The sequence below is a fragment of the Aeromonas sp. s12 genome, from assembly GCF_040907925.1.
GTDB classification, from domain to species: domain Bacteria; phylum Pseudomonadota; class Gammaproteobacteria; order Enterobacterales; family Aeromonadaceae; genus Aeromonas; species Aeromonas veronii.
The window spans coordinates 1-56969 of the sequence record NZ_JBFOCT010000037.1 but is presented as its reverse complement, the minus strand read 5'-3'; the positions used below and the strand labels follow the sequence as shown (position 1 = coordinate 56969).

Sequence of the window (56969 nt, the reverse complement as noted above, 5' to 3'; positions counted from 1 at the left end):
TGAACAGGCCGAAGAAGGCGTTCTGCAACTGCTCGGTCACCGGGCCACGGCTGCCAGCGCCCACCTTCATTCGATCGACGGAGCGCACCGGGGTCACCTCGGCGGCGGTGCCGGTCATAAAGATTTCGTCTGCCACATAGAGCGCCTCGCGGGGCAGCGCCTGCTCACGCACCTCGTAACCCAAGTCACGCGCGAGCGTCATGATGGTGTCACGGGTGATACCGGGCAGGATGGCGGCGGTAGCAGGCGGGGTGAACAGTACGCCGTTTTTCACCAGGAACAGGTTCTCCCCCGCCCCTTCGCTCAGGTAGCCGTTCACATCCAGCGCCAGCCCCTCGGCGAAGCCGTTGCGCTTGGCCTCGCGGCTGATCAGCTGGGAGGACAAATAGTTGCCGCCCGCCTTGGCACCGGTGGGAATGGTGTTGGGGGCGAGCCGGTTCCAGGAGGTGACGCACACATCCACCCCGTTTTTCAGCCCCTCTTCCCCGAGGTAGGCGCCCCACGGCAGGGCAGCCACCATCAGGTCGGCCTTGGCATCCAGCGGCGGATGCAGCCCCAGCCCCACGTTGCCGACAAAGGCCAGCGGGCGCAGGTAGCCGCTTTTCAGGCCGTTCTCGCGCACCACGGTGCGGCAGGCTTCATTAACTTCAGACTCGCTGTATGGGACGTCCATCCAGTAGATTTTGGCGGAGTCGAACAGGCGGCGGGTGTGCTCCTGCAGACGGAAGATGCAGGTGCCTTTGGGGGTATCGTAGGCGCGTACCCCCTCAAACACCGAGGAGCCGTAGTGCAGGGCGTGGCTCATTACGTGCACCTGGGCATCCTGCCAGGGCACCAGTGTGCCGTTGAACCAGATGTATTGGGGGTGAGTGGCGGATTGGGAAGGCTGTGACATTGGCTTGGCTCCTTAAGCTCTGATCCGGGGTTGCTGTTCCAGTGCATCGACCCGGGAGACGTCCACCAGCTTCACCAGCTGGCTCCACAACTGCTGGATGGGACGCACCGACTCGACAGTAACCGTGATCCGCAGCTGTTGGCAATCCTGCTCCATATTAAGGGCGCAGAGATTGAAGCCGCGGTGACGCACCACCCGCAGCACCCGCTCCATCACTTCCGGTCTGGGCTGGGCGTGGATATGCAGGGTGTGCTGTGCAAATGCTGGTTGTGCAAGGGTGTGCGGGTTCATGGGCGTTGCTCCATCATCTGGTGGTTTGCGACTCCCGGCGGAACCAGGGGCCAGACGTTTTCTTCCTCTGAAATGGCCACATGCAGCAGGTAGGCACTCTCGCTTGCCAGCAGGCGATCGAGGGCACCGGCTATCTGCTCCTTGCATGTGATGGTCTCGCCCGGAATGCCGAAGGCGGCAGCCAGGGCGACGAAATCGGGGTTGTCGGAGAGGATGGTCTCGCTGTAGCGGCCGTCGAAGAACAGCTCCTGCCACTGGCGCACCATGCCGAGGCGCTGGTTATCCAGCAGCACCATCTTCACCTTGAGCTGGGCCCGGCGGATGGTGCCGAGCTCCTGCACGTTCATCATGAAAGAGCCATCACCGCTCACCAGCACCACTTCATCCTCCGGGCGCGACATCTTGGCGCCGATGGCGGCGGGCAAACCAAACCCCATGGTGCCGAGACCGGCGCTGGAGAGGTGGTTGCGCGGGCTGGTGAAGCGCATATGCTGGGCTACCCACATCTGGTGCTGACCCACGTCGCAGGCGACCACGCTGCTCTCCGGCAACTTGGCAGATAGCTGCTTGAGCAGCGCCGGAGCGTAAATGGCCTGCCCCGGGTGGTCGTAGCGAAACGCATATTCGCGGGCCATGGCGGCGCAGTGCTCACGCCAGGGGGCGATGTCGAGAGTCATGGCGAGGTGCGGCAACACCTGTTTGAGATCCGTGGTGATCCCCACCTCGGCGGCGCGGCGCTTGCCGAACTCGGCGGCATCCACATCGAGATGGATCACCTTGGCCTCGGGGGCAAACTCCTCCAGCTTGCCGGTCACCCGATCATCGAAACGGGCACCCACCACCAGCAGCAAGTCGCACTGCTGCACCGCATAGTTGGCCGCCTTGGTGCCGTGCATGCCGAGCATGCCCAGATAAACAGGGCTGTCAGGATCGAGCGCGCCAATCCCCTTGAGAGTGGTGACCGCAGGCATGCCGGTTGCGGCAGCAAAGTCACGCAACTGCTGCTCGGCATTGGCCATGCCCACTCCGCCACCAACGTAGAGCACCGGACGCTCGGCGGCGGCCAGCAGGGTGCGGGCGGCCGTCAGCTCGGCCGGATTGAGATGCTCGGGCTCCTCCACCGCAAACAGCGGGCTCTGGGGCGGCACGGCGGCCAGCTGCACATCCTTGGGGAGATCAATCAGCACAGGGCCGGGGCGCCCTTCGGTGGCGATGGCGAAAGCTTCTGCCAGCACCCGCCCCAGATCGGCGGCATCGGTCACCATGAAGGAGTGCTTGGTGCAGGAGAGGGACATGCCGAGCACGTCGACCTCCTGAAACGCATCGGTGCCGATGGCGGAACAGGGCACCTGTCCACTGATGGCCACCAGCGGCACCGAATCGAGCAGCGCCTCTGCCAGACCGGTTACCAGATTGGTAGCTCCGGGGCCGGAGGTGGCAATGCAGACTCCCACCTGACCGGAGGCGCGGGCATAACCGACCGCGGCCATGGCGGCGCCCTGCTCGTGGCGGCAGAGCTGATGGGCCAGACCACCGTCATACAGGGCATCGTAGACCGGCATGATGGCCCCGCCCGGGTAACCAAACACCTGGGTCACCCCCTGTTTCTTGAGAGCCTGTACCAAAAACTGCGCGCCGTTCATGTGGAAAATCCTGTCCTTTGGTCGAAAAAAAACCCCCGAGCTGTGAGGCTCGGGGGTCGCTTGTTTCGTTCTGTCCGGTGGTGGGTCTATCCCTTGTTCCGTGCAGCTAAACGAGCCCCGAGCGGTGAGATAATAATCACCACTAGGACCACAATAATGCTGACGAAACGGGAGGCCATGTACATAGTTACAACCGGAAATCCTGTGAAATTGGGGCGGTTTCTACCGCGAATGGCTATTAGAACTAGCACGGTGATTTTTATTGGGCAAGCCTTTTTTCTGTGACAACCCACTGATTTTGGCTATTCCTCAGCCGGAACTCTGGAATAAAAAACCAACAACAAGCAGTTAGTCAGAACATATATCAACTCAAGGACGGGATTTATGTCATTAGCTGTGGTTTATAGCCGTGCCAGCCTCGGGATCGCGGCCCCGCAAGTTACAGTGGAAGTTCACCTCTCCAACGGCCTGCCCGCCTTCAACATGGTCGGCCTGCCGGAAACCTCGGTGAAGGAGTCGCGGGATCGGGTGCGCAGCGCCCTGCTCAACGGCAATTTCGAGTTCCCGAGCAAACACATCACAGTCAATCTGGCCCCCGCCGATCTGCCCAAGGAGGGAGGCCGCTTCGATCTGGCTATCGCTATCGGCATTCTCGCCGCTTCCAAGCAGATACCGGCAAAATATCTGCTCGATCACGAATTTTTAGGGGAGTTGGCCCTGACAGGCGAAATTCGTCCCGTACTCGGGGTACTGCCTGCCGCACTCGCCTGCCGGGATGCGGGACGCACCCTGCTGGTACCGCGAGAGAACGGCCCGGAAGCCTCTCTCATTCAGGATGCCGAGGTGCGCACCGCCCACCAGCTGCTGGCAGTCACCGCCTGGCTGGCAGGACAATACGAACTGCCGCTGCCGGATCCCCAAAACGCGGAGAGCCTGCCCGATGTACCAGATCTGCAGGATGTTATTGGTCAGTCTCAGGCCAAGCGGGCGCTGGAGATCGCCGCCGCCGGCAGCCACAACCTGCTGTTCATCGGCCCGCCCGGTACTGGCAAGAGCATGCTGGCGAGCCGACTGCCCGGCATCTTGCCGCCGCTCAGCGAGCAGGAAGCGCAGCAGACCGCCGCCATCCACTCCATCGGCGGCCTCACCCCACGCGCCGGCCACTGGCACCACAGACCCTATCGCACGCCCCACCACAGTGCCTCCGCAGTGGCGCTGGTGGGTGGTGGCAGCCACCCGCGGCCCGGCGAAATTTCGCTGGCCCACAACGGGGTGCTGTTTCTCGACGAGCTGCCCGAATTCGAGCGCAAGGTGCTCGACTCCCTGCGTGAGCCGCTGGAGACGGGCCACATCACCATCAGCCGGGCCGCCCGCCAGGTGGATTTTCCCGCCCGCTTCCAGCTGGTCGGCGCCATGAATCCCAGCCCCTGTGGCCACTATGGCGACGGCCAGACCCGCTCCAGCCCGGATCAGATCTTACGCTACCTCGGCAAGCTCTCCGGCCCCTTTCTCGACCGCTTCGACCTGACAGTTGAGGTGCCGCTGCTGCCCAAGGGGAGCCTGACCGGCAAGGCGGAGCGGGGGGAGTCGAGCCAGCAGATCCGCGCTCGGGTGCTGGCGGCGCGAGAGCGCATGCTGAGTCGTAACGGCAAGCTCAACAACCTGCTGGATAGCCGTGAGATAGAGGATATTTGCCGCTTATCACCGAAAGATGCCGAATTTTTGGAGAACGCCATCCAGAAGCTGGGGCTCAGCATCCGGGCCTGGCATCGCATCCTGCGGGTGTCACGCACCATCGCCGATCTGGCCGGGCAACCCGCCATCGGCAAGGAGCATCTTATCGAGGCGCTCGGTTATCGCGCCATGGACAGGCTGCTGTCGCGACTGCGCAGCAGCTGACAGAAGGGAAAGGGTGAGTCCGACCCCGTAAAGGCTCTGAATGGTCTCACGGGCAATCGGCTGATATTATGGCCACAGATCTGACCACTTGATGGCCCTTTATCGACAGCAAGACGGACCCGACTCATGCCCAACAAGCTGACAGAGCGACTGCGCGGCAGCCTCTCCACCCTGCTCTATTTTTTCAACACCCTCTTCTGGTTTGTCCCCATCTTTTCGCTGGGTCTGCTCAAGCTCCTGCTCCCCCTCAAGGGGTGGCGCACCCTCTGCAACTGGCTGCTCGATGGCTGTGCCAGCTGCTGGATCGGTTTCAACAATCTGATCCAGAAAACCATCATCAAAACCCCTTTCGAGGTGGTCGGAGTGGACAAAGGGCGCCGGAATGAGTGGTATATGGTGATTGCCAACCATCAATCCTGGGTCGACATACTGGTACTGCAGCGGGTTTTTAACCAAAAAATCCCCTTCCTGAAGTTTTTCCTCAAGAAAGAGCTGATTTGGGTACCTTTTCTCGGTCTGGCATGGTGGGCGCTCGACTTCCCCTTCATGCGGCGATATTCCAGAAAATTTCTGGAAAAACATCCCCATCTGAAGGGAAAAGACATTGAAACGACCCGTAAGGCCTGCGCCAGGTTCCGCCATATTCCGGTGAGTGTGATGAACTTCGTCGAAGGCACCCGCTTCACCGGCAGCAAGCATCAGAAGCAGGGCTCGCCCTATCGTCATCTGCTGCTCCCGAAAGCGGGGGGCATCGCCTTTACTCTGGCCGCCATGGGTGATCAGTTGCATCAATTGGTGGATGTCACCATCGCCTATCCGGACGGCATCCCCAGCTACTGGGACTTCATGTGTGGCCGGGTCGGGCAAATCAAGGTTCAGGTCCGCTATTTGCCGATCGACCGCAAGCTGGTGGGGGATTACTTCAATGACCCCGAGTTCCAACAAGAGTTTCAACAGTGGTTGAACGGGATCTGGCACGAAAAGGACCAGACCCTGAGCCAACTGCTGGCAACCAAGGCGCAGTAAACATTTATGCTATCCCTGCTTCCCGGCCCGCTGGTGCTGATCATCAGCGCGGGCCTGACCATCCTTTTCACCGCCTTGTGCGCCAGCCTGATCCTGCTGGTGTCGCTGGCCAAACTAGTACTGCCGATCCCGGCCTTTGGCCGCGCCTGCAGCCGCCTCAACAACCGCTTCATGCGTCTGTGGCTGGCCTGCAATGCGCTGGTGATCCGCCTCACCACCCGTATTGACTGGCAGGTGGAGGACAATACCAAGCTGCGCAAGGATGGCTGGTATCTCATCATCAGCAACCATATGAGCTGGACCGATATCGTGGTGCTCGGCCACCTGTTCCGCGATAGGCTGCCGGTGCCCAAGTTCTTCATGAAGCACGAGCTCATCTACATCCCGCTGTTGGGGCTCGCCTGCTGGGGGCTCGATATGCCCTTTATGCGCCGCTATTCGCGAGAATTTCTGTTAAGAAATCCCCATCTGCGCGGCAAAGATATAGAAACCACCCGCAACGCCTGCGAGAAGTTTCGCCACATCCCCACTACCGTCATCAACTTCGTGGAAGGAACCCGCTTCACCGAGCAGAAACGGGATGCGGCCCGCTCCCGCTATCGTCACCTGATGCCGCCCAAGGCGGCGGGGCTGGCCTTTACGCTGGCAGCCATGGGCGAGCAGTTCGACAGCCTGATCAACGTCACCATCCGCTATCCGGACAACGCCGAGACCCCGTTCAAGGACTTCCTGATGGGGCGGGTAAAACGCATTCAGGTGCGGATTGAGGAGCTGCCGGTGAATGAGCAGCTGATTGGAGATTACTTCAACGACAAGCAATTCAAGCGCGGTTTTCAGGAGTGGCTAAACCAGCGCTGGCAGGAGAAGGACGAGGTGCTGGAGGGGTGGCAGAGCGGTCAGGCGCCGCTGCCGGTTGCCGCCAAATCCGGGGATGAATCCAAAGAGAGTGCCGAGGCCAACTCGGCCAACTGATCTTCGGAAAAGACCACAATCCCGTGGCGGCGCAGCAGGGCAGTGGTCTTGCCCTCGCCCGCCACAGAAACCCCTTCAAAGCGGCCGTTATAGATACGGCCGCTGCCACATGAGGGGCTCCCCTCTTTCAGCAGGGCGAAGCGAATGCCCTGTGTCTGGCAGATTTCCAACGCCAGCTCGGCGCCGCGATCAAACTCTTCAGTCACATCCAGCCCGCTCGCCGTCACTACACGCTCGCCCTGCCGCTCGGCAGGAGGACGCGGGGTCGACAGACCGCCCGCCACTTCGGGGCAAAACGCCAGCGCCCGCCCCTCGGCACCCAGCTCACTCAGCCAGTCGCTGACGATCCCCTTGCTCTGACCGTCGTAACGCACCGGCTGACCCAGCAAGCAGGCACTCACCAGCACCTTGTGCACGCTGGTATCACTCATGCTTCCGCTCCATGCATCACTTGATCGAACATCACGCAGCAGGGGCTCTCCAGCCGGTAGAGGATGGCGGGACGCTGTTTGCCGGTGCGCTTGCGGCCGGTATCCACCAGAATGTCGGCGCGATGGATCCGCTTGCGAAATGCCGCCGTATTCATGGGTGTTTGCAGGATGATTTCAAAGGCGCGCTGCACCTCGGAGAGGGTGAACTCGGGCCCCAGCAGTTGCAGCGGCAGGGTGCTGTAGCGGCTCTTGATCCGCAGCCGCTCCAGCCCCTTGGCGATGAGCTGGACATGGTCGAAGGCGAGGCTCATGCCCGGCAGGGTCGAAACCGGATGCCAGCAACCGTGGCGGGTCTCCACTTCAGGCGCCACCAGACAGAGGTAAACCAGGGTAGTGGACCAGCCGCGGGGATCCCGTTCCAGATTGCCGAGGGTGCAGACCTGCTCGCTGTAGCAGTGACCGAGCCCCCACTCCGCCAGCAGACGGCGCTGGGCGGCATCCAGATCCCGATCCCGGGTCTCGTCGATACGCAGCGCCGGCAGTTGCCAGCAGTGGGCAAAGGGGGGGCGATCGCGGGTCTCGAGGAGCAGCTCGAGCCGCTCCTCATGCAACCGCAGCACCACCATATCCAGACTCATTCTCAGCATGCCGATCGCCCTGCTCGCCTTCCATTAATGTTTGGTAGATAATATCACACGAATAGTATGTGCAGGAGCCAATCATGGGAACCGTCGCCAGCCTGGATATTGATGCGCAGAAGGGCTTTACCCCCCTCTGCCCGAACGAACTGCCCGTCGCGGGCGGTGATGATATTGTGGCTGCGCTAAACGCTCAGGCCACCCTCGCCACGCTGCGGATCGGCAGCAAAGACTCTCACCCTGCCAATGCCGACTGGGCCGTCTCTGATCCCGCCGGCATGCTGCTGCCGCTGGATCTGCCCAACGCAGACCTCACCTGGCCGGTACACTGCGTTCCGGGCAGCAAGGGCTTCGAGCTGCTCGACGGCCTGCCCGCTCCCATCGACTATGACTTCTTCGTCTGGAAGGGGGTCGAACCGGATCTCCATCCCTACGGCACCTGCTTCCACGACCTGGCCGAACGGCGCAGCACCGGACTCATCGAATTCCTGCAAGCCCGCAAGGTCGATACCGTACTGGTCGGCGGTCTCGCCACCGACTACTGCGTCAAGACCAGCGTGCTGCAACTGCGCCGCGCCGGTTTCCGGGTGATCGTCCATCTCGATGCCTGCCGTGGCATCGCCCCCGCGACGGTTGCCAGCGCCCACACCCAGATGATCGAGGCAGGGGCCGAGCTGGCCCAGACCCTGATCGATGTACAACGCCTGCTGGACGCCTGATATGCCACCGATTCTTACCAGCCTGCTCGACACCGACGCCTGCACGTTACATATGCGGCAGGGGAGCTCCATCGTGCTCACCAGTCTGCGAGGAGCCTGATATGCCTCCAATCCTCACCAGCCTGCTCGACACCGATGCCTACAAGCTGCATATGCAGCAGGCGGTGTTCCATCGCTATCCTGATGCCGAGGTGGTGGCCGAGTTTCACAGCCGCAATGAAGAGGATCTGCTGCCCATGATGGGGCAGATCGAGGAGCAACTGCGCCTCGCCGGCTCCCTGCGACTGACCAGGCCAGAGCTCGATTTTCTGGCCGAGCGCCCCTTCTTCACCCCTGACTACCTCGACCACCTGCGCCGCAAGCCGCTCGACGCCTCGCTGCTTAAAGTGTTCGAGCAGGATGGCCGCATCAATGTGCGGGTCGAGGGCCCCTGGCAGGATGTGATCCTGTGGGAAATCCCGGTGCTCGCCATCATCAGCGAGATGCGCAACCGCTTCCGCTATCCCCAGTTCGGCGTCAGCCACGCACTGGAGCGGCTCGATCAGAAGATCGACAAGCTGGAGAAGGAGCTGAGCAGCGACGAGATGAGCGAGTTCAACCTCATCGACTTCGGCACCCGCCGCCGCTTCTCCCACGCGGTACAGGATGCGGTAGTGGGTCGCCTCAAGGAGCGGCTGCCGGCGTTTCGCGGCACCAGCAACTATATGCTGGCCCAGAAGTACAAGCTGCCCGCGGTCGGCACTCAGGCCCATGAGTGGTTCCAGGCGCACCAACAGCTCGGCTTCCCGCTGGAGCACAGCCAGCGCGCTGCCCTCACCAGCTGGCTGGACGAGTTCACCGACCATCTCGGCATCGCCCTGACCGACTGCATTACCATGGATGCCTTCCTGCGGGACTTCGATTTCGAGCTGGCCAGCAGCTATCAGGGCTTGCGCCACGACTCCGGCGATCCCGTAGTGTGGGGCGAGAAGGCGATCAGCCACTATCAGCGCCTCGGCATCGACCCCACCGACAAGACCCTGGTCTTCTCCGACGGGCTCAACCTCGACAAGGCGGTGCAGCTGTTCCGCCACTTCCGTGGCCGCATCAATACCAGCTTCGGCATCGGCACCAAGCTCACCTGCGATCTGCCCGGCGTCAGCCCGATGAACATCGTCTTCAAGCTGATCGAGTGCAATGGCGGCCCGGTTGCCAAGATCTCCGACAGCCCGGGCAAGACCCTCTGCCGGGATGCGGAGTTTATCCGCAACCTCAAACAGGCGTTCCACGTCGGGGTCTGACCTGCCAGATTGCCAGAAAACAAAAAGCCCGCCGGTTCACACCGGCGGGCTTTTTATCGACTCAAGGGGTATCAGTCTTTCTTGGCCAGCAGGAACTGCACCAGCTTGTTGAACTGCTCTTGAGAGGTGATGGATTCAATCTTCACCATGTACTTGCCGTTCACCAGGAAGGCCGGTACACCGCGAATGTTGTAGCTCTCGGTGTTGCGATCGAACTGGGAGACCATGCCGGAGACGGCGAAACTGTCGACGGCACCGTCGAACTCTTCAGCCGGTACGCCGTTGTCCACGAAGATCTTCTTCACGTCGTCACGGCTCATCGGCGGCTGACGCTGGGTGTGGATCTTGTTGAAGATGGCCGGGGTCAGCTTGGCTTCGGCATTGAGCAGGCTGGCAACGGCGTAGGCACGCTGCATCTCGGGGCCCATCTCGCGGCCGAGGAAAGCAACCGGGTTCTTCTTGAGGGGCACACCCTCTGGCAACCCGGCCTTCAACTGTTCAACGATCGGTTCGAAGGTAGCGCAGTGCGGGCAGTAGTAGGAGAAAAACTCCATTACTTCCGGCTGGGCACTGCCAGTCTGTTTGACCACATCGTAGTTGACGCCTTCCTTGAACTCGGGGGCGGCGTGAACCATGGGGATCATCAGCATGGCAGCAAGGAAAAATAGAACTTTTTTCATGATGTTTCCTGTTAAGGGATCACTGTGAGGCACGCCCGGCGAACCGAAGCAGTGCCAAGCCTATTGTTTCGCCATGCTGACGTCAATGGTCAGGGCCGGAGATCGAGTCCCCCTTGCCGTACAAGATCCCTTCTATTTCACCAGTTTGGCATCAGACTCAACGGCGGCGCCTTGAGTGCCTCCAGCTGATCGTGCAGTGTCGCTATCTGTTGACGCCAGTAGTGATCGGTATTGAACCAGGGGAAGTGACGGGGGAAGGCGGGATCTTCCCAGCGCCGCGCCAGCCACGCCATGTAGTGAACGATGCGCATCGCCCGCAGCGGCTCGATCAGCGCCAGCTCCCGCGAGTCGAACTCCATAAACTCCTCGTAGCCCGCCAGCAGGGTATCGAGCTGGATCTGCTGCTCGTGGCGCTCGCCGCTGAGCATCATCCAGAGATCCTGAATCGCGGGGCCGGTGCGGCAATCATCGAGGTCGACAAACATGGGGCCATCGCGCCACAGGATGTTGCCCGGGTGGCAATCGCCATGCAGGGAGATCTGCGCCACATCCTGGGTCATGGCGTCGCTGACATGTTTAATCAGCTCGTCCAGCACCCCGAAGAATTGCTTCGCCAGCCCGCTTGGCAGCCATTCGCCAGACGCCAGCAGCTGACGCGGTTCATGCAGCATGCTCTCCACATCGAGTCGCACCCGATGGTGGAACGGCTTGCTGGCGCCGATCTGATGAATGCGGCCGAGGAAACGCCCCACCCACTCAAGCTGGTCGAGATTATCCACCTCGAACTGGCGGCCACCGACGCTCTGCCAGATGGCAAAGGGGTAGCCCTCGTGCTCCAGCAGGGTCTCTCCCGCGAAGGCGAGCGGCGCGGCGACCGGGATCTCAGCCTCTGCGAGACGGGTGGCAAACTCGTGCTCCTCGAGGATCTGGGCTCGACTCCAGCGGCCGGGACGGTAGAACTTCACCACATAGCGGCGACGATCCTCATCCTGAAACTGGTAGACCCGGTTTTCGTAGCTGTTGAGCTCGATAAGGCCGGAGTCGAGCCGCAGGCCACTGAGATCGAGCGCATCCATGATGAGGTCGGGATTGAGGTCGGAATAGTTGAAACGCATGTCATCCACCATAAGAAAGGGGCGCCGTTGCGCCCCATTCTATCACTACTACCCGCCATTGCCGTGCTCGCTGGTGACCGGACTGGTGTCACGCCCGGCCCGCAACCACACGCAGTTACAACCGGCTGATAAACTTGCTGCCCTGGCGCAGGTTGCCCTTGCTGTCATCGGGCGCCGCCCCCTCCCGTTTCAGCACGAACTGGATATCCAGCGCCGGCCGTTTCAGGTTGTAGGGATCGACCGCCAGACTGACCGGCAGGGTGTAGATCTCGCCCGCCTTCAGGGTCACTTCACGGGGGCCGAACCACTGATACTCGGGCAAGCCCTCCACATCCAGCTGGTAGGTCTGGGACTGCAGGGTCTTGTTGAGGATCTTGAGGGTGTAGGTGTTCTCAATCAGCCCCTCGCTATTTTCGCGGAACAGCTGGTTGCGATCCCGCAAGATATCGAGCCCCATCGGCATGATGGACATGGCGTTGTAGACAAATACCCCCAGCATCACCGCCATCACCAGCCCGTAACCAATCAGCTTCGGCCGCGCCACATGGGTCGAGTCGTTGGCCAGCTTGTGCTCTGTGGTGTAGCTGATGAGCCCTTTCGGGTAGCCCATCCGCTCCATGGTCTGGTCGCAGGCATCGACGCAGGCGCCGCAGTTGATGCACTCATACTGCAGGCCGTCGCGGATATCGATACCGGTCGGGCAGACCTGCACGCAGAGATCGCAGTCGATACAGTCGCCCAGCCCCATCGCCTTGGGATCCGCCTTGCGGGAGCGGGCGCCACGGGTCTCGCCACGCTTGGTGTCATAGCCGACGATGAAGGTGTCCTTGTCGAACATGGCGGACTGGAAGCGGGCATAGGGGCACATATGGATACACATGATGGCACGCATCCAGCCCGCGTTGCCGTAGGTGATGATGGTGAAGAAGATCACCCAGAACAGCACCCATCCGCTGGCCTGCAGGGTGAAGAGGTCCGGCACCAGTTCAGTCACATCCTGGAAGTAGGCGACGAAGGTCAGGCCGGTCACCAGCGAGATCGCCAGCCAGGCCAGATGCTTGGCCCCCTTGCGGGCCAGCTTCTCGCCGCTCCAGGGCGCCTCGTCCAGCTTGCGCCGCTTGTTGGCGGGCCCTTCCAGCTTCTCTTCAAACCAGATGAACATGAAGGTCCAGACAGTCTGCGGGCAGAGATAGCCACACCAGACCCGACCGAGGAAGGTGGTAATAAAGAAGAGTCCGAAGGCGGCGATCATGAAGAGCCAGGCGAGCAGGGTCAGATCCTGCGGCCAGATGGTGGCGCCAAATATATGGAACTGCTGGTGACCGAGGTCGAACAGCACCGCCTGTCGCCCGTCGTAACGCAGCCAGGGCAGCAGCACGAACAGCGCCACAAAGAACCAGCCCATGGCCTTGCGCATCCGCTGCCAATACCCTTTCTGGGCCCGCACATAGATGCGGTTGCCCGGATTGAATCTGTCGTCGCTGGCTTTGAACGTATTGGGGTTGAAGGTCCCGGTTACGCCCTTGTCGGTGACGTCCTTGATATCGATTTTATCGTGGTCGGCCATTGCAAGACATCGCTCCCTTAATTGTTATGGCGCGGATTATATCTTAAACAACCTGCTAACCGTGTGGATTAGATGTATCTAATGTTGGCGTTGGATCGCAAATTTCATTAACAAAAAAGGCGTTTCGCCTGTTGACGAAACACCTTTTTTAGATTCCATTGAGGCCTTTCTGATGCGACCGGCTAAATGGCTTATTTGATACCGCGCGCCTTGAGCAGCGCCTCTTTGAAATCGGGCACATGATCCTTGGCCAGACCCGGGATCATCGCCTGCTTGTCGGATTCCCGCATCTTGAGGTGATAGATCAGCATGTCGTCGGTCAGCTCGGACAGAGGCCCTTCAAATCCCGCTTCTTGGGCCAGTTTGGCAACAAACTGCACCAGGCTGAGATCCTGTTCCTTGATCCAGGCAGGCTGCAACAACTCCAGCAGCTCTTCGATACGATGACATTGCATAGACAACCTCTTTAATCTGTCACGTTAAATTCAGGCAACCTTACCCATCAAGGCTACTTCGATTCGATCCCGCCCATTATGCTTGGCCTGATACAGGGCCGCATCCGCTTTTTGGATCAAATCGGCGATTTTCATGCTGTTGTCCGGTATCAGTGTCGCAACACCAAAACTACATGTGACCCGACCGGAGACCAGTGACTTCTGGTGCGGGATGGCCAGCTCCTTGAGCGCCTGCCGCACATTGTCGGCCACCTGCAGTGCCCCCTGCATGCCGGTGCAGGGCAGCAGCAAGGCGAACTCTTCGCCCCCGTAACGGGCCGCCAGATCATCCTCGCGCCGCTCCACTTCGGCCAGCAATCCAGCCACCTGTTGCAGGCAGTCATCCCCCAGCTGATGGCCGTAGAGATCGTTGAACTGCTTGAAGTAATCCACATCCACCAGCACCAGCGACAACGGCGCCCGGGCGCGGTGACAGCGCCGCCAGGCCCGCTCCAGAGAGTCGTCGAGATGGGCGCGGTTGGCGATGCCGGTCAGGCCGTCGAGGCGAGAGGTGAGACGCAAATGCTCGGAGACCGCCTTCAGTTCGGCCACCAGTTCGGCGTTGGAGAAACGGTGGTGGAGCGAGGCGATCTGATCCCGCCGCATCCGGCGGAGCAGGGTCGGCAGAAAGACAAACAGATAACCCGCCAGCATGCAGGAGACAATCCGTTCCTGCTCGTTGCCATTGCCCAGCTCGAACAGCATCGCCATACCCAGTGGCAGAGCGGAACCATAGAGGGTGCGGCGGCTGCCAAACAGCATGATGGCGCTGCCGGTAAGAATGAGGCTGGAGAGCATCATCATGGCGGCCCGGTAGGTATCGGGCAGCTTGTCCATGTAGAGCAGCACCCCGAGAGCCCAGATGATGGAGGTGATGGTGGCTCCGATAAAGAGCTCCCGCTCCAGCACCGGCAACGGTGTCTGGTGCAGGCGGGCTCGGCGCCAGCGCAGGTGCCAGCCCCGACCAAGCAGCCACAGAAAAGTGCCTGCCAGCCAACCGAGCGCTTCGATAGCGGGTAGATAGTCGTGAAACAGCAGACTCCAGCCAAATGCCAACACGCCCAAACAGGGGAGACTGAACGATGCATGGGTATAGAGCTGGGCCATAATGGCCTGCTTAACCTGGCGTGTCACACTCTGGGTCAACTGAGTACTCCTGTACAAGAGCCGAGCAGTCTACCATTACCCCCTGACCCGCAACAATAAAGCGCCGCTTATTAAGAAGTTAATCAATCAACAACGATTTCTTCTGCACTGGCAGGTGAGTCCTTGCTCACCCCTTCTCCAATTCGTCGAGGATCGGGCACTCGGGATTTTCATCCCCGTGGCAGCAGCAAACCAACCCTTCCAGTGAGGTAAGCATGGCCTGCAAACCGGCAATGCGGGCGCGCAGATCGACGATCTTCTCCTGCGCCAGCTTCTTCACCTGGGCGCTGGTTCTGTGTTCGTCCCGATAGAGCGCCAGCAGCTCCTGACACTCCTCCAGATTGAAGCCGGTCTCCCGCGCCCGTTTGACGAAACGCAGCTCACGCAGCGCCCCCTCGGTGTAACTGCGATAACCGTTGTCACTGCGTACCGGGGCTGTGATGAGGCCAATGCTCTCGTAATAACGGATGGTCTTGGCGGTCAGCCCCGTGGCCTTGGCAACCTTGCTGATGTTCATTTATGCCTCCTTACTGATCGGGTTGGATGCTGGCACGTGCGCCGCCCTGGGCTGCCAGCGTTTCAATAACAGGGAATTGCTCAATACTGTGATGCTGCTCAGGGCCATGGCCGCCCCCGCCAGCTCGGGGCTCAGGTAGCCCAGCGCCGCCAGCGGAATGCCGATGATGTTGAATACGAAGGCCCAGAACAGATTCTGCTGTATGGTGCGCCAGGTGGCCGCCGAGATATCGATGGCATCGGCCACCAGCCGCGGGTCGGATCGCATCAGGGTGATGGCGGCGGTCTCCATCGCCACGTCGGAGCCGGAGCCCATGGCGATGCCGACGTCCGCCGCCGCCAGCGCCGGGGCATCGTTCACCCCGTCCCCCACCATGGCCACCAGCCCGCGGGTTTGCGCCCGCAGCGCCTCCACTTTCTCCACCTTGCCCGCTGGCAGCACGGAGTCAAAGGCCCCGTCCAGCCCCAGCTTGGCGGCAATATGGGCCACCGGCGCCGGTGCATCGCCACTCACCAGCCAGCTGGCGATACCGCGCTGGCGCAGGGTGGCGATGGCTTCCGGGCTCTCGGGGCGCAGGGTATCGGCCAGTGCGGCGATACCAGCCACCGTGCCGTCGATGGCCACCCAAACCCGGGTCGCGCCATCGGCGGCTTGTTCATCCTGTTGCGGCGGTTCAATCCCGAGCTGGGCCAGCAGGGAGCCATTACCGATGGCGACTGTGTGACCCGCTACCTGACCGACAATACCGGCCCCGACCCGCACTTCCACCGCCTCCGGCTGGGGCAGCGTAGCCTCTTTGCCGACCGCCTCGCGCATGGCCAGCGCCAGCGGGTGTTCACTCGCCTGCTGCAGGGCGGCAGCGAGGCGCAGTTGCTCGTCGTTGCCGCTCCAGCTGGCCAGCACCGGCCGCCCCTGGGTCAGGGTACCAGTCTTGTCGAAGATGAGCGCCTTGATGGCGTGGGCCTTCTGCAGGGTATCGACATCCTTGATCAGAATACCGTGGCGCGCCGCTACCCCGGTGCCAGTGACGATGGCGGCCGGGGTCGCCAACCCGAGGGCGCAGGGACAGGCGATCACCAGCACCGCCACCGCTGCCAGCAGCGCCTGACCGAAGTCATTGCTGATGGCGTACCACACCAGCAGGGTGAACAGAGCGATGACCATCACCACCGGCACAAACACGGCGGAGACCTTGTCCACCAACTGTTGCAGCGGCGCCTTGCCCATCTGGGCACTCTCCACCAGTGCGATGATCTTGCTGAGACTGGAGTCCTCCCCCACGGTAGTGGCTTCAATCTCCAGCACGCCGGAGCGGTTGATAGCGCCGCCCAGCACCTTGTCGCCCACACTGCGCGGCACCGGCAGGCTCTCACCGGTGAGGATCGACTCGTCCAGCTCGCTGGCGCCGCTCACTATTCTGCCATCCACCGGCACCCGCTCACCCACCAGCACCCGCAGCCGATCGCCGCGCAGCACCTCGTCGATGGCGACGCTTTGCCAGTTCTCGCCACGCCAGACGGTGGCGGTTTCCGGCCGCAGCGCCATCAGTTCGCGAATGGCGGACTGGGTGCTGCGGCGGGCTCTCGCCTCCAGCAGTTTTCCCAACGAAATCAGGGTAATGATGATGGCGCTCGCCTCGAAATAGAGCTTGCCGCTGGCGGCCATCCCCAACGTCAGCAGCAGATAGAGGCTGTAGAAGTAGGCGGCGCTGGTACCGGTGGCCACCAGCACATCCATATTGGCTGCGCGATTCTTGATGGCAAGCCAGGCGCCGCGATAGAAACGGGCCCCGATCCAGAACTGCACCGGGGTGGCGAACACCAGCTCCAGCCAGGCGGGTAGATGCCAGGGGAACAGTCCGGCCATGGCCAGCATCCCCACCAGCAGCGGCAACGTCAGCAAAGCCGAGACGATGACCCGGGTTTGAGCCTGACGGGCTGTGGCGGCCTCCTGCGCTTCCCGCTCCAGCAACTGCTGGCGGCGGCCGCTGGCCGAGCCTTGTGCCAGCTGGGCGCCAAAGCCGAGCGCTTCGATCTGCTCGCGCAAAGCGGCGGGCGTCTGCATCCCGGGGACCAGCACGATACGGGCCTGTTCGATAGAGAAATTGACCTCGGCCGAGATAACGCCGGGCAGCGCGGCCAGCATCTTGTTCAACCGAGCCGAACAACCGGCACAAGTCATGCCGGTAATTTGGAACAAAAAGGTCTCGCTGCCGTAGTCGTAACCCTGACTCTTGATGCTGTCGAGCACCGCAGGCAGGCGATCGGGGCTGGCCAGCTCGATGGCCGCCTGCTCCAGCGCGAAGTTGACGGTGGCCGATACCCCGTCGAGTTTGTTGAGACTGGCCGCGATACGGCCTGCGCAGTTGGCGCAGCTCATGCCGCTGAGCGGCAACTGCAGATGAATGGGTGATTGAAGATGAGTGGTCATGTTGTTCCTCCCCGGAACCCGTCGGCACAACAAAACGCCGACTGGCAAACCATAACCTTTACTGTAAGGGTAAACTCAAGCCACATGATCCACTTTTTGCAGATGAAAAAACGGCGCCCGTTTGCTGCCAGAGAGCCAACGGGCGCCGCCTTCAACTATTGTGCGGTGTGAACTGCGACTCAGATACCGTACTGGGCGCGGTAAGCCTTCATGGCCGCCAGTTGCGCCGCCAGCTCCGGCTGCTCGGCCTGCTTCTCTTCCAGATACTGGATCAGGTCGCTCATCTGGATGATGGCGATAATGTGGGCGCCGTAGTCACGCTCCACCTCCTGAATGGCGGAGAGCTCGCCCTTGCCCTTCTCCTGACGATCCAGCGCGATCAGCACGCCGGCCAGCGAGGCGCCGTTGGCCTGGATCAGATCCATGGATTCACGGATGGCTGTGCCGGCAGTGATAACGTCGTCCACCAGCATGATGCGACCCTTGAGCGGGCTGCCCACCAGATTGCCGCCCTCGCCGTGATCCTTGGCCTCCTTGCGGTTGAAGCACCAGGGCACATCCACATCGTGCTGCTCCACCAGCTGCACGGCGGTGGCGGAGGCGATGGGGATCCCCTTGTAGGCCGGGCCAAACAGCACATCAAACTCGATGCCGGCATCCATCAGAGCAGCGGCATAGAAGCGGCCGAGACGGGCCAGATCGCGGCCGCTGTTGAACAGACCGGCGTTGAAGAAGTAGGGGCTTTTACGACCGGATTTCAGGGTAAATTCACCGAATTTGAGGACCTGTTTCTCCAGGGCGAACTCGATAAATTGACGCTGGTAGGCTTTCATTCTGGCTCCTTGCTTGGCTTGTCGTTGTCTTGTGTGGGGGTATAAAAAAACGCGGTCAATGCCGCGTTTTTAAAATCAGGAGAGCGACTGCTTCTGCAGCGCAATGATGTCGGCGATGCCGCCCTTGGCGAGCGCCAGCATCTCCAGCAGCTCTTCATGGGTGAAGGGCTCGGCCTCCGCGGTGCCCTGCACCTCGATGATGCGACCATCTTCGGTCATCACCACGTTCATGTCGGTCTCGGCGGCGGAGTCTTCGATGTACTCCAGATCGCAGATGGCTTCGCCCTGATACATGCCGACGGAGACGGCGGCGATCATCTGCTTGAGCGGGCTTTGCTTGATCATCCCCTTCTCGACCATCCAGTTCAGCGCATCCACCAGCGCCACGCAGGCACCGGTAATGGAAGCGGTACGGGTGCCGCCATCGGCTTGCAGCACGTCACAGTCAACTGTGATGGAGTGCTCGCCCAGCGCAGTCAGGTCTACCGCAGCGCGCAGGGAGCGGGCGATCAGACGGGAGATCTCCAGAGTACGGCCACTCTGCTTGCCGGAGGCCGCTTCGCGGTTCATCCGGGAGTGGGTGGAGCGCGGCAGCATGCCGTATTCGGCAGTCACCCAGCCCTGATTTTTCCCTTTCAGGAAGCGCGGCACGCTGGTGTCAACGCTGGCGGTGCAGAGCACGCGAGTGTTACCGAACTCCACCAGCACTGAGCCTTCTGCATGTTTGGTGAAATTGCGGGTAATGGTAACCGGGCGAAGTTGCGCGGCACTGCGATCGCTTGGACGTGACATGGAACGGACCTCTGGGCTGGCTCAAATTGGCGGGGGATTATAAGTGATCCCGCCCCAAATATCAGCCGCTAAAACCACGGCATCGGCTGACGAGCAGGGCCGGGCTGAGTATACTGGCCGCACACTTCATCAAGCCCGGAACAATCAATGATTCACAGCATGACCGCCTACGCCCGCAAGGAATTCAAGGGCGACTGGGGCACAGCCGTTTGGGAAATTCGTTCGGTAAACCAGCGCTATCTGGAAACCTACATTCGCCTGCCGGAGCAACTGCGCAGCCTGGAGCCGGTACTGCGTGAGCGTTTCCGCGCCAAGCTGCAGCGCGGCAAGGTGGAGTGCAACCTGCGTTTTGAAGCCGCTCAGGCCGCAGCCAGCCAGCTGCACATCAATGAAGAGCTGGCCAAGCTCATCATCGACAGCGCCAACTGGGTAATGAAAGAGGCGGGCCAGGGCCAGCTCAACCCGGTCGACGTGCTGCGCTGGCCAGGCGTCATGGCCGCCGCCGAGCAGGACATGGACGCGGTCGCCACCGAGCTGCTCGGCGGCTTTGACCAGACCATGGAAGATTTTCTCGCCTCCCGCGCCAGCGAAGGGGCCAACCTCAAGGCGCTGATCGAGCAGCGTCTGGCCGGTATTCAGGTGGAAGTGAAGAAGGTGCGCGTCCACCTGCCGCAGATCATCGAGTGGCAGCGCCAGAAGCTCACCGACCGTCTGGCCGAAGCCAAGGTGGAGCTGGATCCGGCCCGCATCGAGCAGGAGATCGTGCTGCTGGCCCAGAAGATTGACGTGGCCGAAGAGCTGGATCGCCTGGAGATGCACATCAGCGAAACCAACAAGATCATGAAGAAAGGTGGCGCCTGTGGCCGTCGTCTCGACTTTATGATGCAGGAGTTCAACCGCGAGTCGAACACGCTTGGTTCAAAGTCGATCAACGCCGAAGTGACCCAGTCGGCCGTCGAGCTGAAGGTCCTCATCGAGCAGATGCGCGAGCAGATCCAGAACATAGAATGATGTTTTTGGCCGTTTCAGGCTGTTTCACATGACTCGCAAACCCCTGATTTTCAGGGGTTTGTTGTTTTTGTGTGATTTGAACTGTCCGTAGCTGTCCTGATAAAGTGGTATCACGTTTGGTATCACGATACGACGTGATACCACTTTTTTGAGAACGTGATACCACTAGTCGAAGGACTGCGCATGAGAGCAAGTACACTCACCAAGAAGATCAAGGAACAGGATGCTGAAGATGAGAAAGAGGGAAAACTCGGCACCACCAATAACATCAACGTGGGTGATGGCTTGTACCTTCGAAGACTCCCCAGCGGCACCCGTAAATGGGTATTCCGCTATACCAACTTTGCTAAGAAGCGAGTCTGGTTCACGATAGGGTCATATCCTCATTTATCGCTGGCTCAGGCTCGTGGTGAGGCCTCCCGCCTAAATGCCGACATAGAAAATGGCAAAGACCCGTCAGCAGAGCGCAAACGCGATCAGCAAGAGATTATCAAAACCGTCGATCAGCTGTTTCTCGACTGGTATCAGCATGATGTCAGCCGACGACTGAAGAACCCGCAAATCCCCCAGCGTATCTACCGGAAAGAGATAGCCCCACACATTGGCAAGCTGGCATTGAAAGAGGTTAATGCCCGCGATATCCGCGCCATCATCCATAAAGTCGCTAACTCTGGGCGCAAGGCCACAGCGAACGATGCCCTGATGGTCTGCAAGCAGCTGTTCAAACATGCCATCAAGCTCAACTTGGTTGACTACAGCCCAGCACAAGCATTCACCATGTCAGATGCTGGTGGACTGGAAATAAGCCGGGATCGCATCCTGAGCGTGGATGAACTAGATGTACTGTTCAGGGTACTACGCAAGCATCGCGACCAGTTCGCCCGAGAGAACTACCTGGCGATCGCCTTGCTGGTTCATCTTGGTGTGCGTAAAAACGAATTGATTGCCGCCATGTGGAGTGAGATCGATTTTGACGAGCAAGTATGGCGACTCCCAGCAGAGCGCAGCAAAACCGAGGTGGCGATCACCGTACCGCTGAGTGCCACCAGCCTGGAGTGGTTCAGCGAACTAAAGGTGCGCGCCTGCGGATCGCCCTATGTCTTCCCATCTCGGCGTGCCAGCAAACGGCGCGGATATATCTCCAGTGACACCCTTAACCATGCCCTGGCCAAACTGTTTGGCCAGAAGGTCGACAGCAAGAAGCAACCGACTGCCAATATGCTGGGTGAAGCTGGCCTGGAGCACTTCACTGTCCATGACTTGCGACGGACCTGCCGCAGCTTATTGGCATCGTTAGGGGTGCCAAGCCACATTGCCGAGCGCTGCCTTAACCACAAGCTCAAAGGTGTTGAGGGGATCTACAATCGTCACGATTACCTGAACGAACGCAGGGAGGCATTTGAAAAATTAGCCTGCATGCTGACACCCATCATCAACGACATGCCGAATGTCGTTCCCTTCACCAAGCAACTTTCAAGATAAGGCTGAGTCATTAGCACTATGAACCATGCACCAAATCCACTCGACATACTTCCGCTCAATAGCTCCATCAAGCAGATCATGGAGCAATATCCTGAACTGAAAGAGTCATTACTGAAGGTTAAAATTGCATTTGATTGGCTTGAAGGGGCCGACCTTAAGTTGCAGCAACTCAGTAGCAAAAAAAGTTTTTTTGAGTTGGCGGAATTAGCCAAGCGAGATGATGCGGGTTTGGATGGTGATAATCCATTCGAAGGCGAAGAACCATACCTGTTGTTGAACCAAGATATCTGTCATGGGCTGGGCGCCCTTGGTCTTCGGCACCTGGCCAAACATATTCACACTTTGACCACTCGAGATGTTCTGCTGGCACGTGCAGTGCCTCATCAACGGCTGCGGCAAAAAACATCACGCAAAGCCAAAGAGTATGGCCGAAAAGGGGGTGCAAAAAATTCAGAAAAACGACAACCATTACGCGATGAAATAGGAAGACTTGCCCGCCCGCTCTTCATTGAAAATCCAAAACTTAAAATTATAGAGTGTGCGCGGCTAATTGAGAGAGAAGTCCTCGAGTTCATCAAAAAATCCCCACATGAATATAAAGATATTGGCAGCAAAAATGACCCAGATGAATACTTTGAATTTATTAAAAGTTATGTGAGTGAACATAAACGTCAGTGCGCAAAAAATAAGCATTCGAACATGAGCTACCCCCCTAGCTGCATTTCATAACACCTACGCACACCCCAAAATCCCTCCGAACAAACCCAAACAGCTGATGAGTTTTAACCGGAGGGATTTCATGTATTCAGAGACTAACCGCCAGCAAATCCTTGCGCTCTATGGCCACCCCCAAGACCGTTTAGTACGGGAAAATGAGCGTAAAGCCATCACGACCGTCTCCCGTACTCACGCCTGGGTATTGGAACAAAAGGGGGAATTTCCCAAACGCAAAAAGCTGGGTGCGAGCTGCGCCTGGCTACTTTCAGACCTGCTGGTCTGGATCCACACACGCTGAGAAGAGGTAACAGATGGGAAACAACATCCTGGACTATCTGAAACCCCCAGCACCGGAACCAATCCCGATCGTCAAAATGAAAGAGCTATGCACCTTATTTGGATGCTCTCGCATGACCATCTATCGCTGGATGGCTCATCACAAACTGCCTGCACCAATCAGGCATAACAACAAGCGGCTTATTGGTTGGGATAGGGAAGCAATAAACACCATGTTAAAGCGTAATTAACGCTCAGTGATGGGGGCCTCGAGCCTCCTCTTTTGGGCTCTTAGTGTGACAACCTGTGACATTTATTACGTTTTTTTCCCTGACGTTGGCAGAAACCAACATGCCCCAACGCCTTGACCTGACTGGGCTGCCAGCAACGGGGCAATCCCTACAAGAACAGGATATTAATAATATGGCTTTTATTGAGAATAATTCTCGAGAATATCTTAAGCCTAATTTTGAGTACGGTGGTCATTACTGGCCGGTGATCTGCAGATACCAGATCCGTAAAGACATCATGCACGGCATATTCAAGTTACTCGGCCAGTTCTATGAGAAATCTAGCAAACTAATCGCGATCAGGTTGGAGCTAAAAATGAAACAATGGAGCCCGGATAACAAGCTCGTCAGCCTTTTTTTCAAACAGCTAAAGCGCAAGTTATGCAAGCATTACGGCCGCTGTTACCACGGGTATATCTGGGTGAGAGAACAGAACCATGCCACTGCCCAACACTACCACACCGCATTGCTGGTGGACGGGCACAAAGTCAGACACTCCAACACCATCAAGCAGCTCGCTGAGTGTATTTGGCAACACGGCTATTTGAGTCTCCCCAAATGCCCCTTTTACAGGGTTCATCGCAGTCAAATCCCGCGATTCCAAGCGTTGATCTACCGCTTGAGCTATTTGGCCAAAGCTGAAACAAAAGGAGACCGGCCACCAGCTGTCAAGGATTACCAAATCAGCCGTAGTATCAGGAAGCAGTAACTATGCATAAGCGAATTTATGCCCCAAGGATTCCATCTGAAATCCCTTTATTGAGCCAAATGGGTTTCTATCAGCGCAAGCGATTTTGGCGTTATCACCAAGAGAATCTGGCAAGGTTAGTGCTTCATAAGGGGATTAGTATCAAGGAGTATGCCGAGATGCACGGCCTTGAGTTGCGACTGGCTTATACAAAGTTCAGGAGCGTGGGTGTAGCCGCGCTTAGACAAAAATTTTGGGCTCGACATCGCAAGCAATTTAACCAAGAGCTGGCCGCTAACGGGATGACGGTTGAAGCCTATATCGAGCGGCATAAGCTACATCAAAAGAATGCGCGGCAGCAGTTAACGCGCAAGCCAATGAGTGCAATCTGGGAGATGCATTGTCGTCGTTATGCACACCAATCAACATTCAGGAAACTCACCATCGCCCAGTACGCAAAAGAGAATGATTTGAACCCCTCCACGACTCGACACTACATCCATAAAGGTGATTGTTAACCAAAATAAAAAATCCCAGAGAGCATGTAAAAAATCACAACCAACAAAAATACATATAAATATCAATAGGTAAGGTCTGTGCTACGTGATCACTTATGGTATGAGGTGATCATCAATCACGCACAGACCCCCATCTGGTGGCTGGTGGATATAGATCGTCCACCAGCCATCTCATAGTGCTTTGCAATGATCCCCCGCACACTCCAGATGCCATCCACTGGCCCCAAGCAGGTCGCTGTGACAAGATAAACCCCCTGTTTTTTCTCGCTCCGGTCGCCCGATGAAAGAAACCCTGCCCAGCTATGAAGCCATGATGCCTGCCGTGCTCAAGGTATTGGCCGATGGTGTCGCCCGCCCTCTACGTGAGGTATTCGAGCGGGTTTGCCAGCACTATGCCTTTACTCCTGAGCAGTTGGCCGACACCTTGCCCAGTGGCCGCCAAACCACGCTGCGCAGCCGGGTTGGCTGGACCAAGACCTATCTGGTCAAAGCGGGTCTCATCGAGCAACCCAAGCGGGGCATTTGCCTTATCACCGAACGGGGTAAGGCGGCGCTGGTATCGGGGCAATCTATCGACAACCACTATCTGGCCCAATTCAACGAGTTCGTGGCGTTTACCCTAGCCTCCAGTGAGAGCGCAGGCAATACGCAACAAGCCATGGCGATCCCGACAGACACGCCAACACCAGAGCAGGCCAGCACCCCTCAAGAGCAGATTGAGCAGGCACTATCTGCCATCAATCGCTCCCTTGCCGATGACCTGCTTGCCGAGATCTTGGGCCTTTCCCCTCGTTTCTTTGAACAGCTGGTGGTCGATCTGATGGTGGCCATGGGCTATGGCGGCAGCCAGCAGGATGCGGCTCGCACCACTCGTTACAGCAGTGATGGCGGGATCGATGGCATCATTAAGGAAGACCGACTGGGGCTCGACTCCATCTACCTGCAGGCCAAGCGCTACACCGATAAAACCGTCGGACGTCCCGAGATCCAGTCCTTCGCGGGGGCGCTGGATCTGCACAAGGCCCGCAAAGGGGTCTTTATCACCACCGCCAGCTTTAGCCGTGAGGCGCAGGAGTATGTCGGACTGATTGAGAAGCGCATCGTGCTGATCGATGGTGCTCGTCTTGCCGCCCTGATGATTGAATACGGCGTCGGCGTCACCACACGCCAGACCCTCACCATCAAGACCCTGGATTCGGATTACTTTCTGGAAGATTGACTACCATGCCAAACAAGTCACTGAACTTCGAAATGCTGCGCCGCAAATGGCCCGAGATAGCCGATCTGGGGGCGATGGCGGAGAGATATGTCTACGACGACCCGGAGACCTCACTGGTAAAACTACGCAACATGGTCGAGTTGATCGTGCGTTGGATTTATCGGGAAGAGCGTTTGCCCCAAGGCTATCGACCCAACCTGTTCGATCTCATCAAGGACGATGTATTTGTCGACCTGATGCCAAAGCCCATTCACGGGAAACTCGATATCCTGCGCCAATACGGCAACAAAGCCGCTCACGGCGAGAAGTGCGAGCAGAAGCACTCGGTCTGGCTGCTCAAAGAGGGTTGGCTGATCGCCGCCTGGCTCTATATCCGCTACGACAACGGCAATCAGCAGGAATGTGGCAGTTTCACCCAGCCAGCGCAGCAACCCGTTGAACTGACAACAGATGCGTTGAAGAAAAAGGCACATGAGCTGGAGAAAGCCTGTGCCGCCCTCAAGGCGGCCGAAGAGCGTGAGATCGCTATTCTGCGTGACCTGCAGCAAGCCAAAGAGCAGGCCGACGAGCTCAAAGCTCGCCTAGAACAATCCCGTCTGAAGAACCAGCAAGCGGTCAGCCTGCTCGACATGAACGAGGCCGAGACTCGCCGCCGCCTTATCGATGCCCGCCTGCTCGATGCCAACTGGGATATCTCGAATGATGGCAGCGATACCGAACAAGTCAGTCAGGAAGAAGCCACCCTCAAGCAGCCCACCAAGACAGGTAAGGGGCGCGCTGACTATGTGTTGTGGGATGACAACCACCAGCCGCTGGCGGTGATTGAAGCGAAAAGCACTCAGGTCGATGCCGAAGCAGGACGCCAACAAGCCAAGCTCTATGCCGACTGGCTGGAGGAGAAATACGGTCAGCGCCCGGTCATCTTCTACACCAATGGCTACGACATCTTTATCTGGGATGATCATCCCGCTCATGGCTATCCACCACGCCGCCTGTTCGGCTTCTACAGCAAGGCGAGCCTGCAACACCTGATCCAGCAGCGCACCAGCAAAAAGGATCTGTTGCAAACCCCCATCGACACCAATATTGCCGGGGGCGGGACTCGCCTCTATCAGTTGGAATCCATTCGCCGCGTGGCGGAATCGTTCAGCAATAAAAAGCGCAGCGCCCTGATCGTGCAGGCCACCGGCACCGGCAAGACCCGCGTCTCCATCGCCCTGACCAAGTTGCTGCTTGATGCCCGCTGGGTGAAACGGGTGCTCTTTCTGTGCGACCGCAAGGAGCTGCGCAAACAGGCCCGCAACGCCTTCAACGAATTTATCAGCGACCCTCTCTGCGTAGTCGGTTCCAGTGACAAGGCGACCCAGCAGACCGCCCGCATCTTTATCGCCACCTATCCCGGCATGCTCAATATCATGGAGCAGTTCGATGTGGGCTATTTCGATCTCATCGTGGCCGATGAATCCCACCGCTCCATCTACAACGTCTACGGGGATCTGTTCAAATACTTCGACTGCCTGCAAGTGGGCCTGACCGCGACGCCAGTCGAGATGGTTAGCCGTTCCACCTGCCAGCTATTCGGTTGTGACTACAAGATGCCCACCGCCGAATACTCGCTGGAAAAGGCCATCGAAGATGATCATCTGGTGCCCTACGAGGTGGTGACTCACACCACCAAATTCCTGCGCGAGGGGATCAAACGCGACAATCTGACCGATGAGCAAGTAGCTCAACTGGAAGATGACGGCATCGACCCCAACGAGCTCGATTTCGATGCCCAGAGTATCGACAAGGCCATCTACAACAAGCCGACCAATGCCGCCATCATGCGCAACTTGATGGAGAATGGCATCAAGGACAAGGATGGCCAGTTGCCGGGCAAGACCATCATCTTCGCCCGCAACCACCAGCATGCCCTCTTGCTGCAAGCCGTGTTCGATGAGCAATACCCCCAGTTTGCGGGTAAGTTCTGCCAGGTGATCGACAACTACGACCCCCGTGCCGAGCAGTTGATCGACGACTTCAAGGGCGATGGCAAAAACCACGACCTTACCATCGCCATCTCGGTAGACATGCTCGATACCGGCATCGACGTGCCCGAAGTGGTCAATCTGGTCTTTGCCAAACCGCTGCGATCCAAGGTGAAGTTCTGGCAGATGATCGGGCGCGGCACCCGCCTGTGCAAAGATCTGTTCGGGCCGGGCAAGCACAAGGAGAAGTTCCGCATCTTCGATCACTGGGGCGTGTTCGACTACTTCGAGCAGGAGCCCGAAGAGGTGGAGCCTGCGGTCAGCAAATCCCTCGCTCAGCAACGCTTCGAGGCCTGGTTGCAACTAGGGTGCAGCGCCTTGAAGAAATTTGACCGGGATGCGCTCGACAAGGTGACCCTGCTACTGCGCTCCCAACTCGATGCGCTGGATGACAGATCCATCTCGGTACAAGAGCGCTGGAAAGAGAAGGCACGCTTGAGCGATCCCAAGGTGCTGCGGCAATTTTCACCGGCTACCCAGCAGGCGCTGCTCACCGAAATGGCCCCCTTGATGCAGTGGCTCGATGTACGCGGCCAAGGTGATGCTCTGCGCTTTGATATGGACATGATCGCCGCCCAGCAGGCGCTCTATGACAACCCGGAGCAGTTGATGCAGAGCTACCACAAGGTGGCGGAAAAGGTGGAACTGCTGCCGCCCCATTTGGCGCAGGTACAGCAACACGGCGAACTGATCAATCAGTTGCGCGAGCTGCTCTGGTGGCAGCAGGCTGATTTCGATCAGCTGGAACACGCTCGCATCACCCTGCGCGACATCATGCACTTGATGGAGAAAACCCCCACTCCTTCAAGCCCGCCGCTGGTCACCAACATCAAGGAAGACGAGGGGGAGTATCAGACCGGCCAGCGTAAGACCAATATCAAATCAGTGGATTTCAAACTCTACCGCAAGCAGGTACAGGGCGTGCTGGAACCCCTGTTTGACAGCAACCGGGTGCTGCAAAAGATCCGTCGTGGTCAGCCGGTTACCGACCAGGAACTGGACGAACTGCGCAAACTGGTGCTGGTGCAAAACCCCAACGTCGATATCAAGGTACTGACCGACTTCTATCCCGAAGCCAGTGCAGGGCTCGACAAGATCCTGCGTACCCTGGTGGGGATGGATGGAGAGGCGGTGGCCGCGCGTTTCACCGCCTTCGCCGCCGAACATCACCTCAGTGCGGTTCAGATGCGCTTCCTCGATCTGCTGAAAAACCATATCCGCACCTTTGGCACCATCGAGATGAAGCAACTGTTCGAGCAGCCATTCACCTCGGTCAACAGTCAGGGGGTGACCGGGGTTTTCCCCGATATGGCACAAGTCATGGCCCTCAAGGCCATCGTCGACGGGTTTGCCGTCGAAACCGGAAAGGCGGTGCCCTAAAAAGCGGAAGGAGCATCAATGCCCATCCCGCCAAAAATCGCGGTACAATCGCGGCCATTCCAATCTGGCACTGATGGCCCGCCCTGTGCGGGCCGCTTATTCTAGTCTGTTGGCCGCCCACTGACGCGCCAGCAGCCTCTCAATCTTGTATGGAACAATCATGATCACCGGCGAACTGAAAAGTAATATCGACAAGTTGTGGGAAGCCTTCTGGGTCGGCGGCATCACCAACCCGCTGACCGTGATCGAGCAGATCACCTTCCTGATGTACTCCCGCATGCTCGACATGCAGGAGAGCAAGGACGAGCAGCGGGAGGTGCTGGCGGGCATTCCTTTCAAACACCGCTTTGCCGAGTTCGAGCAGGACTATCGCTTCTCCCGCTACGCCAATCTGGGGGCGGACGAGATGCTGGAGACGGTGCGTGACGGCGTCTTCGATCACTTCCGCAGCCTCAACCACGAGGGCTCCATCCTCAGCCACTTTATGAAGAATGCCCGGCTGGAGATCGTCAAACCGAGCCTGCTGGTCAGCGCGGTGGAGATGATCAAATCCCTCCCCATCGATCAGGGCGATACCAAGGGCGATCTCTACGAATACCTGCTCTCCAAGCTCACCACCGCCGGGATCAACGGCCAGTTCCGTACCCCGCGCCACCTCATTCGCGCCATGGTCGAGATGATGGAACCCAACCCCGCCCGCCATGAACGCATCTGCGATCCTGCCTGCGGCACGGCGGGTTTCCTCTCCAACAGCTACGAATACATCGTCGAGCGCTACACCAGTGCCGACAACGTCCACAGCCAGCTGGTGGCCAACGAACGCGGCGAGCTGGAAGAACAACAAGTCTTCGCCGGCGATCTGCTCGCCGACTATCGCCACCACGTCGATACCGACATGTTCCACGGCTACGACTTCGACGCCACCATGCTGCGTATCGCTGCCATGAACCTCATCATGCACGGAGTCGAACAACCCGACATCCACTATCAGGACACCCTCAGCCAGGGCTTTCGCGATCACTTCCCGGACGCCAGCAACGAAGGCTTTCACCTGATCCTCGCCAACCCGCCCTTTACCGGCACCCTGGACGAGGAGGACATCGACCCCAAGCTGCTCGGCAAGGTCAAGACCAAGAAGACCGAGCTGCTGTTTATCGCCCGCATCCTGCAAATGCTCAAAATCGGCGGGCGCAGCGCCACCGTCGTGCCGCAGGGGGTACTGTTCGGCTCATCCAGGGCCCATGTGCAACTGCGCGAGCTGCTGGTGGAGCACAACCAGTTGGAGGCGGTGATCAACCTCCCCTCCGGCGTGTTCAAGCCCTACGCCGGGGTCGCCACCGCAATCCTCATCTTCACCAAGGGCGGCGCTACCAGCAATGTCTGGTTCTATGACCTGCAAAACGACGGCTACAGCCTCGATGACAAGCGGAGCCCAATAAGCCAGAACGATCTGCCCCATCTGGTCTCAAGCTGGCAGCACTACCGCAAGCAGGCTCATATGCCGGTCGGCAACTTTATCGGCCACCAGCTCAGCCGCCAGCTCGCCGAGCAGTTCCCCAATAACGAGCATCTGAAAGACGAGGGGGGCGTTGAGCGGGATTATCAGGATCGCACCCAGCAAGCCTTTATCGTGCCCAAGGCCGAGATAGCCGCCCAAAAATACGATCTCTCCATCAACCGCTATAAAGAGGTTGTCTATCAGGAGGAGAGCTATGAAAACCCCAAGGTCATTTTGGGGAAATTAAAGGCATTGGAAGCGGAAATTCTGGCCGATCTGGCAGAGCTGGAGAAAATGTTATGATGTTGCGAGCCTGCGATTTCGATAAGTCATGGCCAATCGTTTCTTTAGATAAAGCTGTAGATTTTCTTGATAACTTAAGGAAACCAATAAAAGCATCGGAGCGAACTGAAGGCGACTTCATTTATTACGGTGCAAATGGACCACAGGGAACCATTGATGATTACATCTTTGACGAGCCATTAATTTTGCTTGCTGAAGATGGAGGTCATTTTGGAAATCCGAATAGAGACATTGCTTATATCGCAAATGGGAAATATTGGGTTAACAACCATGCTCACGTTCTAAAGCCAAAAGATGGGGTTGATATTAACTTCCTGTATAGAGTATTACAACGATACGATGTAACCCCATATATAAAGGGTGCAACCAGAGCGAAATTAACCAAAGGGGACGCATCCAAGATACTTATTCCTGTTCCTTCACCTGAAGTGCAGAAACGCATTGCCGCGATTCTGGATAAGGCCGACGCCATCCGCCAGAAGCGCCAGCAAGCCATCGCCCTCGCCGATGATTTCCTGCGCAGCGTCTTCCTCGATATGTTCGGCGATCCCGTCACCAACCCGAAGGGGTGCAAATTACTTCCAATGACCGAGGTCTTCCACATTAAAACTGGAAAACTGAACTCCAACGCAGAAGTAAAAAGTGGCGTCTATCCTTTCTTTACCTGTGCAAAAGAAGTCTATCGCATTGACCATTATGCCTTTGACCAAGAAGCTCTATTGTTAGCTGGGAACAACGCGCAAGCAGATTACGATGTTAAACATTACATAGGTAAATTTAATGCCTATCAGCGCACATATGTATTGTCACTAAAGAACGAGAATTGGAGCTATCCATTCTTTAAGTTTGCATTGGAGTTTCAACTTAGCAATCTGAAAAACTCATCAAAAGGCAGTAATACGAAATACATCACTATGGAAATAATGAGCCGAACAATGCTTCCATCCCCCAGCCCTAGTGAACAGAGTGAATTTGCGACTTACTTTAAGCAACAAATGGATATGCGAAATATATTAGATAAATCCCAACAGGAATCCAACGCCTTATTCAATTCTTTAAGCCAAAAAGCCTTCTCCGGCCAGTTATAACAATAGTGGGAGCACAGGATGAAAATTAGCGCACTGACTATAGGCGGGTTTAAGGGCATAGCCCAAACAGCTCATATTCCCCTGGCACCGATCACCCTACTCTTTGGTGCCAACAGCACCGGTAAGAGTACCGTGCTGCAAGCCTTGCTCTATCTCTATGAGGTGATCGTTGAGCGCAATTTTGATCCCCAGTACAGCTCCATTACCGGTGAGCAACTCTGGCTTGGCGGATTTCACAACCTGGTGCATGGCAAAGATCTCAACAACACCATTACCTTGGGCGCTACGTTGGACTTTCGGGATGCTACCGCAGATATCTGGCACGATTTCCTGACCACCCCAGAAGATTGGCTGCTTGAAACCAACTTACACTACGGGCCGGATGCAACCGCGGACATCATCTCATTTGAGCTGGATATCAGCTGGGATGACTTCAAACACAGAGCATTCGTCAGCCGCTTCGAGTGCTCAAGCCAAGGGCAAACTTACCTACGGTTTGAGGTGCAAGCGGGCAAACCCGATGTGGCCATTACTCACTATGCTCCACTTCCCCATTGGTACATCGATGAGGCCTTTGAGTTAGGAAATGTTTTTGCTTCCGGCCAGTGGGAAACCGTATATATCCGAGGCCAAGATGCCCTCCCTCCCGTTACCAGACGAATTGACTTGTCTGGAGCCCAAGTCACATGGGAGGAAATTTATCCTGATCATCCGTTGGCAGCTCGTCTGTTTGTCGAAGCAGCACTATCGCAAGCCGCACTGGCACCACTTCGACTCCTGGGCCAAAAGCTGCTCAACTTGCTCCATATAGGCCCATTGAGAATTGTGCCTGGAAGAGGAACTGTGCTTGAAAGCAGGCCCAAGAGTAGCCGCTGGTACGATGGCACGGCAGGCTGGGATCACTTTGCTTTTGGTTCTGATGGGTATCGCAAGCAGGTTAATCAGTGCTTCAACCATGTGGATTTGCTCAATTCCAGTTATCACTTCAAAGCCAGCTTTCAAGGAGAGGCTCCGCTACAACAGCGTCAGGTGCAATTAACCGAAGCTAATGCCAATACACCGCTGCGCCCTTGTGATGTCGGTGTCGGAGTATCTCAAGTATTCCCCTTTATTGCCGCCACCAGTCTGGAACAATCTGGCGTGATGGTCTCTTGCGAACAACCCGAGCTGCATATCCACCCCAGATGGCAGCTCAGCCTCGCCGATATGATGCTGAACGCCTGCCGCAAGGATCCAGAACGGATGTTTTTGGTAGAAACCCATAGCGAGCACCTGATGTTAAGGCTGCTTAAGCGACGCCGCCAATCCGCAGAGGGTGACATCACTGATAATCACAGCTGTTATTGCCGCAAAGAAGATATCCAGATTATTTTCTGCGAGCAGGAGAACGGAAAAACGCGCCTGCTGCCGATCAAGACAACTGACGAAGGGGAATTTGATGCCCCTTGGCCAAATGGTTTCTTTGCTGAACGCCGGGGGGAGCTGTTCTAATGCTGCATCTCGAATTTGCTATCTCCCCGAACCAAATCCGAAATATGGCCGACCTCAACCTGTTAGAGGCCCGTTTGGGATTTGATAAAGGAGCGGTTCTCTCGCGCTTCCCTGAAAACTGGCTTAAAGAGGTATCAGACCACCTTGCCACTGCGTTAAATGCCCAGCAGATAGATAAAGCAACAGAGAAACTCCTCAGGATCAAAGAGTCACGCTTGGTTAGCTTTAACCGTGAATACGCGGGAGCCCCATGGCGTGAAGCTGCAGTGGACAGCCATCAAGCCCAACCTTTCCACCGTGTTGTTGACGGAACGACAGATAATCGCCCGTACTACATCGCTAACTGGCAAGACCTTGATGATGACGATTTTGATTTCAATACTCAGTTTAATCGTGACGCGACATCACTTGCTGGAGCGGCCAAGGCCTTATTACTGAATGCCGAAAAGGTAACTATCTATGACAACTACATTTGCCCAACACGCCCTGGCTGTCGAAAAACTCTGCTAGAAATAATGCGTTTTTGCCTGAAGCCTGTTGAGCTCCATGTATTTTCCGAGGAAGAGAGAAAGCCAGGTAGAACACAACGAGAGCAAGCATTGGCGCACTTCCAAAGAGATTTACCTGCAAATGTCTCTCTATTCTGGTACTGGTTGGACGATGCTGGAGACGGTCTTTTGCATCAACGCGGCTTATTCACGGGCAAGGGGGGGGTTATCTATGATAGAGGCTTCGAGGAGCCTCGAGATCTAGACCAACGAAGAACACCAACCACGATCACCCCGATGCCTCGCGTTCTGCTAGAAGACCGCTCTCGCCTATTTAATCCTGCGCAACTTGGTACTGGGCTATCTCTTGTTGGGTCAGCATGGCAATCACATCCATAACTCGTGCAGCCACAACAACCGTCAGATATACGGAGTAAACAACCATGACTTGTTTCAGCATCGAAGACCTGGCTGACCTCAGTGCTCTGAGCGAGTCAGAACAAGTCGAGTTTAAGTGGGGGTCAGGCCGGTATTTTGTGCCTATACCGTCAGCTACAATGGACTCCATTCAGTAAAACAAGTGGAAAAACTTACCATAATGGTAAACAATGTGATAAATGTTAGTGCCTATACGGGGCAACCACCGGATCAAGCCGGAGATGAACGAATCTACATCGACAATGGCCCGCTCTACCCTGTAGACGACGTGCGGCAGTTACTTGATGCGGGGGATGACAAGACCACTCTCTGGACACGCAAGTGCATTCAGGATGTTACCGGATTGGGTTATGAGATTGCCGATGTGCGCCAGTTGCTCCAGCAAGCCATTACCGAAGGCCATTACCTGAATTCGGAGTGGTGCGTACAGCGGCCAACTGGCCCATGGGCAGCCTGTGACGGCTACCGGCTACAGCGCAACGAGTGGGTCGACACGGCGCGCAAAGAGATGCGTTTTGAATATTATGTGAAGTTTGCGATTGGTAAGACGGGGCAAATCTTGCTGCTGGTCTCCTGCCATATGTCGCAATAAGGGATCCAAGATGACGATTCAAACTTGTCCGATTTGTGGGGCTGGGCTGTTACACCCCCACAGTGAATTAATGGCCGTTGAGCATTTGGGCCAGCACGGCACCATCGAAAGCCACTATGCCGTATGTGATGCTTGTGGCAGTGCGCAAGCGGGGGCCACCGAGGCACGCTTAAACAAACGCGCCATGATCGCATTTAAAAAACGGGTGCAAGGTCTACTGACCGGCAACGAAGTGCGCGAACTGCGCAAGCGCTGGGGGTTGAGCCAGGAGGATGCCGCCAAAGCTTTTGGTGGCGGCCCGGTCGCCTTCTCCAAGTACGAAGCGGACGACGTGATGCAATCCGATGCGATGGATAAGTTATTACGGCTGGCTGCCGACGTCCCCGCCGCGCTGGATAAGCTGCTGGCCGATGCCAAAGTCCTACGCCAGGCCGAACACTGGGAAAATGTCGTTGTGGTAAGCTTCGCCCAGTATCGCCAGGCAAAAGCTGCTTTGGTGCAACGCCATGAGATCTCGAACGAGGTAAGTTATGGCTAAAGTCAGCAAGTCTCTACAGCAGGCCATTGAGAGCCTGCACATCGCCGATGTCTATCTCAAGGCAACCCGAGCCCAAAGTCAGGATGAATTCGATCCGAAGTTTTTTGATGCACAGACCGAACTGCAGGTGCAACAGATGCACGTCGTGCGCCGTAGCGAAGTGATTCAGATCGAGGGTGATGGCCAGCTACTGCGGGTCTATATCCGTCTCGGGGCACGTTGGATCATGCCACGCGAAGGCGATGAACCAGAGGTCAAAGCCTTTGTTGAGGGTGATTATATTGCCGAATACCAGATGGTCGTCCCCCTGGAACAGGCCGCTATCGATGAATTTGCCCTGAAAAACGCCAGCTACCATGTCTGGCCGTACTGGCGTGAATTTCTAAGCTCTCAGTGCGAGCGCCTGCGCCTACCCCGAGTCGTCCTGCCCACCACACAATTTTCTCGGCAATAGGGATCTGCGGCGAGTTCAAGCAAAAGAGTTATACCCTGCCGGGTGTCTCGCACCCTACACCGGATGAGGTTTTCTCTTTTGCCTCAACATCCCAAGAGATGGGTAATGGTAGCTCCACACATAACGAAGAGAGCTCCACATATAGCGGCCAGAGCTCCACACATAGCGAAGGGAGCTCCACATATAACGACCCAAGCTCCACACATAGCGATGAAGGATCCACAGAAAACGCAACTAGAGATCTGCACGGGCGGCTAATCTCAGAGCATTTTGACGCCCCCTATATCGATGATGTGGCTCACCTGACTGAAACTATGCGCCAGCATCTCTTCCAGCTGGCTTGCGAACCGCGCCAGAAGAAGCGCCTAGACCGCAGCACCATGGAGGCCGCACTGATCCAAGTTTGTCAGGGGCATTTCGTCTCCATCTCTGCACTTGCCAGCATCGTCGAGAGAGATGCCCAGTCCATCCGGCAGCAGTATCTGAAATCGTTAGTGGACTCAGGCAAGCTCAGGCTGGCGTTCCCACAATATAAAACGCACTCGAAACAAGGCTACATCGCAGTTGCTGTTGGTCATTGATAGCACCACTCTCAAATCCCAAGGGAGAGCTGTGCCCCTAGGTGTATGGTCCCGAAATGAGGTGGTGCAATCGCAGCTATTTCCAGAGTGGTAGTCACAGCCGAACCTTGAACTCGATCGATTGGATGGACGACGGCTTTGCCTGTCAGTCCTGTGCAGAAAAAAACTCGGTGTGGAATCCCCCGGTTTAGTCAGATGGTACGTGGCAAATGTGGTATCACAAACGGTATCACATTGGGATTTAAGGTCTTAATAAATAGCCATAAGCCATTGAATTTCATTAACTTAAAATGTTTATACAACATTCAGATCCAGAACATCGAATGATGGGTCGCTGACTATCCGGTTGTTGCCTGCAAAAGAGCCCTTGATTCCTCAAGGGCTCTTTTATTTTCAGGCCATGAGATTTCCACCAGTGAGCCAACGAGCGAGAGAAGCCCTAGCCTATCGGCATCACCAGCGCCGGTTGGTGCGGGTCACTCAGCCGCTCGGCCAGATAGTCCACCAGCAGCCGCACCTTGGGGGAGAGGTGGCGGTTGTGGGGATAGAGGGCCCAAATCCCCTCGGCCGGGGCCCGCAGTTCGGGCAGCAACTCGATCAGCTCGCCTCGGGCCAGATGGTCGCTCACGTAGTAGTCCGGCAGCTGGATGATGCCGATCCCCTTGAGCGCCGCATCCAGCAGGGCGTGGCCGCTGTTGCACTGCAACAGGCCGCGCACCCGCACGCTGTGGGGGCGGCCATCCAGGGTGAAGTGCCACTCGTCGCTGTTGCCCACCAGACAGGTGTGGCGGGTCAGCTCGGAGAGGCTGTTGGGCATGCCGTGGCGAGCGGTGTAAGCCGGTGAGGCGCAAACATAGGGCACCCGCTGCGCCAGCTTGCGCGCCACCAGCGTCGAATCCTTGAGATGGCCGAGCCGCAGCGCCAGATCGTAGCCCTCGTGCACCAGATCCAGCAGCTGGTTGGTGAGGTTGAGGGTCACCTCCAGCTGGGGGAAACGCACCATGAAGTCATTCACCAGCGGGGCGATGCGGCTCTCGCCGTAGGAGACGGGGGCCGTAATGCGCAGCGTTCCTTGCGGCACCGCCTGATGGCGCCCTACCGCCAGCTCCGCCTCGTAGAGGTTGTCGAGCAGCTGACGACAGTGGCGATAGTAGATCTCGCCGAGCTCGGTGAGCCGCACCTGACGGGTGGTGCGCAGCAGCAGCTTGGCCTGCAGCCGATCTTCCAGCTGCGCCACCTGACGGCTGACTTGCGCCACCGACACCCCCAGCTTGCGCGCCGCCGGGGTAAAGCCCCCCTGCTCCGCCACGCTGACAAATTCACAGATCCCTTCCCAGCCGAACATTATTACCTGTGTGTAAAAGTGATTTGAGATTTGCCCTCATTATCACCAAATCGACGGGAAACTACACTGAATGTCCGAACTCATCTCTGTTCACCCTGCTCAACAAGAAGGATGTCATTCATGGCACAGGTTCAAAGCATCAAGTGTAAAGCCGCCATCGCCTGGGGCCCGGGTCAGCCCCTCTCCATCGAAGAGATCGAGGTCATGCCGCCGCAAGCGGGCGAGGTGCGGGTGCGCATCGTCGCCACCGGCGTCTGCCACACCGATGCCTTCACCCTCTCCGGTGAGGATCCGGAAGGGGTCTTCCCCTGCATTCTCGGTCACGAGGGGGGCGGTATCGTCGAATCGGTCGGCGAAGGGGTCACCAGCGTCAAGGTGGGGGATCACGTGATCCCGCTCTACACCCCCGAGTGCGGCGAGTGCAAGTTCTGCAAATCCGGCAAGACCAACCTCTGCCAGAAGATCCGCGCCACTCAGGGTAAGGGGCTGATGCCGGACGGCACCACCCGCTTCTCGAAAGATGGCCAGCCCATCTATCACTACATGGGCACCTCCACCTTCAGCGAATACACGGTACTGCCGGAGATCTCCATCGCCAAGGTGGACCCGGCCGCCCCGCTGGAAGAGGTCTGTCTGCTCGGTTGTGGCGTCACCACCGGCATCGGCGCCGTGATGAACACCGCCAAGGTGAAAGAGGGTGAGAGCGTCGCCATCTTCGGTCTGGGGGGCATCGGCCTCTCGGCGGTGATCGGGGCTCGTCTGGCCAAGGCCGGTCGCATCATCGCCATCGACATCAACGAGAGCAAGTTCGAGCTGGCCCGCAAGCTGGGCGCCACCGACTGCATCAACCCGAACGACTACGACAAACCGATTCAGGAGGTGATCGTCGAGCTGACCGACGGCGGCGTCGACTTCTCCTTCGAGTGCATCGGCAACGTCAAGGTAATGCGTGCGGCGCTGGAGTGCTGCCACAAGGGCTGGGGCGAGTCGGTCATCATCGGCGTCGCCGGAGCGGGTCAGGAGATCAGCACCCGTCCGTTCCAGCTGGTGACCGGTCGGGTCTGGCGCGGCAGCGCCTTCGGCGGGGTACGCGGTCGCAGCGAGCTGCCGGGCTATGTGCAGCGCTACATGCAGGGTGAGTTCCGCCTCGATGACTTCATCACCCACACCATGGGGCTTGAGCAGATCAACGATGCGTTCGCTCTGATGCACCAAGGCAAGAGCATCCGCACCGTCATCCACTACTGAGCATGATCACCCCGCCCGCCATCGTGGGCGGGGTGCAGGAGTCCTTCGATGAATCTGGAGATTATCAGCAGCAACAAGAGCTTCGGCGGCTGGCACAAGCGCTATCGCCACCACGCCAGCGTGCTCGGCTGCGAGATGAATTTTGCCATCTATCTGCCGCCCCAGGCCCTCACCGGCCAGAAGGTGCCCGTGCTCTACTGGCTCAGCGGCCTCACCTGCACCGATGAGAACTTCATGCAGAAGGCGGGCGCCCAGCGTATCGCCGCCGAGCTCGGCATCGCCCTGGTGGCGCCGGACACCAGCCCCCGCGGCGACGGCGTAGCGGACGATCCCGGTTATGACCTCGGCATGGGGGCAGGCTTTTACGTCAATGCCAGCCAGAGCCCCTGGCAGGCGCACTACCAGATGTATGACTACGTCACCCGCGAACTGCCTGACTTGATAGAGACCCACTTCCCGGTCTCGACCCACCGCGCCATCAGTGGCCACTCCATGGGCGGTCACGGTGCGCTGATCGCCGCGTTGCGAGAGCCCGGTCGCTACCGCTCGGTCTCGGCGTTCAGCCCGATCTGCCACCCGAGCCGCTGCCCCTGGGGCCAGAAGGCGCTCGGCGCCTACCTCGGCAGCAATCCGCTGTTGTGGCAGGAGTGGGATGCCTGCCAGCTGCTGCGCCACCAGCCGGTTACACCGCTACCAACGTTGGTAGATGTGGGGCTGGATGATCCCTTCCTCGCCGAGCAGTTGCATATCGATGCGCTGGCCGAAGTGGCCGCCAGCAAGGAGTGGCCACTGGAGCTCAACCGCCACGAGGGCTATGACCACAGCTACTACTTCGTGGCGAGCTTTATCGAGGCGCACCTGCGCTTTCACGCCCGCCACCTCTGATCAAAACAGGCCCGTAACGGGCCTGTTTCAGTTGGTGTTGTGGTGATCGGACAAGATCCGCCTTGCTGCTCGTGGTAACGGCATGCCAGAGCAGAGCATCAGTGGTAGCAGCCTCCGCATGATACCGGCTTGCCCTGGCCAAGGTCGGCCGATTACCCTTGAGGATTGCGATGGAGGAGGAATCCCGTGAACTACGACGTTTCGTTGTTGGAGATAAAGCTGTTTCTGATGACCACCCGGTTTGGCAGCTTTTCAGATGTGGCGCGTCGGCAGGATATGACCCCTTCGTCCGTCTCGCGCAAGATGGCGCAGTTGGAGGAGAAGGTGGGCTCCAAGCTGCTGCACCGCCATACCCGCTCCATCTCCCTCACCGAGGAGGGGGTCGCCTTTGCCAAACAGTGCGCCGAGATCCTCCAGCAGTATGAGCGGGTGGTCGGCCAGATCGAGCAGCGGGCGGACACCCCGAGAGGCACAATCCGGATCAGCGCGCCGGTCGCCTTTGGCCGGCTGCACATCGCCCCCTATCTGACCGAATTGCTGGAGCGCTACCCCCTGCTCAAGGTCGAGTTGCAGCAGACGGATCACTATGTCGATCCGGCGGCCGAGTCGATCGACCTGCTGATCCGCATCGGGATCTCGCAAGACTCCTCCCTGCGGATGAAACAGTTTGGCCAGCAGCACTACGTGATGGCGGCCAGCACCGACTACCTCAATCGCCATGGCGAACCGGCCAGTCCGGATGAGCTGGTGCAGCACAACTGTCTGGTCTTCAAGGGGAGCAATGGCCTGCAACGCTGGTTCATCGGCCAGGAGCAGCTGCAACCCTATGAGGTGAGCGGCACCCTCTACAGCAACAATGCCGATACTCTGGTTGCCGGCGCGGTGGCGGGTGCCGGGATTGTAGTGTTCCCCACCTGGCTCATCGGCGAGGAGCTGAAAACCGGACGGCTCAAGCCGATCATGACCCGGTTCACCGTCTCCACCAGCGTGGAGCAGCAGGTGATCAGCGCACTTTATCTGGAGACCGACCAGCTCGCCGCCAAGGTGAGAGTGGTGATCGATTTTCTGGCGGGAAAATATGGCACTCCCTGCTACTGGGATGCCAGACAGATTTAGCCAGACAGCCTGCCGGTCAGCTTGTGCAGCATCGGCAGCAAGACAAAGACGGCGCAGGCCACGATCACGCTGTCGATGAGCAACACCGCGACGGGTGCGGCGGGGTCGAGCTGCCATCTCGCCAGCAGCGGCGCCATCCAGCTCGGAATCAGCAGTGTCAGTGGAAAGATGATGGCCAGCACGTGCAGGTATTCGCCTAGCTGTTTTTTCATAAAGCCTCTGATGTTGTGGCAGCCAAGCCAGTGGCAAGAGTGGTATCCCCTTCACCACTGGCGAGCCAGCTACAGCGTGGTGATGTTCCGGGTGCAGATAAAGTGGGCATCCGTGGCAAAGGCCTCAAACTGCCGGATCACCTGCTGCATCTGCGAACTCAGGATCTCCTGCAGAAATTGCGTCTCCGACTCGATGTGGATCACTTCGAAGTAGTCCCACGGCGACGCACTCTGTTGCCCCAGCATCTTCAGCCCCTTGAACACCTCGAACGAGGTGACGCTGTTGAGCCGGTTCACGGTGGGCAGATCGACCTCCCGTGCCCACGCCAGATAATCCGCCTCGTTCGCCCCCGGTTTGAGATTGAAAAAGACCATCAGGGTTGTTGCCTGTTCACTCATTCACTTGTTCCTGTTGTCGGTTCGCCAGATAGATGCAGAGCAGCGCCGCGGCGACGGCCATCATGGCGGCAAGGCGCCAGTAGTTGAGGGGGATGGGGGCATTGCCCAGCCAACCCATGGTATCGATCACCAGACTCATCACCATCTGGCCCAGAATGGTGGCCACAGTGGCGATGGCGACCCCTACCCGTGGAATGGCCGCGACCATCACCACCATGTAGACAATGCCGAACAGGGCTCCGGCCAGCTGCCACTTCGGCACGCTGAGCAGGGTCGCCTGATAGGGCGGCTCAAAGAAGAAGATCAGCAGGGCGGTCACCACAGTGCCCATGGTGAAGGTGAGCAGCGAACTCTGCACCACTCCAACCCGCGACCCCAACTGACCATTGATCGCCGCCTGGGCGCTGAGCGCCATGCCGGAGACGATGGCCAACACGATAATCAGCACCATCAGTTTGCTCCCAGATAGGTAAACAGCAGCGCCAGCGCGATGCAGCCAAGTGCCACCAGCCGCAGAGGACGGGTTGCCCGTTTCTGCATGCCAAACCAGCCGAAGTAGTCGATGGCAAAGCTCTTGGTCACCTGCCCCAGCAGGACGCAGATCATCGTCATCGCCACCCCCAGCATGGGGGTCGAGAGAGTGAGCGCCACCACATAGACGGGGCCGAGCAAGCCACCGATCAGCTGCCATTTCGGCACCCCATGCCACCCTGTGGATGGCCCCCGCACCGTGAAGAAACGGATCAGCCAGAGCAGTGCAGCCCCCACACCGAAGATGCTCAGGGTGGCCCACAGATGGCCCACCTGTTCACCAAGCGGGCCCAGCAGGCCCGCTTCGAAGGAGAGGCCCATGCCGGCCATCACGATTAGCAAAACCGGGAGCGCGTTCATCGTGGATCAAACAGGGCGACGGGTGATTGACGGCTATAGGCCTTGCCCTGCGGATAGGAGACCAGCTCCAGCTGCATGCCCCATGGCGCAAGAAAATAGACCCAGGACTCCCCTGCTGTCGGCCCTTCCGTCATACATGTCGGCTCGCCCAGCACGGCGATCCCCTCCTCCTTCAGGTAAGCCACTGCCGCCGCCATGTCATCCACATAGAAGGCGAGATGGTGGCCACCGATATCGGCGTTGTTGGGAGCCTTGAGGTTGCGCTCGATATTGCTGGCGTACTCGAAGATCTCCAGATTGATCCCTTTGGCATTCATCACCGCAATACGGGTGATCTCGGCGCGGGCATTCACGTTGAGGTGCTCCGCCATCCAGTTGTCACTCGCCACAAAGGGCCCGAATTCATAGGCCAGCTCGAAATCGAAGTGGTCGCGAAAGAAGGCGATAGCCTCTGCCAGATTGGGTACGGTAAAGCCGATATGATCGGGCTTTTTCAGTCCTGGAATGGCCATCAGATATCCCCCCGCTCATGACGCAATTTGTTGAGCGCCCCCATGGTGGTCGCACCCTTGTTGAAACCGGTATAGACGGATGCGAAGACGATCAGCTCTTCAAGCTCCTGCCAGGTCGCCCCCTGCTTGAGCGCCATATCGACATGGGCTGCGAAAGGGTTGCCTTCACCGCTGACGTTGAGGGCCATCTGGTCGATGGCGATGGTGATGAGCGCCTTGGTCTTCTGGTCGAGCAGCGGCATGCCCCAGGCTTCACCGGCCACACGGACCGTCATGTCGCCCCAGGTCGGGTGGATGGATTTGAGCCCGCTGACCAGAGCCTGATCATCGAGCACGGCATTTGCAAAAGGTAATAATGTAGTCATCAGTGACGCCTCAGTAGTTGATAAGTTCGCCGTAGCGGATGAGGCGCATTATAGGGAGCGGGATTTATTGAAAAACCGGCGGACCGGAACATCACTTATGCAGGATTTGCACAAATGGCACGGGGAGTTGCGCCATGTTGGAAAAAACAAAACAGGCCCGTTGCGGGCCTGTTTCAGTTGTGGTGATCGGTTGATATCAGCTGCCCGCGCGGGTCACCCCGCCGGAGCCCATGATCTGCTGCTCCACCTTGGGATCGCCCCAGTAGGCGATGTTGCCTGAGCCGGCGATGCCGACTTTCAGCGTCTCCTGCGCCCGCACCGCCACATCACCGCTGCCGGCGATATTAACCTCTACCTCCTTGCCGCGCATCTCGCTCCCGAGCACATCGCCAGCACCGGCAATGTTCAGCTCGATGGCCTGTGCCGAACCGCTGCCCAGCTCCAGACTGCCGGTGCCTGCGATATTCCCTTCCAGCCGTTTCAGCTCCAGCTGACTGGCGACGATGTCACCGGTACCGGCCACCGACAGCACCAGATCATCCCCCTTGAAGCCGCTCAGATCGCCGTTGCCGGTCCCGGCCAATGCCAGTTCGTTCAACACCGGCAAGGTGATGGTCAGCTCCAGCGGCTCGGTAGGATCGAGCCGGTAACCCTCCTTCACCTTGATCTCCAGCTTGTCGCCGCTCTCGGTCAGCACCAGATAGGGCAGCAGGTTCTCCTGCCCCTTGATGAGGATACCGCGCGGCTCCCCCGCTACCAGATGGAGGGTGGCAGGCACCCCCGCCAGCACCCGGGTCACCCCGTCACCGAGCCCCTGCTGGCGCTCGACCACAGCCCCCGCGCCGGTCACTCTGGTCTGATCCAGCCAGTGACAACCACTGAGCCCCGCCATCAACATGACAACCATCATCCATTTCATCGCTACTCTCCTCCTTATGTGTTGGCCATCCAGGGCCAATTGGTTTTCATGCTCTGCAAAGCGTGAGCCAAAAATTAACATAATGATTCAAAAGGAAATAACTATTTCACCCAGAACAAACCGAAGAATTAAGAGAGCCATTTAGACCATATTTTGGTGAAAATAACCATTCTCGAACGGATATGATTGTGGCTGATTGGCGGGTCGTCCTGCCGGTCACTATGCTGACAGCCCGTGGAAGTTTTTAATTGCCCTGCCGGTCTGTTGAGCCAATAGTGGTACTTCGTGCGTACCAAGCTCTCCATTGCGGTAATGTAATTACCACTGTCTTGTCAGTCTTCACTGCCAACAAGGAGTCAGAGCGTGACCCAAGCAAGCCCTCTCTATGCCACCGCCATCGGTCTGCCGGAACCGACTCGCACCCCGCTGCTGACCGGCAGCGATCCCGAGCAGAAACGGCGCGAGCTGCTCACCTACTTTTGCCAGACCTTCGATCTCTACGATTCGCTGTTCGACTGTCTGGCCGATGAGCGGGCCTGGTTCAACAAGGCGATCCCGCTGCGCCATCCGCTCATCTTCTACTACGGCCACACCGCCGCCTTCTTTATCAACAAGCTGCTGGCGGCACGCCTGATCGATCAGCGGCTGGATGCCCGCATCGAGGCCATGGTCGCCATCGGGGTGGACGAGATGAGCTGGGATGATCTGGACGAGACCCACTACGACTGGCCCAAGGTTACCGAGCTGCGCAGCTATCGAGCCAGAGTCCGTACACTGGTGTGCGACTTCATCCGGCAGATGCCGCTCACCCTGCCCATCGACTGGCAGAGCCCGGCCTGGGTGATCCTGATGGGGATAGAGCACGAGCGCATCCACCTCGAGACCTCCAGTGTGCTGATCCGCCAGTTGCCACTCGCCTGGGTGCGGCCGCAGCCTTATTGGCCCGCCTGTACCGAAGCCCGCCGCCGCATTGATCAGGTGCCTGCCAACAGCCTGCTGCCGGTGGCCGGCGGCAAGGTGCGCCTTGGCAAGCAGGACGCCACCTACGGCTGGGACAACGAATATGGCGAGCGCCATATTGAGCTGGCCCCGTTTCAGGCCAGCCGCATGCTGGTGAGCAATGCCGAGTACCTCGCCTTCGTCCAGACGGGCGGCTACGGCCAGCAACAGTGGTGGGATGAGGAGGGGTGGGGCTGGTGCCAGTACGCCAAGGCGCAGATGCCCACCTTCTGGGTGGGTGACCCCGCCGAACCCGGGCAGTTGCAGCTGCGGCTGATGACCGAGCAGGTCGCCATGCCCTGGGACTGGCCGGTCGAGGTCAACCAGCTGGAAGCGGCTGCCTTCTGTCGCTGGAAGGCAGCCCGGACCGGACTCCCCATCCAGCTGCCGAGCGAGGCGGAGTGGATGCTGCTGCGCGAGCAGCTACCCGGCGATCAGCCGGACTGGACACAGTCCCCCGGCAATATCAATCTGGCCCGTTTTGCCTCCTCCTGCCCGGTGGATACCTGCCCGCAAGGGGAGTTCTTCGATCTGGTAGGCAATGTCTGGCAGTGGACCAGCACCGCCATCGACGGTTTCGACGGCTTTAAAATCCACCCGCTCTACGACGATTTCTCCACCCCCACCTTTGATGGCAAGCACACCCTGATCAAGGGGGGCAGCTGGATCAGTACGGGCAACGAAGCGCTCAAATCATCCCGTTATGCCTTCCGGCGTCACTTCTTCCAGCATGCGGGTTTCCGCTATCTGGTCTCCCGTTATCAGGAACCCGTTATCGTGAATCCCTATGAAACCGACACGCTGGTCGCTCAGTACCTCGACTTCCAGTACGGCCCGAGCCACTTCGGGGTCGCCAACTACGCCAAGACGCTTGCTGATCTTGCTGGCGAGCTCTGCAGCAACCACCAGCGGGCACTGGATATCGGCTGTGCCACCGGCCGCGCCAGCTTCGAACTGGCTCGCCACTTCCAGCATGTGGACGGGGTCGACTACTCGGCCCGCTTCATCGATGTGGCGCTGGCCCTCGCCAGCCAGGACAGCTTCCGCTACGCCATTCCGCTGGAGGGTGAACTGGTGGAGTATTGCGAGGCACGCCTGTCGAGCCACGGGCTGGGGGCGAGTCAGGCTGAGCGCATCCACTTCAGTCAGGGGGATGCCTGCAACCTCAAGCCCAAATATGACCACTACGATCTGGTGCTCGCCTCCAACCTGATCGACCGGCTGCGGGAGCCCGCCCGCTTCCTGCGGGACATCGCTCCCCGACTGCGCAGCGGTGGCCTGCTGGTGCTCACCAGCCCCTATACCTGGCTGGCGGAATATACCCCGCCCGCCAACTGGCTCGGCGGCATTCGCGAAAACGGCGAGGCGCTCACCACCTATCAGGCGCTGCAACGGCTGCTGGCGGCGGAGTTCGAGGAGCACTGCCCGCCCCGGGATGTACCTTTCGTCATCCGCGAGACCGCCCGAAAATACCAGCACACGGTGGCGCAGCTCACCGTCTGGCGCAAACGCTAATCCGCCGCTCGGCATGCAGATGAGAGGAGGGAGGCCAACGGGCCTCCCTCTTGTTATGGCAGTCAAAACGGCGCGAGTATCAATGCCCCTGCTCGTGATAGCGGCGCGCCAGCACGGCGCAGACCATCAGCTGGATCTGGTGGAAGATCATCAGCGGCAGCACCATCACCCCGACGCTGGCGGCCGGGAACATGACGTTGGCCATCGGCACCCCGTTGGCGAGACTCTTCTTCGAACCGCAAAAGACGATGGTGATCTCGTCCGCCTTGTCGAAGCCGAGGCGACGGCTGATCCAGACGTTCCAGCAGAGCACCAGCGCCAGCAAGACGCAGCTCAGCAGCACAATACTGGCCAGATCGTACCAGCCTACTTGGTGCCAAATCCCCTGTACCACCGCCTCGCTGAAGGCGACATAGACCACCAGCAGGATGGAGCTCTGATCCAGCTTGCCGATGAGCGGCCGGTGACTGTCGACCCAGCGACCGATCAGCGGGCGCGACAGGTGGCCGACCACAAACGGCAGCATCAGCTGCATCATGATGGACTGGATGGAGTGCCAGGTGTCGATCCCCTCCCCTTGCACGTGGATCATCATCCCCACCAGCACTGGCGAGAGGAAGATGCCGAGGATGCTGGAGGCCGAGGCGCTGCACACCGCCGCCGACACATTGCCCCCCGCCATCGAGGTGAAGGCGATGGCCGACTGCACGGTGGCAGGCAGGGCGCAGAGATAGAGGAAGCCGAGGTAGATAGCCGGGCTCAGCCAGCTCGGCACCAGCGGGGTGAGCAGCAGCCCGAGCAGCGGAAACAGCACGAAAGTGCTGAGCATCACCACCAGATGGAGCCGCCAGTGACCGAGGCCCGCCAGCAGGTTCTGGCGCGACAGCTTGGCGCCATGCATGAAGAACAGGAGCGCCACCGCCAGCTTGGTCAGCAGACCGAACCAGACGGCTACCTGCCCCTCGCAGGGAAAGAGGGAGGCCAGGGTGACCACAGCAATCAGCACAACAGTAAAGGGATCCAGACGCACGAAAGGTCTCCATCAGAAGGGCATCCTGCTGCCGTGACGGCAGTCAGGATTGGGGAGGACAAGAAACAGAGCGGGAGATGTCTGGCACCTCCCGCTAAAACGAACCTCCAGCTTACCCCGATAACGGAGAGGCGCAACGTTGTGCAGCGGTTAATTGTTCATCAATGCTTAACGCCTTTGCTTTGTCGAATAGCGGAAGTTGCTGACCCGCGGCCAGATAGCGCCAAACCGGCGCGAAATGGATAAAAAAACGGGCGACCAAGGCCGCCCGTCACGCTTTTTCACCCAGCCGATCAGCGCTGGCTGGCCAGCTTGCCGTTGCCGCTTTTCTTCTCATTGCTGGCGAGCTTGCGGGCCTGCCGCTTCTCGAAGCGGGAGATCCACCAGTAGGCCAGTGCCGAGAAGACCGCGGTCATAAAGACGTTGATGAAGAAGGCGCGCACCAGATCCACCCCGCTCGGGAAGGCGGAGGCGCTCATGCTCACCACGAAGATGGCGATCAGCACCGAGACCACCGCCATGCCGAAGGTGCGCGAACCCATGCGGAAGTCGCGCGGGGTGTCGTCATGTTTCCAGCGGAACACGAAGTAGGCCACCATGATGAAGATCGGCGGCAACATGGCGGTGCCAGCGGTGAGGTTGATGGCTGTGTTCATCATCTGCTGCACCGACTCGGAGCCGAAGCCGTTGACCACCAGCATCGCGAACACGAAGACAAACTGCCACCAGGCGGCGCGCACCGGCACGCCGTGCTCGTTGAGCTGGGTGGTCTTCTCGCCGTAAACCCCCTGCGGGATCTCGGAGAAGTGGATCTTCACCGGCGCCGAGGTCCACATCATCATGGAGCCGAACATGGCGATAAACAGCACCACGCCGACGAAGCGGCCCACCAGCGCCTCGGAGAGCCCGAAATACTGCGCCATACCGGTGAAGATCTCCACCATGCCGCCGGCATAGGTGAGGCTCTCGCGCGGCACGAACACGTTCACCAACAGGGAACCGACCGCATACATGGCACCGATGACGATACCGGCACTGATGATCACCTTGATGAAGGACTTCTGGCCGCCCTTCACGTCATTGAGGTAGGCCGCCGCCGTTTCGGCACCGCCCGCCGCCTGGAAGATCCAGCACATGATGCCGAGGGTCGCCCAGTTGACGGTGGGAGTCATCGCCTCCAGCGTGATGGGCTGAGCCGGCACATGATCGCCACTCAGGGCCATCAGGGCGCCCAGCACATAGATGGCGAACAGGGCAAACACACCGTAGGCCACTATTTCGGCAATTTTGCCGAGCCAGCTCGCCCCCTTGGTGGAGATATGGGTCGCCGCCGCAAACAGCACGATGGAGATGATCGAGGTGACCATGGGGGAGAAGCTGTACTCATAGCCCAGCATGGCGTAGGAGGCGTAGGCGATGACGTTGGGTAGCAGAGAGACGAACCAGAACAGGTTTACGAACCAGTAGAGAAACGAGCCCAGATAGGCCATCCGGGTGCCGAGCGGTTTTTTAAGCCAGTCGTACATCCCCGACTCGGAGTTTTTGTTGGCCGAGACGAACTCGGCGATGATGAAGACGAACGGGATGAAGTAGACGATGGTCGCCAGCAGGAAAATAGGGGCGGAGCTGAGCCCCAGCTCGATGTTGTTGTTGACGATGTTGCGCACGTTGAACACGGCGGCAAAGGTCATCGACAACAGGGCAAACTTGCCTATGGTGCCGCGTACGGATTCAGACATGGTGTCCTCCAGTGGACTCGCGCTCCCTGTGGGGAGCGCTGTGACTCTGTGATGTGTTCGGCAAGGGTCTGTCGGCCCTGCGCTTTACTCTCTTGTTATGATCGGGCCGCGTGGACGACCTCGTTGGTGAACCGGTGCAGTCTCCCGCACCGGCTCGCAATACCGTTCAGACGATCGGGGTGCCCGGCGCCATCGGCCCCCGCGGCTGCAACAGCACGCTCTGGCTCTCGTCCGGGGTCTCGGCGCAGAGCAACATGCACTCGGAGCGCTCGCCGCGCATCCTGGTGGGCTTGAGGTTGGTCAGCACCACCACCTCGCTGCCCATCAGCTCATCTTCGCTGTAGTAAGGCACCAGACTGGTGACGGTCTGCAGCGGCCGCTCGCCACCCACGTCGATCTGGACGATGTAGAGTTTGTCGGCCCCGGGGTGGCGCACCACCTCCAGCACCTTGCCCACCTTCATCTCGACCCGTTTGAATTCGGCAAACTCGATCGTCTCGCTCATGCTCTTTTCCTTTTCTGGTTCAACGGTTTGCGGGTGGCCAACGGCCACCCGGTTTGATTGGTATTCAATGCCGTGCTTATGGCGTCTGCATGGCAACCTGCGCTGCCGGCTGGGCCTCTTTGGCACGCGCTTCGGCGCTGAGGGAGGCCTCGTATCTGTTGTATTTCCACCAGGCGAAGCCGAGGAAGATCACGATCCCGCCGACGTTGTAGAAGATGATGGTCATGATGTCGGCACCGGTCGGGAAGGTGGAGGCGAGGAAGCCCACCGAGAAGATGGCGATCAGCACCGACACCACGGCGATGCCGGTGGAGCGCGAGCCCATCTTGAACTCCCGCGGCAGGTGGTCGAGCTTCAGCCGCAGATTGAGGTAGGCCAGCATGATGAACAGCGGCGGCAGCATGGAAGCGGCAGCGGTCATGTTGATGACGGTGTTCATCAGATCCTGCGCTGTGTTGGAGCCCAGGGTCGGGATCACCATCAGCGGCAGCACGATGAGGTACTGGATCCAGGCTGCACGGGCGGGCACGCCGTTCTCGTTGAGCTCGACCGTCTTCTTGCCGAAGATGCCGGCCGGGATCTCGGAGAAGAAGATCTTCACCGGGGTCGCCGTCCACATCAGCAGGGAGCCGAACATGGCGGTGAAGGAGACCAGCCCGACGAAGCGGTTCATCAGGATCTCAGGCAGACCGAAGTAAGCCGCCAGCCCTTCAAACACCTGCACCGAGCCGCCGGTATATTTCAGGGTGCCGCTCGGCACGAACACGTTGATCAACAGCGATGCGATGGAGTAGAGCACGCCGATAAAGATCCCGGCGATGATGATCACCTTCACGAAGGACTTGGAGCCGCCCTTCACGTCATTGACGTAGACCGCCACCGACTCGGCGCCACCGGCTGCCATAAAGATCCAGGTGGTGATGCCGAGGAAGGCCCAGCTGAAATCGGGGATCATGGCCTCTACCGTGATGGGATCGGCCGGTTGCACGCCGCCCACCAGTGCCGCACCCGCCAGCAGGATGTAGGAGAGGGTCAGCAGCAGCATCAGGGACGAGGTCACCGAGGTGATGGGGCCGAGCATCTTGGCGCCGTTGGTGGAGACGTAGGTGGCAAAGGCAAACAGCACCATGCTCAATGCCGTGGTCGCCACCGGAGTGAGAATGTACTCGTAGCCGAGAAAGGCATAGGAGGCGTAGGCGATGACCCGCGGCAGCAAGGAGGTGAAGAAGAAGAGGTTCACGAACCAGTAGGTGTAGGCGGAGATAAAGGCCCAGCGACCGCCGAGGGAACTCTTCACCCAAGCATACACCCCCGCTTCGGAGTTCTTATTCAGTGACACAAATTCCGCAATGATCAGGCAAAACGGAATGAAGTAGAAAATGGTGGCCAGAAAGAACATCGGGGCGGAGGCCAGACCGATCTCGATGTTGTTGTTGATGACGTTGTTGAAGCTGAATACCGCCGCGAAGGTGAGCGACAGCAGACCAAACTTGCCTATCGTATTGCGTTTGGAATCAGACATGGTGCATCTCCAGACCTGTAGTTATTGCCGCGAAAGGGCGGGGCATGATTTGTAGGGTGAGCCCCGCCCTTCCGGCTTTTATCAGTGCAGAACCGGCGGCTTGTTATTTGTTCTTGAAGTAGCCGCCTTCGACGGTGACCTTGATGATCACCTTGCGCACCGGCGCATCGCCGACGAAGCGGTAGGCCTCGTCGTTCTCGAAGATCACCACCTGCCCATTGCCGACCTGCTGGCGCTCACGCACCTCGCCTGCCAGCCACTCGCGGTCGGTGGTGTCGTCATAGGCCTGCTCGACCCGCAGCTCGCTCTTGGCTGCCCACTCCACCGTCTCTTCCCCTTCCAGGTAGTAGTGAACGTCGAAGTAGCGGCGCTGCCCCTCGAACAGTGAGGTGGCCGGGCTGGCCCCCTCCTGCAAGCGGTAGGTGAGGGAGTCACCTATGGAGTGGCAGATACCGGGTTTGAGGTTGGCCAGGTTGTTGATGGCCTCCACGCAGCGGCCCCACTTCTTGCCCTCCCGGTAGATGTTTTTGAACAGGGTCAGGTTGTCCAGGGTGATCATGCGAGGTTCCTCCCGCCGTTGATGGTGAGATCGAGCCCGGCCAGCGCAGCCGGATTGAGGTTGCCACGGGCGATGGGCAGCAGGGTCAGGCCGAAGCTGAATGGCTCGAAGCGCACCCGCCAGGAGTCCAGCACCTCGGAGCCCCAGGAGTTGGAGCCGAGCCCCAGCACCTTGTGATCCAGATTGAGGGTGAGATAGCCACAGGGTTCCAGCTCGTTGATGTGCTGCGCCGCGTGGATATGCTCCCAGCTGTAGGGCCAGACGCTCAGGTTGATGGGGGCATCGGGCCGGACGTAGAGACCGGCGCCGTGGCGGTTGGTCAGGGTCGCCCAGCGCACCTGCTGGCGGTTGCCGTTGTCTTGCGGGAAGGGGTAGTGCTCCCACATCTCGCCGACTGTGCTCTGGAAGCTGTCGATCCAGTTGCTCTGGCGGCTGTCCTGATAGTTTTCACCCGGCCCCATGCCGTAGTAGTGCACCCTGTCGAGATCCTGACGAATGCCCAGCTCGAAGCCGATCTTGGGGATGATGTCGTCATAACCGCCGTAGGGCTGACCGGACAGCGCCACATGCAGCTGGCCGTTCGGGCTCAGGGTGTAGACGTAGCGGCAGCGCATGCCGAAGTCGAACACCGGCGGCGCGATCAGACTCTCCACCGTCACCTCGACCGCCTCGCCCAGCTGACGCCAGCTCAGAGTGCGGAAGTGCTCCTGCATGATCTGCAGGTGGTTCGGGTGCCACAGGCTCTCGTACTCCTGCTTGTGGTTGTCGATCATCGGCTTGAAGAAGGTGAGGCGTGGGGCTCGCTCGATGAGCTCGATACCATCCTGCTGCCAGCTCACCAGCTTGCCGTCGAGGCGCGAGAAGCGCAGGGCAAAGCCGCTACCGCTCAGGGTCAGCGCGAGGCGCTCGTCGGCAATCTGCAACGCAGTCGCGTTGGGATAGGCAAAGGGCTGCAGCTGGCGAGTCGATGCCTTCAGTTGGAACTGGTACTGGCCCAGCTCGTGCTCCGCGGCACTGTAACGGGTGGCGGTGGTCTTGATGACCCGCAGCTGGACGAAAGTTTCCCGCGTATCAAGCGTGGGCAGTTCGAGCTGCAGCTCTGTGGTGGCACCGGGGGCAACCCCCTCCAGCCGAATTTGCTGGCTGGCCAGCAGCTCGCCTTCGGCCTTCACCTCGACCAGCAGACGGATGTCGTCGAGATTGGAGAACCAGTAGCGGTTTTCCACTTCCAGCTTGCCGCTCACCAGATCCAGGGCGCGCACCTTGACCGGGCAGATCACCTGCTTGTATTCGCGCAGGCCCGGCCCCGGGGTCTGATCCGGATAGATGAGGCCATCCATGCAGAAGTTGTAGTTGTTGGGGTAGTCGCCGTAGTCGCCGCCGTACTTGTAAACGGGGCGGCCCTGCTCGTCCTGATCCAGAATGCCGTGATCGCACCACTCCCAGATGTAGTGGCCCTGAATGTGGGGATGACGGTCGAACACCTGCTGGTATTCGCTCAGGCCACCCGGGCCGTTGCCCATGGCGTGGGCGTATTCGCAGAGGATGCGCGGCTTCGCCATCGGGAACTCGCCAAAGCAGTTCATCTGGGAGACGCGGGAATACATGGTACTCACCACGTCCACCACCTCGGCATCGCGATCCTCTTCGTAGTGCACCAGGCGGGTCGGGTCGATCGCCTTGCAGCGCTGGTACATGGCTCTGATGTTGCAGCCGTAGCCGGACTCGTTGCCGAGCGACCAGATGATGATGGAGGGGTGGTTCTTCTGGGCGTGCACGTGGCGCTCGATGCGATCCACGAACACCGGCTCCCAGAAGGGGTCATCGGTGATGCGGCTGAGATCGCCGACGTTGGCAAAGCCGTGGGTCTCCACGTCGGTCTCCGCCATCACGAACAGACCGTACTGGTCGCACAGCTCGTAGAAACGCGGGTCGTTCGGATAGTGGGCGGTACGTACCGAGTTGAGGTTGTGCTGCTTCATCAGCACGATATCGCGTTCAACACGGTCCATACCGACTGCGCGGCTCTTGAGGTGGTCGTTGTCGTGACGGTTCACCCCGTGCAACTTGAGATAGTGGCCGTTGACGTAGAAGAGGCCATCCTTGACCTTGATCTCACGCACCCCGACCCGCTGCGGGATCACTTCCAGCAGCTCACCCCGACCGTTGTAGAGGGAGAGTTGCAGCTGGTAGAGGTAAGGATCTTCGGCGCTCCACAGATGGGGATTGGCCAGATCCAGCGTGAAGCGGCAATCACACTTGCCGTCGATGGCGAGATTGTCGAGTGTGCCACTGGCGATCTCGCTGCCCTGATCCAGCAGCGACCAGACCAGACGGTGATCACGGACAGGCGCCCCCAGATTTTCCAGCTGGATATCGCAGCTCAGGGTAGCGCTCAGATTGTCATCGGCCAGCGCGGTGCGGATGAAGAAGTCCTGCACATGGGCGGCCGGTTTGCCCACCAGATAGACGTCGCGAAAGATCCCCGCCATCCACCACATGTCCTGATCTTCGATATAGGTGGAGTCGGCCCACTGCATCACCCGCACCGACAGCAGGTTCTCGCCGATGTTGGCGTAGGCACTGATATCGAACTCGGCGGTGAGGCGACTGCCCTTGCTGAAACCGACATAGTGGCCGTTCACATAGACCTCGAAGTAGGTCTCTACCCCGTCAAACTTGATGATCACCTGCTCGCCGTCCCAGGCCGGGCTCAGCGTGAAGCTGCGCTGATAGGCGCCGGTGGGGTTGTTGGTCGGCACGAAGGGGACGTCGATGGGGAAAGGAAAACCTTCGTCGGTGTACTGCAGCTGGCCATGTCCTTCCATCTGCCACATGTTGGGCACGGTGATCTGGCCCCACTCGCTCATGGGGCTGTGATAGAAGGCCTCCGGCACCTGCAGGGGGTGGTCGAAGTAGTGGAACTGCCACTGGCCGCCAAGGCTCAGAAAACGGCGGCTCAGCTCGCGCTGCATGGTAGCCGCCAGCCCGTGGTCGGCATAAGAGAAGAAGTAGGCACGCGGGGCCAGCCTGTTTTCACCTACGAATTGGACGTTTTCCCAGTTATTCACATGTCCTCCCGGAACAAGGCAACGTTAACTGGGTAAACTCTAGATAAACATTTACTAAATATCAGCTTTGGATAGGTAAAGTTTTAACCTGATCACAATGAACAGATGGTTTTGTGAGCGAGATCAGAAGCGGGAGATAAAGGAGGGCAAGATATGGATGAGTGGCATGGATGTTGATAAGAGTTGGCTGATTAGCAATAAAATCAACTATAAAACAATATGATATGAAGTTACTGGATGATATGGGAAAGAGGTTTGCTTGGGAGATGTGTCGCACCACCGCAAGATGGCGCGACTAAAAAGCAGAATGTTTTACTAAAATCAGCGAGTGGTGCCACGCAGGGTCAACTTGCTCGGCACCAGCACCCGAAGTGGAATATCACGCTCGTCACGCAGCCGTTCGACCAACAGATTGACCCCCTGGGAGCCCATCAACTCGGAGTGGATCCGCACTGTAGAGAGCGGCGGGAAGGTGAACTTGGCGGTTGGAATATCGTTGACGCTGATAAGCTCAATTTGCTGGGGAATCGCCAGTCCCTTCTCATGAATGGCACGCAGCACGCCGATGGCGATGGAGTCGGAGGCAACGAACAGCGCCTTGGGCCAATCCCCTGCCAGCATCTCCTTCGCCAACTGGTAGCCGGAGGCACTGGAGAAGTCCCCACGATAGAGGTCGTTCTCTTGCACCACCCCCAGCCGCTGACCATAATCCCGGAAGGCCAGTTCGCGCAGATCCGGATTCTCATCCTGGCCACCGATATAACCGATGCGCTGGTGTCCCTGAGCGATGAAGTAATCGACGACCTGCTGGCTGATCAGGGCGAGATCCACATCGACCGAGTCGAACTCTCCCTGTGAACGGCAGTCGACAAACACCAGCTGGCTGGAACAAGCCCTTAGCTGGACGAGACGTTCGGCTGTGAGTGTGCCGACAACCAGAATGCCATCCACGGCGCTCAGCTCGCGCCCTTCACCACAGTTGTAGAGATGAGTCAGCTCGATATTGAGGCGGGCACTCTGGGTCTCGATGCCATAACGGATAGCGAGATAGTAAGGATCGTTGACCTCGGTACTCTGGGGATAGGCATAGACCACCAGAAAGTGCAGCTTGCTCTTGTGTACCCCCTTGCGGGCGCTGCTGGTTTTGTACTCCAGCCGTTCGGCAATCTCGAAGATCCGCTGCTTGGTCTCTTCCTTGACGCTCAGGCTGGGATCCTCGTTCAGTACCCGGGATACCGTGGCGAGAGAAACCCCCGCTTCCTGTGCAATTTCCTTCAACGTAGCCATCAATACCTCGCTGGCAGCATCACGTGTTAATCGGCAACGGCTAAAGAGTAACGGGCAATCCCTTGATAGCCCAGCACTTTTACTAAAATGCCGACGGCATGTCAGATTTTTGGAACGCAGAAATGCAAAAAGGCCTCCCGAATGGGAGGCCTCTTCTAAATAGGTGCCTGACAGTGTCCTACTCTCGCATGGCGAATGCCACACTACCATCGGCGCTACCGCGTTTCACTTCTGAGTTCGGCATGGGATCAGGTGGTTCCACGGCGCTATTGCCGTCAGGCAAAAGCTTTTAAAACTAACTTAAAAATGGTGCTGATACCCAGAATCGAACTGGGGACCTCATCCTTACCAAGGATGCGCTCTACCGACTGAGCCATATCAGCACACTAACCGGTAAAGA

55 protein-coding genes, 1 tRNA gene and 1 rRNA gene (1 of these 57 running past the window's edge) are annotated in these 56969 nt (G+C 58.6%); 26 read left to right on the top strand and 31 right to left on the bottom strand.

Annotated elements, in window-relative coordinates:
* The 3 genes in view from AB5Y67_RS19370 to ilvG are tightly spaced (at most 12 nt apart) and all read right to left on the bottom strand, a layout consistent with a single transcriptional unit that may run on beyond the window.
* A protein-coding gene (locus tag AB5Y67_RS19370) for a branched-chain amino acid transaminase (RefSeq protein WP_111900975.1) crosses the window boundary here: on the bottom strand, positions 1-895 show its 5' portion. Its footprint begins 50 nt before the window's first position; only the first 895 of its 945 coding nucleotides appear in the window; its start codon is at positions 893-895; its stop codon lies off the left edge, out of view.
* Between the two features lie 12 nt (positions 896-907).
* Positions 908-1186 carry an acetolactate synthase 2 small subunit gene (gene ilvM, locus AB5Y67_RS19365; RefSeq protein WP_005342011.1) on the bottom strand — a complete coding sequence of 93 codons (279 nt, stop codon included), beginning with the start codon at positions 1184-1186 and terminating at the stop codon, positions 908-910.
* Positions 1183-2829 carry an acetolactate synthase 2 catalytic subunit gene (gene ilvG, locus AB5Y67_RS19360; RefSeq protein ID WP_150390106.1) on the bottom strand — a complete coding sequence of 549 codons (1647 nt, stop codon included), beginning with the start codon at positions 2827-2829 and terminating at the stop codon, positions 1183-1185. The genes ilvM and ilvG overlap by 4 nt, the downstream gene beginning before the upstream one ends.
* Before the next feature lie 384 nt (positions 2830-3213).
* Between ilvG and AB5Y67_RS19355 the strand changes: the two genes are divergently transcribed.
* From AB5Y67_RS19355 to AB5Y67_RS19345, 3 genes are all read left to right on the top strand, one after another.
* The gene (locus AB5Y67_RS19355; RefSeq protein ID WP_064338983.1) at positions 3214-4728 is read left to right on the top strand and encodes a YifB family Mg chelatase-like AAA ATPase; all 1515 of its coding nucleotides are present in this window, start codon (positions 3214-3216) and stop codon (positions 4726-4728) included.
* A 126-nt stretch (positions 4729-4854) separates the two neighbouring features.
* Entirely contained in the window at positions 4855-5754 is a 900-nt protein-coding gene (locus AB5Y67_RS19350; RefSeq protein WP_043823224.1) for an acyltransferase, read from the top strand.
* Positions 5755-5760: 6 nt separating this feature from the next.
* A complete protein-coding gene (locus AB5Y67_RS19345; protein WP_064338984.1) occupies positions 5761-6726 on the top strand; it encodes an acyltransferase in 966 nt (321 codons plus the stop codon).
* Here AB5Y67_RS19345 and AB5Y67_RS19340 read toward each other — a convergent pair.
* Together AB5Y67_RS19340 and AB5Y67_RS19335 are read right to left on the bottom strand one after the other, a co-directional pair.
* Positions 6651-7157, bottom strand: coding sequence for a DUF523 domain-containing protein (locus tag AB5Y67_RS19340; protein WP_199427676.1), 507 nt, complete (start codon positions 7155-7157; stop codon positions 6651-6653). The two genes, AB5Y67_RS19345 and AB5Y67_RS19340, sit on opposite strands and share 76 nt — an antisense overlap.
* Positions 7154-7804 (bottom strand): hypothetical protein, encoded by a 651-nt coding sequence (locus AB5Y67_RS19335; RefSeq protein WP_064338986.1) that lies wholly within the window; start codon positions 7802-7804, stop codon positions 7154-7156. The genes AB5Y67_RS19340 and AB5Y67_RS19335 overlap by 4 nt, the downstream gene beginning before the upstream one ends.
* Before the next feature lie 74 nt (positions 7805-7878).
* On the opposite strand from AB5Y67_RS19335, the gene AB5Y67_RS19330 reads away from it, so the two are divergent.
* Complete coding sequence (locus AB5Y67_RS19330) at positions 7879-8514, top strand: nicotinamidase (protein WP_005357452.1); 636 nt, start codon at positions 7879-7881, stop codon at positions 8512-8514.
* A gap of 101 nt (positions 8515-8615) precedes the next feature.
* Positions 8616-9794, top strand: a complete 1179-nt coding sequence (gene pncB / locus AB5Y67_RS19325) for a nicotinate phosphoribosyltransferase (protein ID WP_005342020.1) — start codon at positions 8616-8618, stop codon at positions 9792-9794.
* A gap of 71 nt (positions 9795-9865) precedes the next feature.
* Here the strand turns inward: pncB and AB5Y67_RS19320 are convergent, their stop codons facing one another.
* The 9 genes from AB5Y67_RS19320 to rph all read right to left on the bottom strand — a co-directional run bounded on the left by AB5Y67_RS19320 (position 9866) and on the right by rph (position 19368).
* On the bottom strand, positions 9866-10474 hold the full coding sequence (locus AB5Y67_RS19320; RefSeq protein ID WP_005356138.1) for a thiol:disulfide interchange protein DsbA/DsbL: 609 nt from the start codon (positions 10472-10474) through the stop codon (positions 9866-9868).
* 137 nt (positions 10475-10611) lie between these two features.
* Positions 10612-11601: a serine/threonine protein kinase gene (locus AB5Y67_RS19315; protein ID WP_064338987.1), complete on the bottom strand. Its 990-nt coding sequence runs from the start codon at positions 11599-11601 to the stop codon at positions 10612-10614.
* A gap of 103 nt (positions 11602-11704) precedes the next feature.
* A complete protein-coding gene (ccoG, locus tag AB5Y67_RS19310) occupies positions 11705-13156 on the bottom strand; it encodes a cytochrome c oxidase accessory protein CcoG (protein ID WP_005357450.1) in 1452 nt (483 codons plus the stop codon).
* 191 nt (positions 13157-13347) lie between these two features.
* Complete coding sequence (locus AB5Y67_RS19305; protein WP_005339598.1) at positions 13348-13611, bottom strand: YihD family protein; 264 nt, start codon at positions 13609-13611, stop codon at positions 13348-13350.
* Between the two features lie 30 nt (positions 13612-13641).
* A complete protein-coding gene (locus tag AB5Y67_RS19300) occupies positions 13642-14796 on the bottom strand; it encodes a GGDEF domain-containing protein (protein ID WP_005339596.1) in 1155 nt (384 codons plus the stop codon).
* Positions 14797-14923: 127 nt separating this feature from the next.
* Complete coding sequence (cueR, locus tag AB5Y67_RS19295; protein ID WP_005356117.1) at positions 14924-15313, bottom strand: Cu(I)-responsive transcriptional regulator; 390 nt, start codon at positions 15311-15313, stop codon at positions 14924-14926.
* Positions 15314-17743: a heavy metal translocating P-type ATPase gene (locus tag AB5Y67_RS19290; protein ID WP_199427675.1), complete on the bottom strand. Its 2430-nt coding sequence runs from the start codon at positions 17741-17743 to the stop codon at positions 15314-15316.
* 179 nt (positions 17744-17922) lie between these two features.
* Positions 17923-18576, bottom strand: a complete 654-nt coding sequence (gene pyrE, locus AB5Y67_RS19285; protein ID WP_010676102.1) for an orotate phosphoribosyltransferase — start codon at positions 18574-18576, stop codon at positions 17923-17925.
* A gap of 75 nt (positions 18577-18651) precedes the next feature.
* The gene (gene rph, locus AB5Y67_RS19280; RefSeq protein ID WP_005339589.1) at positions 18652-19368 is read right to left on the bottom strand and encodes a ribonuclease PH; all 717 of its coding nucleotides are present in this window, start codon (positions 19366-19368) and stop codon (positions 18652-18654) included.
* A 147-nt stretch (positions 19369-19515) separates the two neighbouring features.
* Between rph and AB5Y67_RS19275 the strand changes: the two genes are divergently transcribed.
* From AB5Y67_RS19275 to AB5Y67_RS19195, 17 genes are all read left to right on the top strand, one after another.
* The gene (locus tag AB5Y67_RS19275) at positions 19516-20379 is read left to right on the top strand and encodes a YicC/YloC family endoribonuclease (protein ID WP_042055361.1); all 864 of its coding nucleotides are present in this window, start codon (positions 19516-19518) and stop codon (positions 20377-20379) included.
* Between the two features lie 183 nt (positions 20380-20562).
* Positions 20563-21861 (top strand): site-specific integrase, encoded by a 1299-nt coding sequence (locus tag AB5Y67_RS19270; protein ID WP_123174004.1) that lies wholly within the window; start codon positions 20563-20565, stop codon positions 21859-21861.
* Positions 21862-21939: 78 nt separating this feature from the next.
* On the top strand, positions 21940-22590 hold the full coding sequence (locus AB5Y67_RS19265; RefSeq protein ID WP_164461909.1) for a hypothetical protein: 651 nt from the start codon (positions 21940-21942) through the stop codon (positions 22588-22590).
* 70 nt (positions 22591-22660) lie between these two features.
* Positions 22661-22876 (top strand): AlpA family transcriptional regulator, encoded by a 216-nt coding sequence (locus tag AB5Y67_RS19260; protein WP_139400148.1) that lies wholly within the window; start codon positions 22661-22663, stop codon positions 22874-22876.
* A 13-nt stretch (positions 22877-22889) separates the two neighbouring features.
* Positions 22890-23105, top strand: a complete 216-nt coding sequence (locus AB5Y67_RS19255; protein ID WP_123174006.1) for an AlpA family transcriptional regulator — start codon at positions 22890-22892, stop codon at positions 23103-23105.
* 55 nt (positions 23106-23160) lie between these two features.
* Positions 23161-23853: an inovirus-type Gp2 protein gene (locus AB5Y67_RS19250; protein WP_234832694.1), complete on the top strand. Its 693-nt coding sequence runs from the start codon at positions 23161-23163 to the stop codon at positions 23851-23853.
* A 2-nt stretch (positions 23854-23855) separates the two neighbouring features.
* Positions 23856-24350, top strand: a complete 495-nt coding sequence (locus tag AB5Y67_RS19245; RefSeq protein ID WP_123174008.1) for a hypothetical protein — start codon at positions 23856-23858, stop codon at positions 24348-24350.
* Positions 24351-24630: 280 nt separating this feature from the next.
* Positions 24631-25569 (top strand): restriction endonuclease, encoded by a 939-nt coding sequence (locus AB5Y67_RS19240; RefSeq protein WP_123174009.1) that lies wholly within the window; start codon positions 24631-24633, stop codon positions 25567-25569.
* A 5-nt stretch (positions 25570-25574) separates the two neighbouring features.
* Positions 25575-28979 (top strand): DEAD/DEAH box helicase family protein, encoded by a 3405-nt coding sequence (locus AB5Y67_RS19235; RefSeq protein WP_236271991.1) that lies wholly within the window; start codon positions 25575-25577, stop codon positions 28977-28979.
* 160 nt (positions 28980-29139) lie between these two features.
* Positions 29140-30780, top strand: a complete 1641-nt coding sequence (locus tag AB5Y67_RS19230) for a class I SAM-dependent DNA methyltransferase (RefSeq protein WP_123174011.1) — start codon at positions 29140-29142, stop codon at positions 30778-30780.
* Positions 30777-31868 carry a restriction endonuclease subunit S gene (locus AB5Y67_RS19225; protein ID WP_123174012.1) on the top strand — a complete coding sequence of 364 codons (1092 nt, stop codon included), beginning with the start codon at positions 30777-30779 and terminating at the stop codon, positions 31866-31868. The genes AB5Y67_RS19230 and AB5Y67_RS19225 overlap by 4 nt, the downstream gene beginning before the upstream one ends.
* 18 nt (positions 31869-31886) lie before the next feature.
* Positions 31887-33359, top strand: coding sequence for an AAA family ATPase (locus AB5Y67_RS19220; protein WP_193860883.1), 1473 nt, complete (start codon positions 31887-31889; stop codon positions 33357-33359).
* The gene (locus AB5Y67_RS19215; protein ID WP_270659585.1) at positions 33359-34246 is read left to right on the top strand and encodes a hypothetical protein; all 888 of its coding nucleotides are present in this window, start codon (positions 33359-33361) and stop codon (positions 34244-34246) included. Before AB5Y67_RS19220 ends, AB5Y67_RS19215 begins: the two co-directional genes overlap by 1 nt.
* A gap of 181 nt (positions 34247-34427) precedes the next feature.
* Positions 34428-34877, top strand: a complete 450-nt coding sequence (locus AB5Y67_RS19210) for a hypothetical protein (RefSeq protein ID WP_236271989.1) — start codon at positions 34428-34430, stop codon at positions 34875-34877.
* 10 nt (positions 34878-34887) lie between these two features.
* Positions 34888-35415: a type II toxin-antitoxin system MqsA family antitoxin gene (locus AB5Y67_RS19205; protein ID WP_123174016.1), complete on the top strand. Its 528-nt coding sequence runs from the start codon at positions 34888-34890 to the stop codon at positions 35413-35415.
* Positions 35408-35869, top strand: a complete 462-nt coding sequence (locus tag AB5Y67_RS19200) for a preprotein translocase subunit SecB (RefSeq protein ID WP_123174017.1) — start codon at positions 35408-35410, stop codon at positions 35867-35869. The genes AB5Y67_RS19205 and AB5Y67_RS19200 overlap by 8 nt, the downstream gene beginning before the upstream one ends.
* Positions 35870-36183: 314 nt before the next feature.
* Positions 36184-36450: a hypothetical protein gene (locus AB5Y67_RS19195; protein WP_123174018.1), complete on the top strand. Its 267-nt coding sequence runs from the start codon at positions 36184-36186 to the stop codon at positions 36448-36450.
* Between the two features lie 439 nt (positions 36451-36889).
* Here AB5Y67_RS19195 and AB5Y67_RS19190 read toward each other — a convergent pair whose 3' ends face one another.
* Complete coding sequence (locus AB5Y67_RS19190; protein ID WP_042055364.1) at positions 36890-37795, bottom strand: LysR substrate-binding domain-containing protein; 906 nt, start codon at positions 37793-37795, stop codon at positions 36890-36892.
* 120 nt (positions 37796-37915) lie between these two features.
* On the opposite strand from AB5Y67_RS19190, the gene AB5Y67_RS19185 reads away from it, so the two are divergent.
* From AB5Y67_RS19185 to AB5Y67_RS19175, 3 genes are all read left to right on the top strand, one after another.
* Entirely contained in the window at positions 37916-39043 is a 1128-nt protein-coding gene (locus AB5Y67_RS19185) for an S-(hydroxymethyl)glutathione dehydrogenase/class III alcohol dehydrogenase (RefSeq protein WP_199427674.1), read from the top strand.
* Between the two features lie 48 nt (positions 39044-39091).
* Complete coding sequence (gene fghA, locus AB5Y67_RS19180; RefSeq protein WP_199427673.1) at positions 39092-39928, top strand: S-formylglutathione hydrolase; 837 nt, start codon at positions 39092-39094, stop codon at positions 39926-39928.
* Positions 39929-40114: 186 nt separating this feature from the next.
* On the top strand, positions 40115-41044 hold the full coding sequence (locus AB5Y67_RS19175) for a LysR family transcriptional regulator (protein ID WP_150390094.1): 930 nt from the start codon (positions 40115-40117) through the stop codon (positions 41042-41044).
* Here the strand turns inward: AB5Y67_RS19175 and AB5Y67_RS19170 are convergent.
* The 7 genes from AB5Y67_RS19170 to AB5Y67_RS19140 form a co-directional block, all read right to left on the bottom strand.
* The gene (locus AB5Y67_RS19170) at positions 41041-41256 is read right to left on the bottom strand and encodes a hypothetical protein (RefSeq protein WP_042010302.1); all 216 of its coding nucleotides are present in this window, start codon (positions 41254-41256) and stop codon (positions 41041-41043) included. The two genes, AB5Y67_RS19175 and AB5Y67_RS19170, sit on opposite strands and share 4 nt — an antisense overlap.
* 69 nt (positions 41257-41325) lie before the next feature.
* On the bottom strand, positions 41326-41655 hold the full coding sequence (locus AB5Y67_RS19165) for a hypothetical protein (RefSeq protein WP_150390093.1): 330 nt from the start codon (positions 41653-41655) through the stop codon (positions 41326-41328).
* Complete coding sequence (locus tag AB5Y67_RS19160; protein WP_033114721.1) at positions 41648-42106, bottom strand: DMT family transporter; 459 nt, start codon at positions 42104-42106, stop codon at positions 41648-41650. The genes AB5Y67_RS19165 and AB5Y67_RS19160 overlap by 8 nt, the downstream gene beginning before the upstream one ends.
* Positions 42106-42546, bottom strand: a complete 441-nt coding sequence (locus AB5Y67_RS19155; protein WP_150390092.1) for a DMT family transporter — start codon at positions 42544-42546, stop codon at positions 42106-42108. The genes AB5Y67_RS19160 and AB5Y67_RS19155 overlap by 1 nt, the downstream gene beginning before the upstream one ends.
* A complete protein-coding gene (locus AB5Y67_RS19150) occupies positions 42543-43058 on the bottom strand; it encodes a VOC family protein (protein ID WP_047439072.1) in 516 nt (171 codons plus the stop codon). The genes AB5Y67_RS19155 and AB5Y67_RS19150 overlap by 4 nt, the downstream gene beginning before the upstream one ends.
* Positions 43058-43423 (bottom strand): carboxymuconolactone decarboxylase family protein, encoded by a 366-nt coding sequence (locus AB5Y67_RS19145; protein ID WP_047439074.1) that lies wholly within the window; start codon positions 43421-43423, stop codon positions 43058-43060. The genes AB5Y67_RS19150 and AB5Y67_RS19145 overlap by 1 nt, the downstream gene beginning before the upstream one ends.
* A 196-nt stretch (positions 43424-43619) precedes the next feature.
* Positions 43620-44342: a head GIN domain-containing protein gene (locus tag AB5Y67_RS19140; RefSeq protein ID WP_199427672.1), complete on the bottom strand. Its 723-nt coding sequence runs from the start codon at positions 44340-44342 to the stop codon at positions 43620-43622.
* A 363-nt stretch (positions 44343-44705) separates the two neighbouring features.
* Here AB5Y67_RS19140 and ovoA point away from each other — a divergent pair, with 363 nt between their 5' ends.
* The gene (gene ovoA, locus AB5Y67_RS19135) at positions 44706-46856 is read left to right on the top strand and encodes a 5-histidylcysteine sulfoxide synthase (RefSeq protein WP_199427671.1); all 2151 of its coding nucleotides are present in this window, start codon (positions 44706-44708) and stop codon (positions 46854-46856) included.
* Between the two features lie 79 nt (positions 46857-46935).
* Here ovoA and AB5Y67_RS19130 read toward each other — a convergent pair whose 3' ends face one another.
* The 9 genes from AB5Y67_RS19130 to AB5Y67_RS19090 all read right to left on the bottom strand — a co-directional run bounded on the left by AB5Y67_RS19130 (position 46936) and on the right by AB5Y67_RS19090 (position 56952).
* A complete protein-coding gene (locus AB5Y67_RS19130; protein WP_058056266.1) occupies positions 46936-47886 on the bottom strand; it encodes a bile acid:sodium symporter family protein in 951 nt (316 codons plus the stop codon).
* Between the two features lie 293 nt (positions 47887-48179).
* On the bottom strand, positions 48180-49625 hold the full coding sequence (locus AB5Y67_RS19125; protein WP_199427670.1) for an amino acid permease: 1446 nt from the start codon (positions 49623-49625) through the stop codon (positions 48180-48182).
* Between the two features lie 166 nt (positions 49626-49791).
* A complete protein-coding gene (locus tag AB5Y67_RS19120) occupies positions 49792-50130 on the bottom strand; it encodes a tRNA-binding protein (RefSeq protein ID WP_069529761.1) in 339 nt (112 codons plus the stop codon).
* Between the two features lie 76 nt (positions 50131-50206).
* Positions 50207-51652 carry an amino acid permease gene (locus AB5Y67_RS19115; protein WP_199427669.1) on the bottom strand — a complete coding sequence of 482 codons (1446 nt, stop codon included), beginning with the start codon at positions 51650-51652 and terminating at the stop codon, positions 50207-50209.
* A gap of 103 nt (positions 51653-51755) precedes the next feature.
* Positions 51756-52211: a beta-galactosidase subunit beta gene (locus tag AB5Y67_RS19110; protein ID WP_073348616.1), complete on the bottom strand. Its 456-nt coding sequence runs from the start codon at positions 52209-52211 to the stop codon at positions 51756-51758.
* Entirely contained in the window at positions 52208-55282 is a 3075-nt protein-coding gene (gene ebgA / locus AB5Y67_RS19105) for a beta-galactosidase subunit alpha (RefSeq protein ID WP_199427668.1), read from the bottom strand. Before ebgA ends, AB5Y67_RS19110 begins: the two co-directional genes overlap by 4 nt.
* Positions 55283-55603: 321 nt before the next feature.
* On the bottom strand, positions 55604-56569 hold the full coding sequence (gene ebgR / locus AB5Y67_RS19100; protein ID WP_019446210.1) for a transcriptional regulator EbgR: 966 nt from the start codon (positions 56567-56569) through the stop codon (positions 55604-55606).
* Between the two features lie 165 nt (positions 56570-56734).
* Positions 56735-56849, bottom strand: a 5S ribosomal RNA gene (gene rrf, locus AB5Y67_RS19095).
* Positions 56850-56876: 27 nt separating this feature from the next.
* A tRNA-Thr gene (locus tag AB5Y67_RS19090) sits at positions 56877-56952 on the bottom strand.
* Between the last annotated feature and the right edge of the window lie 17 nt (positions 56953-56969).

Coding starts and splice junctions, on each gene's coding strand:
- AB5Y67_RS19245 (WP_123174008.1), top strand. CDS start 23,856: ATGCATAAGCGAATTTATGCCCCAAGGATTCCATCTGAAATCCCTTTA.
- AB5Y67_RS19200 (WP_123174017.1), top strand. CDS start 35,408: ATGGCTAAAGTCAGCAAGTCTCTACAGCAGGCCATTGAGAGCCTGCAC.
- AB5Y67_RS19225 (WP_123174012.1), top strand. CDS start 30,777: ATGATGTTGCGAGCCTGCGATTTCGATAAGTCATGGCCAATCGTTTCT.
- AB5Y67_RS19115 (WP_199427669.1), bottom strand. CDS start 51,652: ATGTCTGATTCCAAACGCAATACGATAGGCAAGTTTGGTCTGCTGTCG.
- AB5Y67_RS19160 (WP_033114721.1), bottom strand. CDS start 42,106: ATGGTGCTGATTATCGTGTTGGCCATCGTCTCCGGCATGGCGCTCAGC.
- AB5Y67_RS19275 (WP_042055361.1), top strand. CDS start 19,516: ATGATTCACAGCATGACCGCCTACGCCCGCAAGGAATTCAAGGGCGAC.
- ccoG (WP_005357450.1), bottom strand. CDS start 13,156: ATGGCCGACCACGATAAAATCGATATCAAGGACGTCACCGACAAGGGC.
- AB5Y67_RS19290 (WP_199427675.1), bottom strand. CDS start 17,743: ATGACCACTCATCTTCAATCACCCATTCATCTGCAGTTGCCGCTCAGC.
- AB5Y67_RS19170 (WP_042010302.1), bottom strand. CDS start 41,256: ATGAAAAAACAGCTAGGCGAATACCTGCACGTGCTGGCCATCATCTTT.
- ebgR (WP_019446210.1), bottom strand. CDS start 56,569: ATGGCTACGTTGAAGGAAATTGCACAGGAAGCGGGGGTTTCTCTCGCC.
- AB5Y67_RS19125 (WP_199427670.1), bottom strand. CDS start 49,625: ATGTCTGAATCCGTACGCGGCACCATAGGCAAGTTTGCCCTGTTGTCG.
- AB5Y67_RS19345 (WP_064338984.1), top strand. CDS start 5,761: ATGCTATCCCTGCTTCCCGGCCCGCTGGTGCTGATCATCAGCGCGGGC.
- AB5Y67_RS19350 (WP_043823224.1), top strand. CDS start 4,855: ATGCCCAACAAGCTGACAGAGCGACTGCGCGGCAGCCTCTCCACCCTG.
- AB5Y67_RS19220 (WP_193860883.1), top strand. CDS start 31,887: ATGAAAATTAGCGCACTGACTATAGGCGGGTTTAAGGGCATAGCCCAA.
- cueR (WP_005356117.1), bottom strand. CDS start 15,313: ATGAACATCAGCAAGGTTGCCAAGGCCACGGGGCTGACCGCCAAGACC.
- AB5Y67_RS19355 (WP_064338983.1), top strand. CDS start 3,214: ATGTCATTAGCTGTGGTTTATAGCCGTGCCAGCCTCGGGATCGCGGCC.
- pncB (WP_005342020.1), top strand. CDS start 8,616: ATGCCTCCAATCCTCACCAGCCTGCTCGACACCGATGCCTACAAGCTG.
- AB5Y67_RS19335 (WP_064338986.1), bottom strand. CDS start 7,804: ATGCTGAGAATGAGTCTGGATATGGTGGTGCTGCGGTTGCATGAGGAG.
- AB5Y67_RS19195 (WP_123174018.1), top strand. CDS start 36,184: ATGCGCCAGCATCTCTTCCAGCTGGCTTGCGAACCGCGCCAGAAGAAG.
- AB5Y67_RS19110 (WP_073348616.1), bottom strand. CDS start 52,211: ATGATCACCCTGGACAACCTGACCCTGTTCAAAAACATCTACCGGGAG.
- AB5Y67_RS19185 (WP_199427674.1), top strand. CDS start 37,916: ATGGCACAGGTTCAAAGCATCAAGTGTAAAGCCGCCATCGCCTGGGGC.
- rph (WP_005339589.1), bottom strand. CDS start 19,368: ATGTCACGTCCAAGCGATCGCAGTGCCGCGCAACTTCGCCCGGTTACC.
- AB5Y67_RS19340 (WP_199427676.1), bottom strand. CDS start 7,157: ATGAGTGATACCAGCGTGCACAAGGTGCTGGTGAGTGCCTGCTTGCTG.
- AB5Y67_RS19150 (WP_047439072.1), bottom strand. CDS start 43,058: ATGGCCATTCCAGGACTGAAAAAGCCCGATCATATCGGCTTTACCGTA.
- AB5Y67_RS19230 (WP_123174011.1), top strand. CDS start 29,140: ATGATCACCGGCGAACTGAAAAGTAATATCGACAAGTTGTGGGAAGCC.
- ilvM (WP_005342011.1), bottom strand. CDS start 1,186: ATGAACCCGCACACCCTTGCACAACCAGCATTTGCACAGCACACCCTG.
- AB5Y67_RS19255 (WP_123174006.1), top strand. CDS start 22,890: ATGGGAAACAACATCCTGGACTATCTGAAACCCCCAGCACCGGAACCA.
- AB5Y67_RS19120 (WP_069529761.1), bottom strand. CDS start 50,130: ATGAGCGAGACGATCGAGTTTGCCGAATTCAAACGGGTCGAGATGAAG.
- AB5Y67_RS19260 (WP_139400148.1), top strand. CDS start 22,661: ATGTATTCAGAGACTAACCGCCAGCAAATCCTTGCGCTCTATGGCCAC.
- AB5Y67_RS19140 (WP_199427672.1), bottom strand. CDS start 44,342: ATGAAATGGATGATGGTTGTCATGTTGATGGCGGGGCTCAGTGGTTGT.
- AB5Y67_RS19320 (WP_005356138.1), bottom strand. CDS start 10,474: ATGAAAAAAGTTCTATTTTTCCTTGCTGCCATGCTGATGATCCCCATG.
- AB5Y67_RS19155 (WP_150390092.1), bottom strand. CDS start 42,546: ATGAACGCGCTCCCGGTTTTGCTAATCGTGATGGCCGGCATGGGCCTC.
- pyrE (WP_010676102.1), bottom strand. CDS start 18,576: ATGAAAGCCTACCAGCGTCAATTTATCGAGTTCGCCCTGGAGAAACAG.
- AB5Y67_RS19270 (WP_123174004.1), top strand. CDS start 20,563: ATGAGAGCAAGTACACTCACCAAGAAGATCAAGGAACAGGATGCTGAA.
- AB5Y67_RS19205 (WP_123174016.1), top strand. CDS start 34,888: ATGACGATTCAAACTTGTCCGATTTGTGGGGCTGGGCTGTTACACCCC.
- AB5Y67_RS19235 (WP_236271991.1), top strand. CDS start 25,575: ATGCCAAACAAGTCACTGAACTTCGAAATGCTGCGCCGCAAATGGCCC.
- ilvG (WP_150390106.1), bottom strand. CDS start 2,829: ATGAACGGCGCGCAGTTTTTGGTACAGGCTCTCAAGAAACAGGGGGTG.
- AB5Y67_RS19145 (WP_047439074.1), bottom strand. CDS start 43,423: ATGACTACATTATTACCTTTTGCAAATGCCGTGCTCGATGATCAGGCT.
- AB5Y67_RS19330 (WP_005357452.1), top strand. CDS start 7,879: ATGGGAACCGTCGCCAGCCTGGATATTGATGCGCAGAAGGGCTTTACC.
- AB5Y67_RS19215 (WP_270659585.1), top strand. CDS start 33,359: ATGCTGCATCTCGAATTTGCTATCTCCCCGAACCAAATCCGAAATATG.
- AB5Y67_RS19315 (WP_064338987.1), bottom strand. CDS start 11,601: ATGGTGGATGACATGCGTTTCAACTATTCCGACCTCAATCCCGACCTC.
- AB5Y67_RS19165 (WP_150390093.1), bottom strand. CDS start 41,655: ATGAGTGAACAGGCAACAACCCTGATGGTCTTTTTCAATCTCAAACCG.
- AB5Y67_RS19240 (WP_123174009.1), top strand. CDS start 24,631: ATGAAAGAAACCCTGCCCAGCTATGAAGCCATGATGCCTGCCGTGCTC.
- fghA (WP_199427673.1), top strand. CDS start 39,092: ATGAATCTGGAGATTATCAGCAGCAACAAGAGCTTCGGCGGCTGGCAC.
- AB5Y67_RS19265 (WP_164461909.1), top strand. CDS start 21,940: ATGGAGCAATATCCTGAACTGAAAGAGTCATTACTGAAGGTTAAAATT.
- AB5Y67_RS19305 (WP_005339598.1), bottom strand. CDS start 13,611: ATGCAATGTCATCGTATCGAAGAGCTGCTGGAGTTGTTGCAGCCTGCC.
- AB5Y67_RS19190 (WP_042055364.1), bottom strand. CDS start 37,795: ATGTTCGGCTGGGAAGGGATCTGTGAATTTGTCAGCGTGGCGGAGCAG.